This window comes from Sphingomonas sp. NFR15 (assembly GCF_900103265.1).
GTDB classification, from domain to species: Bacteria; Pseudomonadota; Alphaproteobacteria; order Sphingomonadales; family Sphingomonadaceae; genus Sphingomonas; species Sphingomonas pollutisoli.
Genome location: NZ_FMWX01000001.1, coordinates 57114 through 114784, shown reverse-complemented (window position 1 = coordinate 114784; position 57671 = coordinate 57114). Strand labels below are relative to the sequence as shown.

The window sequence follows — 57671 nt, the reverse complement described above, 5'->3', positions numbered from 1 at the left end:
CGACCCTGACAGGGGGCGAGAGATCGGGCGCAGCGAAATCGGCTATGTCGATGAAATGGCTGCCCCAGCTATCGATGAGCGTGAGCAGATGCGCGACGAGCGGCGCGGTACGATGCTCGACCACCAGCGATGGAAATGGCAGCGGCAGGGTTGGGCTGGGTTGCAGCGCCTGCGCGAGCGGCGCCTGCGCCGGCATGAACGACAGCGGCGAGAACAGGCAGGCGCCCGCGATATTGCCGAGGTAGGATTTCGGCGAGAGCTGTGCCCAGCGGACCACGGCAAGGCAGGCGAGACCGCGCGCGACCACCACATGCGGCTCGCCCGCCGCGCGCGCTGCCTCATCGAGTTGCATCGCCCAGAAACCGCGATGATGCTTGTGTCTCATATCGAGCGCGAGGGTGCGGACGTCCTTGCGGTTAGCCGCCGGCCACTCCGGTGCACGATCGCCCGCCACCGTAACGGTGAGAAGCGGATGGGTGCCGAAAAAGTCGCTCTCCAACGTCATGACCGGACTCCTCGAGGGATCTCGCCGTTCGGGTCGGGTGGGCCGCGACTCCGGTTATGACGCCATGATATTCCTATCGCCAGCATAGGCAATCGGTGTTGCGTCGAGTCGATGACGGAGCGCGTCAGCCCGCCGATCGCTGCTGCAAACCGAAGGTGCAAGCGCGCGAGGGCATCATCGATCACCCCGGCCCGTACTGAATGACAACAGCGGATTTCCGTATAATCGGCCGGCGGCTAACGGCGCATCCTGATCGAGCGAGCGCGGTACCGAGCGGATCATATTGTTGACCTTGTTCGATGGGTCTGTAGAGGCGACGGGCACGTCTTTACGGTTTGACTGAACGGAATCCTGTTACAATGAACGCGCCTGTCACCACCCCGCGGCTGATCCCTGACAACGCGGCCTTTCACTCGGTCGAGGTCAAGTGGGTCCGCCATTGGAACGAGCATCTGTTCAGCTTCGCGATCGAGCGGCCGGCGTCGTTCCGTTTCCGGTCGGGAGAGTTCGTGATGATCGGCCTCGACGACGGTGCCAAGCCGCTGATGCGCGCCTATTCGATCGCCAGCCCGGCCTATGCCGAGGAACTCGAATTCCTTTCGATCAAGGTTCAGGACGGCCCGCTCACCTCGCGGCTGCAAAAGGTCCAGCCGGGCGATCAGGTCTATCTTGGCCGTAAGCCGGTGGGCACGTTGGTGTGTGATGCGCTGTTGCCGGGCAGCCGCTTGTTCCTGCTGTCGACCGGCACCGGACTCGCGCCGTTTCTCAGCTTGATCCGCGACCCCGACGTGTACGAACGCTTCTCGCAAGTTGTAGTCGTGCATAGCGTCCGTCGCGTGAGCGATCTCGCTTACCACGACGAAATGACCGCGCAGCTTGCAGACGATCCGCTCGTTGCCGACGAGGCGGCGGCTCAGTTCCACTACATCCCGACCGTCACGCGCGAACCGTTCCGCAACGGCAAGAGGATCGACGGGCTGATCGAGGACGGCACCTTGTTCGAAGCGCCGCTGACCGGCCCAAAGAAACTTGATCCAGCGACTGACCGGGTCATGCTGTGCGGCAGCAACGCGATGATCCACGATTTTGCGAAGATGCTCGAGGCCGAGGGCTTCAAGGAAGGCTCGAACGCGCATCCGGGTGATTTCGTGATCGAGCGGGCGTTCGTCGGATAGCCGAGCGGTTCGGCTGTGGCGTGGCTGAGTTCGAGAGCTGTCCGCCGCCGCCGGATGTTACCCGGCACTATTGCGCCGCGTCGAACGTTCGCCTGTCCGAGAGGATTGGTTTTTGGAATCTCGTTCGATCGTGGTGCTGGCGACCGCGTCGCTACTGGTGAACGCGTGCGGCCATAAGGTGCGGGTGCCCCCACCGCTGAGGGTGGAGAGCGCGCCCGATTTTCCGATCGAAACATCGTCGATCGTGGTGCCGATTTCGGGATCGCTCGACGACGTGCAACGCGCGCTGGAGGCCAAGACGCCGCGCCGGCTCTGGCGGATCGACAAGCGGCTCGACAAGTGCGTTGGCGCTCAACGGGTCGATCTCAGGATCGCCAGGGTCAAATTGTTGCCGGACCTCGGCTGCCGCGTGGTTGGCGCGGTCACACGCGGACGGCTGGTGTTGGGGGGAAGCGGCGACAGGCTGACGATCACCTTCCCCGTGCATGCGGCGATTACGGCGGAGAAAGTCGGCGGGATCGTCTCGAAGACCGCGACCGGCGACGCTGTTGTGCGCGCTGTCGCGCGGCTGTCGATCACCGGCGACTGGAAGCCGACCGCGACGGTCCGGATCGCCTATGACTGGACGACCGCGCCGGGGATCGACTTCCTTGGCCAGCGTATCGAGTTCGCGACCAAGGCGGACGCGAGGCTGACGCCGGTTATCGCCAGCCTGGAGCAGAGCCTGCCGCGCGAACTCAACAAACTCGACCTGCATGGGAAGCTCGCATCGGCGTGGCCCAAAGGCTTCACGTCGATCATGCTCAACCGCGATAAACCCCCGGCCTGGATGCGGGTGACCCCCAAGCGGCTTGGCTTTGGCGGTTATCATGTCTCGGGCCGCAGGCTGACTCTCCTGCTCTCCGCCGATGCGCTGACCGAGACCTTCGTCGGGGACCGGCCGAGCGACCCGGTGGCGACGCCGCTGCCGCCGCCCGCACCGACCACCGACAAGCGCGGCATCAATTTTTTCGTGCCGGTGCTGGCCGACTATGCGCAACTGGAGCCGGTGGTGAAACGGGCGCTGGTCAGGCGCGCGAAAAGGGGGATATCGCTACCGGGGATCGGCCCTGTCGAAGTCGAGTTTGGCGACGTGACGGTTTATGCGACGACCGGCGGGCACCTCGCGGTGGGTGTGAAGGCGAAGGCCCATGCGCGTACCGCTCCCCTGCTGTCGACCAAGGGACAGGTCTGGCTGACGGCGGTCCCCTACAACGTCAAAGGGTCGCAACTGGTGCGCGTTCGCGACGTAGGTATTGCCACCGACACCGACAGCGGGGTGACGAACCTCCTGATCGCATTGTTCAAGGACGGATCGATCCGCGATAGCATCGCGCGCGGTCTCAGCCATGATTTCGCGCCCGACTACGCCAAGGTGCTGCGGGCGGCACAGAAAGCGATAGGTGCGCGGCGCGAGGGGGATTTCGTCTTGTCGGCGGATGTGACCAAGGTGGAGAACGGTACGTTGGCCGTCACGGGGAAGGGCCTGTTCATGCCGGTCCGCGCGACCGGGCAGGCAACGATCACCTATGCGCCATGATCCTCCGGGAGCGGAAAGAATCAGAGCGCAGCAGTCAGCACCGTTACTAGCAGGTCGGCCCACTCGTGAATTTGCGCCTCCGTCTCCAGCAAATCCTGGCGGATCTCGGTCTCCACGTAACGCCGTCCTGCGGCGAAGGCGTGGTGGGGGATGGTGAAGTCGATGGTGTCCATCGCATACGGCTGGTTGTCGCCAACCACGAGATCCCCGCGGGCTTCCAACGCCAACAATACCCGACGCGCGTACGCCTCGTCGCCGCCGCCGTGGAGGACGCCGATCTGCCAGGGTCGCGCAAAGCCGCGCATTACGGGTGTGAAGCTATGCAGAGCGACCAGAACCGCATCCTCGCGCGCGGCGTCGCGACGTGCCAGTTCGGCCGCGATCGCGGCCTGATAGGGGGTATGGATAGCTGCCAGGCGGGCTGCGCGGCCTTCCGCATCGAGTGAGGCGTTAGCGGGTATCGGCGTTCCGTCACTCACCGCCGGCATGGCGTCCTCGGCGTCCGGGGCGCGATTGCAGTCGACCACCAAGCGCGAATAGCGTTGTGCGATGAAGGTCGCGTCGAGCGTCGTGGCGAGCGTCTCGCCGAGCGTGGCAATACCGATGTCCCAGCCGATATGGCGCTCCAAGTCCGGCGAAGTCACGCCAAATGGCTCCAAGGCGCGGGGCACCAGATTGCCGGCGTGATCGCCGATCAGCAGGAAAGGTGAGCGACCGTTTGGATTGACGATGCGGACGGGGGACGGCTCGTCTATGCCCAGCAGCGCTCGGTCCAGCCGGTCACTCATGTGAGAAGGCTCGTTGTGTTCGCGGTGTCGGTCCATGTGACCAGCTATCGTGACGGACGGGCCGTGTCATCCAGCGAACGCCGTATCATGGCGGCGCGCGAGCCTCCATCAGCCAGTGCCGATCTCGCGTACATGACCCGACTTTCCAGTAAGTTTCCGGGACATGGCCCGAGGCGTGGACATTTCGGTCGAGGATCGCGTTACGACCCCGGTACAAACCTTTACGCATGACGCCGGAGTCTGAAGCGACAATGCTGATCCCCGCCGGATACGACATCCGCTACGAGACATCGGCGGCTATCGGCATAGCTTCGATGCGCGCGACAACCGCCCGGCGGATCGGCCGCGTCCTGATGGCGCGCGGATGCGAGGTGACCAATACGGCACTGACCACGAGCCTTGGGCCGGCGCGGCTGGTCGGGGTCGACGTTCATACCGATGCGATTGGTACAATCGCCTGACGGAGACACTCATGGCTGATACTGAACCTTACCTGCGCAAGCTCGATATCGAACTGCGTCCCGACGCGAGCCGCACTGTGATCCGGCCATTCCTGCCGTCCGATCCCGCCGGCTTCGACCATCAACCCGAAGACCGCACGACCCGAATCGTCCGTCGCGTGCTCGCCTTCGACGGTGCGGCGGTGACCCGTCAGATCGAGCGGCTGTGGGAATCGATCGGACATGCCGATCATGGCGCCAAGGATACGCTGCGCGCACGCGGCGGGGATCTCGCGGGGCGCGTCGCCGGTGTCGATGTCGCGACCCTCGACGAAGATCGTCGATTGCTGATCGGTGCGTATTTCAGCGCGGAATATTCGTTCGAGTCGGCGGCTTTGTTCAATCCCAGCATCGTCGCATGGCCGATTGGTATGCAGCCGGCGGGCGACACGGGCTTCGTTCTGTCACTGCGCGGGATCGGGGAAGGGCATCTGTCCTCGGTGACGTTCCGGACCGGCGTGTGGCGGGCCGACGGCGATGTCGAGATCGCCGCACCCGCCGCGAGGGGCGTGCCGCCGATTACCACCCCGGTGCGAGGCTGGCAGGACGCCGACACGATCCAACTCGATTGCTCCGGCAGTTGCGAACCGTCCGAGACGGTGCTGTTCCCGGTCGTGGAAAGCCAAAGCCGCGGCATTGAGGATTTGCGGCTCACGCCCTTCGCGATACCGGACCGGCCCTTGACCTTTATCGGCACCTACACCGCGGTCGGCGCGGCGGGGGCGCGCCAGGAGCTTCTCCAGACCGACGATTTCCGCACCTTCAAGATGCATCCGGTGCGGGGCGACCTTGCCGACGCCAAAGGTATGGCGCTGTTCCCGCGTCAGATCGGTGGGCGCTACCTGGCGCTGGGGCGGCAGGACAATGAAAATTTGTGGCTGGCGTCGTCCGACGACCTGCTGACGTGGCGAGCGCAGGGCAAGCTTCTGGAGCCGTTGTACGCATGGGAGAGTGTTCAGATCGGCAATTGCGGCTCGCCCATCGAGATCGACGAAGGCTGGCTGGTGTTAACGCACGGCGTGGGCGTGGTGCGCAATTACTGCATGGGCGCGGTGTTGCTCGACCGCGACGATCCCGCGAAGGTGCTCGGGCGGCTGGCCGAGCCGCTGCTCGAGCCCAGCGATCATGAGCGCAACGGCTATGTCCCCAACGTGGTGTATAGCTGCGGCGCGCTGGTGCGTGGGCGCGAGATGCTGCTGCCATACGCCGTGGCGGACGATTTCACGCGCTTCGCAATCGTCTCCATCGACGGGATGCTTGCGGCGATGCGATAACGGCGCGGTGCAATCAGTCGCCGGTGACGCGAATGCGGGCCTCGGGGAGAAATGGTGCGGGCGGGGGGACTTGAACCCCCAAGGGCCTCGCGGCCCGACGGATTTTCGTACCGCTACGGCTTTCACCGCCACTTGCCCAGAGCGCCGGACAAGCGTTTGTGGTCTGGACTATCCCTTCACCATGCCCCGCTCGATCAAGCGGGGCGCAGGTGCTGCCCGTCTAGTCTCTACACCTTCCCGTCGGAATGACGGGCTTGGCTCGGGATCGCCATTTTACAGGGTTCCCCGAATTTGAGCAGTTCTACTTCGCGGGTTTCCCCGTGAGCACTCAAGTCGTTTAAGTCCGGTGCGTCTACCGATTTCGCCACGCCCGCATCATCAAGGGGTGCATAAACGGCAAGTCTGGATCAGCCAAGCGCGATCTGCGCGGGCGACTCATACGTTGAGGCGAAGGCGCATTTCCTTGCCCGGTTTGAAATACGGAACCCGCTTTGCCGTGACATCGACCAATTCGCCAGTGCGGGGATTGCGGCCGGTCCGAGCGTCGCGCGCACGCGTTGAGAAGGCGCCGAAGCCGCGCAGCTCGACGCGTCCGCCGCTTGCCAAACGCTTTGAAATTTCATCGAAAAACGTCGAGACGATCGCCTCGATATCGCGCGGCGCCAGATCGGGATTCTGCTCGGCCAGCAACTGGACCAGTTCCGATCGGATCATTGCGCTGTAAGCTCCCGATTAAAATACATCCACGATCATACCACAGTCTCCCATGAGAGATGCGTGATTTAAAACTAGACGTAGATCAATGTGCGAGAGGTGTAAACGTAAATAAGGCCGAAAGGGCCATTCCGGTGCAACCGGCAAAGCAAGGTGGGCCGCCGGCATCGCCGACGACCCACCACGTTCAGATCAGCGCTTCTCGTTGCGCGCCTTGAGCGCCTCGCCGAGGATGTCGCCAAGCGACGCGCCCGAGTCGGACGAACCGTACTGCGCCACGGCCTGCTTCTCTTCGGAGATCTGCATCGCCTTGACCGAGAAGGTCGGCTTCTTCGAACGATCAAAGCCGGTCACCATCGCGTCGAACTTCTGCCCGACCTGGAAACGCTCCGGACGCTGTTCGTCGCGGTCGCGGCCGAGATCCGTGCGCTTGATGAAGCCGGTCGCGCCATCGTCGCCGACCTGAACTTCGAGGCCCGCGTCGCGGACTTCGAGCACGGTGACGGTGACGATCGCGTTCTTGTTGAGGCCCGAACCAGCACCACCGCCGGCAGCCGCACCGCCGCTCGCCGGAGCACCACGCTCAAGCTGCTTCATGCCGAGCGAGATACGCTCCTTCTCGGCGTCGATGTCGAGAACGACGGCCTGGACGACCTCGCCCTTGCGGTGGAGGTTGAGCGCGTCTTCGCCCGACACGCCCCAGGCGATGTCCGACATGTGGACCATGCCATCGACGTCGTTGTCGAGGCCGATGAACAGGCCGAATTCGGTCGCGTTCTTGACTTCACCCTCGACGGTCGAGCCGATCGGATGCGCTTCGAGGAACGCCTCCCACGGATTGGCCTGTGCCTGCTTGAGGCCGAGCGAAATGCGGCGCTTGTCGGGATCGACCTCGAGCACGACGACATCGACTTCCTGCGAAGTCGAGACAATCTTGCCCGGATGCACGTTCTTCTTGGTCCACGACATTTCGGACACGTGGACGAGGCCCTCGATGCCCGCTTCCAGCTCGACGAACGCACCATATTCGGTGATGTTCGTGACGCGGCCGGTGAGCTTCGCGCCGACCGGATACTTGGCCGATGCACCATCCCACGGATCGCTCTCGAGCTGCTTCATGCCGAGCGAGATGCGCTGCGTGTCCTTGTTGATGCGGATGATCTGAACCTTGACGGTATCGCCAATGTTGAGAACTTCCGAAGGATGGCCGACGCGCTTGTAGCTGAGATCGGTGACGTGGAGCAGGCCGTCGATGCCGCCCAAGTCGACGAACGCACCGTAATCGGTGATGTTCTTGACGACGCCGTCGATGATCTGACCCTCGGCGAGGCTGAGGATCAGGCCCGAACGCTGCTCGGCGCGGGTCTCTTCGAGGATCGCGCGACGCGACACGACGATGTTGCCGCGCTTGCGGTCCATCTTGAGGATCTGGAAGGGCTGGGGGATGTCCATCAGCGGAGTGACATCGCGCACCGGACGGATATCGACCTGCGAGCCGGGCAGGAACGCGACGGCGCCGTTGAGATCGACCGTAAAGCCGCCCTTGACGCGGCCGAAGATGACGCCCTCGACGCGCGCGGTCTTGGCGAATTCGGTCTCGAGCGTGTCCCAGGCGGCTTCGCGGCGGGCGCGGTCGCGCGACAGCATCGCTTCGCCGTGGACGTTCTCGACGCGATCGACATAGACTTCGACTTCGTCGCCAACCTTGAGATCGGCCTTCTGGCCGGGGGCGGCAAATTCGCGCAGCGGCACGCGGCCTTCGGACTTGAGGCCCACGTCGATCACGGCGAGATCATTCTCGATGCCGGTGACGGTGCCCTTGACGACGCGGCCTTCGAAGCTGTCGGCGCCGCCGAGCGTCTGTTCGAGAAGGGCTGCGAAATCGTCGCGCGTGGGGGATGCCATAGTGGCCATAAAGGAGTCGGTTCCTGGTCTTAACGTTTCCGGCCGGCCGGTTGTCTCCGGCGGTCTTCTAGCCGATACGCCGCGACAGCCTCATGCCGCCGCAGCATCCGCGCGGGTGAGCGAAGCGAAGGAGTGCTCGACCAAGCCGAACAGGCGCAAGAAGATAAACCTCCGCGCCTTCCTCCACGAGCGCCTGCCCGCTGGACCGCCAATCTATAGCGCGCGGTCGCTCTCGACGCAAGGCGACGCCAGACCGGAACCTACTCCGCCGGCGGCTGCCAAAGCTCGATCGGATTGCCTTCGGGATCATGGATGCGGGCGAAGCGACCCGTCTCCGGGGTGTCCCACGCGGGGTCGAGTTCGATGGCGATATCCGCCCCGCGCAGCGTGGCCAGCAACGCGTCGAGATTATCGACGCGGAAGTTGAGCATCCACGGCTTTTCGCGCGGCCACATATCCGTGTTCGTGGCGAAGGGCATAAACAGCGTAGGCCCGGCGCTCTGCGGCCAAGGCTCATAGCCCTCACCGCCGACCCCGAGATGCGTGCGATACCAATGCCGCAACGCGTCGGGATCATCGGCGCGGAAGAAGATGCCACCCACACCGGTCACACCCATCAAACCCTCCTCGACAGCCGCGCGCAGTGTATCGCCTCCGTGCGGAAAGCAAAGGGGGAACGGCGCTCAGGTGCGGCTCGTTGAGTCATGGCAAGGAGCAACCCCATGCCAGACGATACGCACACCGAAACGCAGCCGCGCCCCAACCTCTCGACCGAGCCGGGCGAGAAGAAGACCGCCGACAACGCCGCGACGGAAACCCAGCCCGCGCCGAACCTCTCAACCGAGCATCAGAAGGAAGGTGATGCGCGCAGCCCGAGCGACACGCTCGATCGGGGACAGAGTTAGCCGGCCTGGTGACCGCGCGTGGTCAGCCGCGCCGGTTTTCCGCTTTCAGCTTCACCTGTCGCTCTACCAACTCGATCGCGCGCTTCAGCGCCGCCTCGATCGACAGAAAGCTGGTGTCGAGCAATGCGGCGTCGTTTGCCGCGAGGAGCGGTGCGCTGCTGCGCATCGAATCGCGCTGGTCGCGCGCGCGGATGTCGGCGAGCACCTTGTCCATGCTGACGTTCGAGCCGCGTTCGCGCAGTTCGGAATGGCGGCGGCGCGCGCGGATCGTCGGGGTCGCCTTGACGAACAATTTGGCGTCGGCCTCGGGTGCGATCACCGTGCCGATGTCGCGGCCGTCGAGCACCGCGCCGCCGGGCTGGTTGGCGAAACGGCGCTGGCGGTGGAACAAGGCCGCGCGCACCAGCGGATGCGCCGAGACGATCGACGCACGTTTGCCAGTATCATCGTCGCGCAATGCCGGATCGTCGAGCAAGGACTCGTCGAAGTCGGTCGCGGCGACAGCATCTGCCTCGATCGTGGGATCAAGGTCGAGCAGCGCGACGTTGGCCGCGACCGCCCGGTATAGCAGCCCGGTGTCGAGATACGGGAGACGATAATGGCTGGCGAGCGCGCGAGCGATCGTGCCTTTCCCCGAGGCGGCAGGGCCATCGACGGCGATGATCATGCCTCCACCCCCGCGTTGGCGCCACGCAGTCTGTCCAGCGATTCGAAAAAGATCGGGTAGCTGGTCGCGATCGGTGCGGAATCATCGAGCGTGAGCGGGGTGCGTGTGTTGAGCCCGGCGACCGCCATGCTCATCGCGATCCGGTGATCGAGCTGGGTGGCGACGGTGCCGCCGCCGGCGATCGCTCCGCCGCCATTGCCCTGTACAGCCAAGCCGTCCTCATATTCGTGTGTTGCGACCCCGCACGCGCCGAGCGCGGCGGCCATCGCGGCGATCCGGTCCGATTCCTTGACGCGCAGTTCGTGCGCGCCGCGTGCGACGGTGCGCCCCTCGGCGAAAGCGGCGGCGACGAACAGGATTGGATATTCGTCGATCATGCTCGGTGCGAGCTCGGCGGGCACTTCGATCGCTTTTAGTTGCGCGTGACGGACGCGCAGATCCGCAACCGGCTCGCCGCCGACCTCGCGCGGGTTCACTTCGGTGATGTCGGCGCCCATCATCCTGAGCGCGGTGAAGATGCCGGCGCGGGTCGGGTTGAGGCCGACATTCTCGACCACCACGTCGGACCCGGGCACGATCGTCGCCGCGACGACGAGAAAGGCGGCGGACGACGGATCGCCCGGCACGACGATCTGTTGCGGCTTCAATTCGGCCTCGCCGCTGATGGCGATGATGCGCCCTTGCGGCGTCTGCTCCACCTCCACGGTCGCGCCGAAGCCGCGCAGCATCCGCTCGCTATGGTCGCGCGTCGCGATCGGCTCGATCACGCGGGTGATGCCGGGGGTGTTGAGCCCCGCCAGCAGCACCGCCGACTTCACCTGCGCCGAGGCGACCGGCAGCGTGTAGTCGATCGGCACCGCTGGGTTGATGCCGCGCAGGATCAGCGGCAGCCGCCCGCCCGGATAGGCGGTGAAGCTCGCGCCCATCCGCGACAGCGGCTCGATCACGCGCCCCATTGGGCGCTTGGTCAGCGAGGCGTCGCCGGTGAAGGCGGCGGTGATCGCGTGGCTGGCGATCAGCCCCATCAGCAGTCGTGTCGAGGTGCCCGAGTTGCCCATCTCCAGCGCACCCTGCGGCTGGAGCAGTCCGCCGACGCCGACGCCGTGGATTCGCCAGATACCGTCCGCGCCGCGTTCTATCTCGGCGCCCATGGCGCGGAGCGCGGCGGCGGTAGCGAGCACGTCTTCGCCCTCGAGCAGCCCCTCGACCCGGCTTTCGCCGACCGCGAGCGCGGAGAACATCAGCGCGCGGTGGCTGATCGATTTGTCACCGGGCACGGCAACGCGACCGCGCAGCGGGCCGGAGGCGTGGATTTCGCGGGGGGTGGGATTGGCATGGGGCATCGGGCCCGGGCTTTTGACAGCGCCCTTGCGCTATGGCAAGGCGCGCGCCACTTTGACGGGGTTCACCCCCAGGGTTATCCGAAGTTTGAAAGGTCCAAACGGCATATGATTAAGCCGGAATGGGGCACGAAGCGATCGTGTCCGAAGTGCGCAACGCGTTTCTATGATCTCGGCAAGGACGATCCCGTTACCTGCATCGAATGCGGGTCGACGTGGGAGCCGGAGCCGATCCTGAAGTCGAAGCAGCCGCTGCCATTCGATTCGCCCAAGCCCGAGGCATTGAAGAAGGATGACGATCTCGCCGGTGACGACGAGGCGCTGGATATCGGCGAAGACGAAGAGCCGTCCCCCGACGACGAGGTCGACCTCGGCGGCGATGATGATCTCGGCGTGGAAGCTCCAACCGAAGACGAAGAACATTGATTTGAAAAAATGGCGGCAGGCGGCGATTTCGCCGCTTGCCAAGCCAGCGACGCCCGGCTAGTGGCGTCGCCTCCCGAGGGCCAAACGGCCCGAGAGAAATGGGGCCGTAGCTCAGCTGGGAGAGCGTTCGCATGGCATGCGAAAGGTCAGGGGTTCGATCCCCCTCGGCTCCACCATTTCTCAAACTTCCTGTTGGTTAGGTCGTACGGATCTGAAGCTAACGTACTGCGCGTGTTCGCCGGTGCGCAAACCAACAATCTCCACATCGCGAGAAGCGGATTCACGATTCGGAGCTTGGCCGGCGCGTGGCCGCTACGCCTTTGGCTCCAGCGGTTCGGTGACTGACCGCTCGCGCGTGTCTCCTTCAGTGGGCGACATCATCCGTCTGCGCAGCTAAAGGCATGCTTCCAACTTTGGCGCATGCCCCTGACCGGCTCTACCGCCTTAAGGAAGCGCATCTGGCGTTAGCCGCGCGACGCTATCGATATCGAAGGTAAGCATGGATGCTCGGCCGGTCGAATAGCGGGGCCAGGCTGCCAATGCATCTCCGTTGGGATCGCCGCGCTTCACGAAGTTGACCAGATAGTTGCTTATCGTCCGTGATGCGGCGCGATCGGTATCGGTGGTCTGGTCGCCATATTTTATGGATGCGGTGTCGAAAAAGAACGGAATATCCGTCGCATGTTTGGCACCTTGCCCGCTCGCAGTCTGGGCCGCGTTGGCGACGTAGGAGAACCGATAATAGTAGGTTGGTATTCCGTTGGAAGCGAATAGCGCGGCCATCTTGCGGGCACCGGTAATCATATAGCCGGCAGGGCCGCCGATATCGTCGCTAGTCGCCCCGAGCAGGACGGGCACCTTGCTGAACCGGCCGTTCTGGTAGGCAGCAATCGTATCCACCGCGATTCGACCGTCCGCGATCGGGCCGGTGAAGGTTCTGGGCTGACCAGGCGGCGTGGCCATGGTGGCGAGGTTCAAGCCATCGACTACCTGATTGGCGGGCAGCGCGCGAAGTTTCGCCAGGGCCCGCGGATCGTTTGCTTCGATACCTTTGGACTTGGCGAACGCGACCCCGATCCCCTCCGCTGTGGCGAGAGTGGTGCCGGGCTCCGCGCTCGGACCGCCCGACTCGATCACGGCCCTGTGAAAAAGGCCGATCGCAAGCGGAGATGTGATGAGGGCGTGAACCGACATTCCGCCAGCGCTTTCGCCGATAATCGTCACATCGGCAGGATCGCCGCCAAAGGCCGCGATGTTGCGGCGGACCCACCGCAGCGCCGCCAGCTGATCCATATACCCATAGTTTGCCAATAGGCCGTTGTCCGGATTGGCCGCGGTCAGTTGCGGGTGAGCGAATGTCCCGAACCGACCAAGGCGATAGTTGAAGCTGACGACCATAATGCCTCGCCTCGCGAGTTCGGCGCCCGAATAGGTGGGCGGAGATGAGCCACCGTTCACGAAGCCGCCGCCGTAAATCCACACCATCACGGGCAGTTTGGCGCTGGCGTGCGCGGGTCTCCACACGTTCGCGTACAGGCAGTCCTCCGCCGGGGCGGTGCCAAGCGGAGCGGCGTCGCTCCGGAAGGGGAGCTGCATGCAATCATGGCCATATTGGCCTGCATCGCGTTCCCCAGACCATTTTGCGGGAGTTTGGGGCGCCCGCCAGCGCAGCGCGCCCACGGGGGGAGCCGCGAACGGTATGCCCTTGAAGGATAGGACTCCATCGTCGCTCCGGCCGACAAGGGCACCCGTGTCGATCACGACACGAGGACGATCCGCCTGCGCGACGGCGGGTGCCGAAACGGAAAGAACCGCGGTTGCGAGGATGATGGTGCGCATGTCTTCTCCAGCGGGCCCCGATCAAGATGTTATACGTGTGGCGAGATGTCAGTTCCGGAAGAGCAGCGGTGCCATCTCGCGCAGGCTTCGGCGCCAGGTGAGGAATTCGTGCGCCGTGTCGGGAGAGACGTAGAAGGCGCTGTTGATGCCGGCCGCCTTCAGCGCTGCCGCGTTCGCGCGCGGATCGGGACGGGGGCCGCCGCCGGGGGCGCCCGCGCGGCCCCTGTCCAGTTCGCGGCTGCCGAAGCTGACGAAGACAAGCTTCACCTTGTCCTTGAAACCCGGCGTCGCGTTAACGTCGTCGATCCCGAAGGTGCCCCCGCTCAGCAGGCCGATATAGCCGAACGTGTCGAGGTTCTTCGGCGCGATCAGCTTGGTTTCGAAGCCTCCCATCGACAAGCCCGCCATCGCCCGGTGGCTGGCGTCGGCAGATGTCCGATAGCTGCGGTCGATGTATGGAATGAGTTCGTCGAGCAGCACCGTCTGGAAGGGGCGGATATCGAAGCTGGCGAGACCGCCGGGGCTGCCGGGCTTGATGTCGTTCGTCATTCCATAGGTCATCACGATGATGAACGGCCGCGATTTCCCTTCGGCGATCAGATTGTCCATGATGAGATTGGCATGGCCCTGGTTCGCCCATGCGGTCTCGTCCTCACCCCAGCCGTGCTGAAGATAGAGCACCGGGTAGCGGGTCTGCGGGTTCTTTTCATAGCCGGGGGGCGTGTAGACAAAGGCGCGACGCTGCGTACTCGTACTCGGGGACGGAAACAGAACCTGCTCGACGTGCCCGTGCGGGACATCCTTGAGCGCATAGAAGTCCGCGTCGTGCGCGGGTATCTCGATCCCGCTCTCCCAGCGCGTGGAGCCATAAAAGTTGAGAGCGCCCGGATCGTTGAACGTGCCGCCGTCGATGGTCAGATGATAATAGTGAAATCCCTCGTCCAGCGGGCCTTCCGAAGTCCCGATCCATGTGCCGTCGCTGGCCTTGGTCAAGACCGTGCCGCCGCGCCCCCCTAGACCGAGGCTGACCTTTACCGCCTTCGCATCGGGTGCGATGATCCGAAACCGTGCATACCCCTGCGAATTCACCTGGGGGTATTGCTGCCCCGGCTGATTGAGCGACGATGGCTTGAAGTCCTCGGCTACGGGCGCGGCGGCGGTCTGCGCCAGTGCTGGACTTATAGCAGCACTGGCGATCAGCAGCGCGGCGGCCATGCGTTTCATTCCGAACCTCCCCAATACTTCGATGTCGTGATCGACTCTGCGGACGATCTCATTGCGCGTGGTTATTGCAACCGGAGCCTCGAACGGCAACGGTTAACTTGTCGGACATATCTGCTTCCGCGCGAAATGGTGGTTTCTGGATTGACGGGCGATATGCCGAACATCGCCATCGCGTCCTGCTATACGCCGGGGACGCGCGCCTCCGCAGCAGACCGCAGGCGCATCATAGCCCACCGACGCAAAGGTATTTGACGTGCAGGAACTCGTCGATGCCGAAGCTCGACCCTTCGCGGCCGATGCCGCTGTCCTTCACGCCGCCGAACGGCGCCACTTCGCTGGTGATGATCCCTTCGTTGATCCCGACCATGCCAGCCTCCAACGCGCGCGCGACGCGGAAGGTGCGCGAAAGGTCGCGCGTATAGAAATAGGCCGCCAGACCGAATTCGGTGGCGTTGGCGGCGTCGATGCCGTCCTGTTCATGCGTGAAGCGGAACAACGCCGCCACCGGGCCGAACGTCTCCTCGCGTGCGACGAGCATGTCCTGGTTCGCGTCGCGGATCACCGTCGGTTCGTAGAAGGTACCGCCGAGGGCGTGCGGGCTGCCGCCGGTAAGCACCACGCCGCCCTTCGCCACTGCGTCCTCGACATGCGCCGAGACCTTCTTCACGGCTGCATCGTTGATGAGCGGACCTTGCTGAACATCAGGGTCGAAGCCGTTTCCGACCTTGAGCGCCTTCACCCGCTCGGTAAGCCGCTCGGCGAATACCTCGTAGATGCCGTCCTGAACATAGAAACGATTGGTGCAAACGCAGGTCTGGCCGCTGTTGCGGTATTTCGAGGCGATCGCGCCCTCGACGGCTTTCTCCAGATCGGCGTCGTCGAAGACAAGGAAAGGGGCATTGCCGCCGAGTTCCATCGAGAGCTTCTTCATCGTCGCGCCCGATTGCTCGTAAAGAATCTTCCCGACGCGGGTCGAGCCGGTGAAGGTCAATTTGCGCACCAGCGGGCTGGTGGTCAGCGCGCCGCCGATCGCGCCGGCGTCGCCCGTCACGACATTGATGACACCGGCAGGGATGCCGGCCTTCTCAGCCAGGACCGCCCACAGCAGCCCGCAATAGGCGGTGAATTCGGACGGCTTGACGACAACGGTGCAACCCGCCGCCAAGGCTGGGGCGATTTTGCGAGAAAGCATCGAGAACGGGAAATTCCAGGGCGAAATCGCCGCGACCACCCCGACGGCCTCGCGCGTCGCCAGGATTTGCCGACCCTGCCAAGGCGAGGGGATGATCGTGCCATCGATGCGCCGAGCTTCTTCGGCGAACCACTGGACATATTGGCTCCCGAGCAGGATCTCGGCGCGCGCTTCTGCGAGGGGCTTTCCCTGCTCCAGCGTCAGCATCGACGCGAGCAGTTCGGCGTGGTCCCGGATGACCGCCGCCATCCGGTGGAGCGCGGCCGCCCGCTCGGCGGCCAGTGTCATCGACCAAGGCTTGAACGCCGCCTGCGCGGCGGCGATCGCCGCGTTCGTCTCCGCTGCGCCGGCCCAGGGGATGGTTCCGATCACGGTGCCCGTCGCCGGGTCGGTGACCTCTTCCGTTCGGCCGCTGTCGGCGCTCCGCCATTCGCCCCCGATCGCGTTCATCTCGCGCAGCCAGCCGTCCGCCTTGAGCTTGGTGAGGATGGTGTCGGTCATGGCTGTCTCCGTGGAACGCGGGAAGATACACATTGCCGCCCAACTTAAGAGCCAATGGACTCCAAATCCAACCGGAGGATAGCGGGCGAACCGCTCGAAGGGGCCGCCGGAGCGCCGTGTCCTCGTCTGCAATACGGCTCGACCGGGAAACGCTGGCCGCCACAGGGGACCACTACCAGGCCGATCGGGCGTCGGCAGACGCTCGTCAATCAAAGACGTTGCCCTTAAACAGCGACGACGGAACACCGACGGCGGCTGAACCGGACGCCGTCGTTAGACACGGCGCCCGAGCGCGGCGCTCGCGGAGAGGGGGAGATCACAATGCGCGAGACGCGACATAATCGCTAGGGTTCGTGGCGCCCGAGTTTTCACACGAGCGCGTTGCGGCGGATGAGTTCCTTATACCAATGCGCGCTCAGCTTCGGGGTCCGCTTCTGCGTTTCGAAATCGACATAGTGGATGCCGAAGCGGTTGGTATAGCCGTCGGCCCATTCGAAATTGTCGAGCAGGCTCCACACGAAATAGCCCTTGAGCGGATAGCCTTCGGCGGTGGCGCGGCGGAAGTGCGTCAGGCAGTTGCGCAGATACATGACCCGGTCGGGATCGAGCACTTGCCCGTTGGGCGTCACCATGTCGTCCGCCGAGCAACCGTTTTCGGCGACGAAGATCGCCTTGGGCTTCCACAGCTCGCTGACGCTCCGCACCGACCAATAGCCGACCTCCGGGCTGACATAGAGCCAGGGTGAAGGCATGCGCGGCGAGTGGAGCGAGCGCGGCAACACCGAATAGCCGCTGGGCGTGTCGTCGGCCATGACGTAGAATGGGGTGTAGACGTTGATCGCGAGGAAATCGAGCGGACTGCCGATCGCGGCCATGTCGCCTGGCTGCACCACCGGCGCGCCGGCGCCGGCGTCGGCGAGGTAGGAGTCCATGTAGCGCCCCTCCATGATCGCGGTGAGGAACATCGCATTCTCCTGGCGCGTCGCGCGCAGCGCCGCGGCGATATGCTCGGGCGTTTCGACCACGGGCACGAAGAAGGTGGCGTTGTCGGCGACGCCCACCTGCGTTCCGGCGCGCGCGGCCGCGCGGATCGCGCCGACGCCGAGACCGTGCGCGAGGATCGCGTGATGCCGCACCTGATTGAGTTCGCGTGGCGGAAGCATCAGCCCCGGCGCGTGGATACCGGATTTATGGCCGAGGTCTGAGAAGCTGCGCACCTCGTTGACCGTCATGAAATGGTGAACGCGGTCGGAGAGTTTGCCCGCCATGAAGCCGGCGTAATCGGCGAAGGCTTTGGCGGTGTCACGGTTCTGCCAGCCACCGGGGAGCGCCTGTGGCAGATCCCAGTGGAACATCGTCACATAGGGGGCGATGCCGGCGGCGAGCAGCGCGTCGATCACGCGGTTATAATGATCGACGCCTTTCTGGTTCGGCTGCCCCTTGCCCTCTGGGAAAATGCGCGACCAGGCGAGCGACATCCGGTAGGCGCGCACGCCGAGATCCTTCATCAGCGCGATGTCCTCGCCGTAGCGATGATAACTGTCGCTCGCGACGTCGCCCGTCGCGTTGTTCACGATCTTGCCGGGCGTGTGCGAGAAGACGTCCCAGTTGGTGAGCCCGCGCCCATCTTCCTTCACGGCACCTTCGACCTGATAGGCTGCGGTGGCGCAACCCCAAAGGAAATCCGGCGGAAAGGCGGATGCGTCGGTGCCATGTTGGGCCGGTTTCGGCGCGGCGGCTCCGCTCGATGCGGCCGTCAAGGCGGCTCCCGCCGCAAAGCTCCCCACGACGAATTCACGGCGATCCATCAAATCCTCTCCTTCATGGGTACAGCCTTGTGCGTTATTTGCGCGCGGTGGCGATCTCGACGAGACCGCCGAGCGCCTGCCCGGTCGGCAATGCACCCGATGCGGTCAGCCGTTGCTCCGCTTCGTCCCAGTGCAGCACGGCGCTTTTCCCTCCACGTGCCCGATATGCGTTGGAGACACCGTCATCGTCGTAGAGCGTGGCATTGGCATCGCGCCCCGGATAGACCCGAACCTTCTCCAGCATCTGGCGTGTCGCCGTGCTTGGCACCTGCGCGCCGATCGGGATGATCGACCCGGCGCGGACGAACACGGGGATGCGGTCGATCGGGGCGGGAGCGTCGATCCACTGGCCGCCCGTCAGCTTCGCGTTGGTCCACCAGTCGTACCAGTCGCTGCCGCCGGGGAGATAGACCTTGCGGCTGGTCGCGCCTTGGTCGGTGACGGGGGCGACGAGCAGCGCCTGGCCCAGCATATATTCATCGCCGATTGTCGTCGCTTGGGCATCAGCGGGAAAGTCCATGAACAGCGCGCGCATGAACGGCGCCCCGCGCTCATACGTCTCGCGGCCCAGCGCGTAGAGGTACGGGATCAGCGAATAGCGCAGGCGTAGCCACTGCGCGAGGATCGGCTCGGCCGCCGTGCCATATTCCCAGATCGCGGTGCCGGGGCGCTGGCCATGGATGCGCAATGTCGGTGTGAGCGCGTTATACTCGAACCACCGTACGAACAGCTCCGGATAATCGCGATAGTCGGGCGACATCGCGGTCGCGCCGGCCGGATCGACCAGCACCGGGCGCGGCGCGGGCGGGCCGCTCGGGGTCTGCCAGCCGCCCGTGTCCGATCCCCAATAGGCGAGGCCGGAGGCGGTGAAGCCCAACCCGGTCGGCACCTGCCGCCGCAGCGCCTCCCACGTCGCTTGCACGTCCGACGACCAGAACAGACAACCGTTCGCCTGCGTACCGGTATAGGCGGCGCGGCACAGGATCATGTTGCGGAAGTCCGGACGATCCGCCGCCGACCCTTCCGCGACCGATGATGTATGCAACAGCGGGAACAGGTTGTGATAGCGGTCGCCAGACCCGATCGAATAAAAGGCGCCGTCGGGTACGAGATCGGGTTCGGTCTCATCAAGCCAGGTATAATCAAAGCCTTGGCTCAGGATGTTGTCGCGGATTCGCGCCCAGAACCACGCCCGCGCTTGCGGATTGGTCGAATCGAGCAGCGCGCCGGCGCGGTCGGCGCGCACCGCGAGGCCATCGACGGCCTTGCCGTCCTTGTCGTGGAGCAGCCAGCCCTTCGCCGCGAGCATGTCGAAATATCGCGATTCCCGCTCGAAGCGGGGCCACACGCTGATGATCGAGTGCAGACCCATTGCATGGAGCTGCTCGTTCATGCCCTTGGGATCGGGGAAGTAGGTGCGATCGATGTCGAGCTGCCCCATCCGCGTCCAGTAGAACCAGTCGAGCACCATCGCATCGAGCGGATAGCCGCGCTTGCGATAGCCTTGCGCGATGCTCATCAGTTCGGCCTGGCTTTCGTAGCGCGCCTTGGACTGGATCAGTCCGAACGCAGCCTTCGGGGGCAGCGGCGTGGCGCCGGTCAGCCGGCGATACCCGGCATACAACGCGTCGGTGGTCGCGCCAGTGATGACGAAGAACGAAACGCGCTCGCCGACCTGGCTCTGGAAGCGGGTGGCGTTGTGGAGGCCGGGAGAGACGGTGGTCGCCGCCGGATTGTCCCACAGGATCGCGTACCCCTTGTTGGTGACGAGAAACGGGACGCAGACCTGTTCGCCCGCGGGCGCGTCATAATAATGGCGGCAGTCGATCGTCCGGCCGCGCAGATCGAGCACGCCCTCCTGATTCTGACCGAGGCCGTAATAATGGGTGTCGGCGGTATCGGTGAAGCTCGCGCCGACGCGGAAGGTCTGCTCGCCGTTTACGGTTTGCGGCGCCATCTCCCAGCCGGTCATGCGGGTGATCGCGCGGCCATCCGCTCCGGCGACGGTGACCGATACCGGGGGCAGCGCCGGCGCGAAATAGCGCTCCATCTGCGTCGGCGCTTTGGGCCAGGGCTGCGCCGCGACCGCAACGGAGAGCGCCGCCGAGCGGAACACGTCGCCGCTGGCGTCGGTGGTGTGCTTCCAGCCGGCGTCGTCGGTTTTCCCGGTGACGCCCGGCCCGGCGGCGGCGGTGGCGAGAGCCCGATCGACTGCGACCGTGATCCGCACGATGTTTGGCCCGTACCCTTCGACCGCGACGATGCTGCCGTTGCGATTGACCGCCGCAAGGGCGTCGGCGCGCGCATCAGGCGCATGGAGGAACATCGCGGCGGCGATCAGAACGGCAAATGGCGAAGGACACATTATCCTTGCTGCGGCAGAAGCCCTCAATGCATCCCCCTCCTCATGCCTCTTGGAAAGCCGACGTACATCGCGCGGCCTTCTTTTTACGAACACTCGGTTTCCTATAAGGATTTGCTATCACCTGCCGACATGTCGCGCAATCGTGACTGCGACGTTCCGATCCCGAATGGTTGCGCGCCGATCGATTGTCACCGACGACCGCGACCACGACGAAGATGACGCGCCAGTGATGCACGACGCTTGAAGACGCTTGTCCTGGGTGGGTTATTGAACCGTGAAAGCGAGATCTCCATCGACCCCGTGTGTATCGGCGGATGCGACGTGGTAGGTTAGCTTGTAGGTGCCCTTGGGCAATGGCTTGGAAGTGGTGGCGATGAGGGTCATTCCGTCGGTGCTTACGCTTGTCGCCGCCTTCATCTTCATGGGCGCCGCCATTCTCATTCCCGGCATATCCACCATCTCCAGCGTGGCGCCGACCGACTGCGCGGTCAGTTTGTCCGAGAAGGTGATTTCCACCCGGTTGGTCGGCGCCACCGTGGCATCGGCGGCTGGGGTGCTGGAAACGAGGTCGGGGTGCGCGAAAGCGGGCGCGGCGATGAGCATTGCGGCGGCTGATGAGAGGATGAGGCGGCGCATGGGATTCTCCGTAGCTGAACCGGTGCCAGTCCGCGGAATACGCGCGGCCTCGCCGCATCCCTCGCCGCTGTCGTAAAATCCTTGAGGGGTGGCATGGCGTGATGCGTATGGTCGCGTAGGAGAGATGTCCATGACGATTGAAGACACCTTGGGCGCGCTTGCTGGATCACCCGTCCATCCGGCGTTGGAGACGATCGACAACGGGGTATTCTCCCGGATCGACGCGACGGCGCGTACCAGCCGCCAGGCGCGAGGGGGCATGCTGGTCGCGGTCGCCGTCGCGACGATCACGGGCGCCGCCGGCGCGGCCATTCCGGGCGGGCGCGGTGTCGAGCCGTCCGTCGTTCTGGTGAATACCGCGCTGGCGCCCTCGACGCTGCTGGGCGGTGTGGAATGAGCCGTGGGCTATGGCTCGTGCTGACGACGGCGCTGGCATTCGTCGCCGCAATCGGCGGGGTGGCGGTGGGGCGACTCGTCTGGCCGGGGTCGGCTCCGCCGGGCGCGGCGTTGCATCGGCTGCTCCACGACCGCATCCACCTCGACAGCGTGCAAGCCGCGCGGATCAAGGCGCTTGAGCGACACTATACCGCGCGCCGCGAGGCGCTGGAGGCCGAGATGCGCGCGGACAACGCGCGGCTCGCGTGGGCGATCAAGGCCGAGCACGGCTATGGTCCGCGCGTGGCGGCGGCAGTGAATGCCTCGCACATGGCAATGGGCGCGCTTCAGCGCGAGACCCTGGCGCATGTCTTCGCGATGCGACAGGTGCTTCGGCCGGATCAGGCGGCGAGCTTCGACGCGGCCATCGCGGACAAGCTCACCGATCCGGCGCGGTGAACGCCGACGCGGCGCGCGGCGACCTTGCGGCGTTGGACGATGGGGAACTGGTCGCTCGCACCATCGCCGGGGGGCAGGCCGCGTTCCGTGAGATCATGCGTCGCCATCGCGATCCGCTGTATCGTGTCATGCGTGGGCACGTCGGCGATGCGGAGGAGGCGCTTGATCTGGTGCAGGATTGTTTTGCCACCGCGTGGCGTCACCTCGCTGGTTTCGATCAGTCGCGCCCGCTGCGGCCCTGGCTCGCGCGCATCGCGATCAACCGCGCGCGCGACTGGCATCGCCGTCGCGCGGTGCGCCGGTTCATCGGGTTCGGGGTCGGCGGCGAGGAGGAGACGGTGCCGGACGACGAGCCGCTGCCCGATGCCGCTGCGGGCGCGCGCATCGAGCTTGAACGCGCCTGGGCCGCGATCGCGCGTTTGCCCGAACGGCTACGTGAGACGTTGCTGCTGCGCACCGTGAATGGATTGAGCCAGGCCGAGACGGCGGCGGCGCTGAAGATCAGCGAAAAGGCGGTCGAGACCCGGCTGTACCGCGCGCGCTTGCGCCTCACAGCCCTGCTTGGTGAGGGATAAGCCAGATCGGCGCGTATGGATCGCATGGAAAGGGCATCATGACGTTTCGGCGTAGAGATATCTTGAAGATCGGGAGCGCGGGCGCGCTGACCGCATGCTGGCCCGGCTGGGCGGCAGCGGTGTCGCCAGGGCTTCCCGCCGCGCCGCCGACCGTGAACGGAACCGACATCGAACTTCGGATCGCGCACCAGATGTTGCGGATCGGCCGCCGCGAGATGCACGCGATCGGGGTCAACGGCACCGTGCCCGGCCCGCTCGTTCGCTTGCGTGAAGGGCAGGACGTCCGCCTCACCGTCATCAATGATCTGCCGGACGAGGACACGTCCATCCACTGGCACGGGGTGTTGCTGCCCTTCCAGATGGACGGCGTGCCAGGCATCAGCTTCCCCGGCATCAAGGCGGGCAGCCGCTTCACGTATCGATTTCCGATCCGCCAGTCCGGCACTTACTGGTATCACAGCCACTCCGGGCTGCAGGAGCAAATGGGGCATTACGGTCCGATCGTGATCGATCCCGCTGGCGCCGATCCGATCGGCTATGATCGTGAGCATGTCGTCGTGTTGTCGGATCACAGCCCGATGCACCCGCACACGATCTTCGAACGGCTGAAGCAGCAGGGTGGCTATTTCAATTACCAGAAGCAGACGCTGGCGGGCCAGATCGCCGGCCGGGACCAGGGGCCGGCGGAGCGTCGCCGATGGGGCAAGATGCGGATGGATCCGACCGACATCTCCGATGTGACGGGTTCTACCTACACCTATCTCGTCAATGGCCGGGGGCCGGCGGATGGCTGGACGGGGCTGTTCCGGCCGGGGGAGCGGGTGCGGCTACGCTTCGTCAATGCGGCGGCCATGACGATCTTCAACGTGCGTATTCCCGGCCTGCGAATGTTGGTGGTCGCAGCCGACGGGTTACCAGTACGGCCCGTGGAGGTGGACGAGTTCCAGATCGCCAATGCCGAAACCTACGATGTGATCGTTGTTCCGTCCGAGGAGCGCGCCTTTGGGCTCGTCGCGGAGGCGATCGACCGTTCCGGAATGGCTTTCGGGACGCTTGCACCACGGCCCGGCATGCCGGCAATCGCGCCGCCACTCCGGCACCGGCCGCTCGCGACGATGCGGGACATGGGCATGGACATGGCCGCGATGGACCCGGATATGATCGACATGTCCTCAATGCACATGGAAATGCGCGACCGGCGAAACGCGCCGGCGCTGCCGCTCGGGCCGGGCATACAAACGATATCTCCCATGCCCGCCGACCGGACCGATGAGCCGGGGCAGGGACTTGCCGACGTCGGTGGCAAGGTGCTGGTCTATACCGATTTGATCGCGACCGACCGCAACCCCGATCGCCGCGCGCCATCTCGCAAGCTGGAGATCCATCTCACCGGGAACATGGAACGCTACATGTGGGCGTTCGACGGTAGGAAGCTTAGCGAAGTGAAGGATCCCATTCCGTTCACGGCCGGCGAGCGGGTACGCATCACGCTCATCAACGACACGATGATGAACCACCCGATCCACCTGCACGGCCACTTCTTCGAACTGGTGACGGGACATGGCGATCATGCTCCGCGCAAACACACGGTGAACGTACAGCCCGGCGGCATGCTGACCTTCGATCTCACCGCCGACGCGGTGGGCGACTGGGCGTTCCACTGCCACATGCTCTACCATATGCACGCCGGCATGATGCAGGTGGTGAGCGTGCGTCCGGCCGCGGCGGCATGAAGATGCTGGCTTGCTTGGCGGCATTGGTCGCCGTTCCCGCTCAGGCGCAGACAGTGCCCGTTCACGGAGCTCATCAGATGGTGCCTGGCGATGCGGGATCATCGCCGGCCATGCGTGCCGGCGGTGGATCGGCACCCCCGTCGACCCCGCCGGAAAAGGTCGGAACGGACGCGCCTCCGCTCGACCGGCTCCGACCGGCGCCGCCCCCGCCCGCCGACCATGCCGCCGATGCCGTGTGGGGCGCCGCAGCCATGGCGCCCGCCCGTGAACGGTTGCACCGCGACCATGGCGGCATGCGGCTGCACCAGATTCTGTTCAACCTCGCCGAAATCCAAGTGCGGCGGGGCGAGGAGGGATTCCGGTGGGATGGCGAGGGTTGGTGGGGCGGAGACGTCAACCGCCTCGTCTTGAAAAGCGAAGGGGAAGCACGGTTTGGCCGGGTCGCGGAGGCCGCCGAGGTGCAACTGCTTTATTCGCGGGCGATCGGACCCTATCATGATCTTCAGGCCGGTGTGCGGCAGGATCTCGGCGCCGGCGTGCGCCGGACGTATGCGTCGATCGGTATCGAAGGATTGGCGCCATATTGGTTCGAGACGGAAGGCACCGTGTTCGTGTCCGACAAGGGTGATGTGCTTGCCCGCGCCGAGGCATGGTACGATCAGCGGATCACCCAGCGGCTCGTCCTACAGCCCCGCGTCGAACTCAACCTCGCCGCGCAGAACGTCCCCGAGCAGCGCATCGGCGAAGGCTTATCCACAGCGGAACTCGGCCTGCGGTTACGGTATGAAATCCGCCGCGAGTTCGCGCCATATGTCGGTGTGGCGTGGGACAGGAAAGTTGGCATCACCGCCGACTATGCGCGCGCGGACGGCATTGCCCGTGGCAGGGTGGCGGCGGTGTTCGGCGTGCGCGGCTGGCTCTGACACACCGCGCAGGCCGGGCACCCCCGACTAGCTAAGACTGTTCCGACGATAGTCGTCGATCATCTTCCGCACACACGTCTTCTGGTCGGCGGTGATCGTCGGCGAGATCTGCGGCGTGACGGTGCCACCCTTCTTGATGCGAACGGCGAATTGCCATGCGGGGATGCCGCATCCTTGCAGGATGCTCTGGCGCAGGTCGCTCGAGTCATCCGCATAGGCCGCCGCGGGCAACGAAACACACAGCGCGGCGGCGACACGGAACGCTGGACGCATCTTCATGGCTGTTTCGTTCCTGCGCGAGAGAAGGGCTTATCGAGCTCATATCTCGGTCGCGGCAATTTTTCCATCATTGTCATTCGGGAACAAAAGTCAGCTACGCGCAGCGATTAGGTCCGGGCGCCCGCCCGGACCCACGCTCGCTCAGGCGGCGCCGTTCGTATAACGATCGAACTCCTCGCGGTAGCGCGCGGTGATCCGATCCTGCTCGGCGGGACCGACGTCCTCGGCGAGTTGCAGGAACCACGTCCCCTCTTCCGAATAGATGTGGTGGGTGACCGCGCCACGGATATGTTCGAGCTTGTCGAGATAGTCCTGGCTCATCGGGTCGAGCCGCTCGAGCAGCCCCATTTCCATCTTCGCGGCGGATTGCTCCTGATAGGCGAGTTCGGCATGGCCGACCTGCTTGTCGGCCGCCAGCGCGGGATAGACCGCCGCTTCTTCCGCGATCGAATGGGCGGTCAGGAGCAGGGCGAGGTCTTTTTGCGCACGCTGGCGACCGGCGGGGGTTTCGGCGATCTTCACCGCGTCGAACAGAGCTTCGATCTTGCGGTGATGCTGCAGGATCTCGGCCAGCCAAGTGCCCGGCGCGGCAACGGCTTCCGCCTTCTTGCGCGCTTCGATCCGCGCCTCTTCGCTTTCGGGCGGCGTTACGGCGGCGACCAGCTTGTCGATGACGGACATGAAATGCTCCTTTGCGGGTCAGAAGTACGATTCGTCGCCTTGAACGAGCCGAACAAGGGCGCGTTCCGGTCACGCCTCGCGGACTTGATCCGCATCAGTATGTTTTGCGGGCGAAACCGGTGGCGACGCGCCTGGTTAGCGCGCATTCAGGGGCACCGTGATCGTACACCGGATGCCGCCCGGCCGAAGCTCGAAGGCAGTCGTTGCGCCGATTTGGTAGGTCAGGGCGGCTTCGATGAACTCACGGCCGAAGCCGCGTGGAACTGGCGCGGGCATGACGATCGACACACCCGTTTCTTCCCAGGTCAAGCTCAACTCGCCCTGCGAGAGTTCCCAGCGGATATGCACCGTCGCGCCGCGCGCGGTATCGGCGAGCGCGCCGAACTTGATAGAATTGGTGGCGAGCTCGTGGAACGCCAGCCCCAGAACCACCGCGATGTCGTAGGGGACGCGTGCCTCTGGTCCGGCCGCGGCGACGCGTGGATCGAATTCGAACACGCGCAGTTCGTCCCAGATCATCATGTCCAGGTCGATCGTGCCACGCGGGTCGATGGCGGAGGCGAACTGATAGCGGGATACTGCGTCGAGCCGGCCCTTGAAGTGATCGGCGACATCTTCGAGTGCGCCGCCGGCCTCCACGGTGCGCGCGAAGATCGACCGCACGACCGCGAGCATGTTGCGAACGCGGTGCTGAAGTTCGTTCTGGAGCAGGCGCTCGCGCGCTTCGCTCGCCGCCAACGATCGCGTGGCGCAATCAAGCTGTTCTCGCGCCGCCTTCAGTTCGGCACGAAGCGCCTCGGCGTTCGCATCGCCAGAGGACGCGTCTTCCGCTCGCTGTGGCGCTGGCACGTGTCGTATCATCCAACCATCGCTCACATTGGGAATGGCCGCCTGTCGTCCTAACGCTTGGCGGAATCAAGTGGGTCATCTACGGGGTGAATTTCGACGCGGCGGGTATCGTACGTCGCGCGGTGCGCAGGTGCGTTGGCTGGCGCGAGGTCGCCGTTTCGGATATGGCGGCAACGAACGAAGGTCGAATGGCCGGCAAGCCGACGAGCGCGCATAGCCGAGCCTAGCGATGCACGACCCCGACATGCCTTTGCTAGCGAAGGCGTTCACCGCACGACCGGAGCAACCGTGCTCACGGACATGTCTGTTGGAGAAGATGATGATCGAACAGGTTCTGCGCGGATGCAGGGTGCTCGTCGTCGAGGACGAATATCTGCTCGCGGACGATCTCTCGGTCGCCTTGTCCTCTGCCGGCGCCGAGGTGCTTGGGCCGGTGCCGAGCGTCGATGAGGCAGCCGAGAGGATCACCGCCGAACCGCGGATCGACGTGGCGGTGCTCGACGTGAACTTGCGGGGCGACATGGTGTTTCCGGTGGCCGATGCACTGATTGAACGCGGCGTCCCGTTCGCTTTCGCGACCGGCTATGATTGCGAGGCGCTACCGGATCGCTTCGCGGCGGTGCCGCGCGTCGAGAAGCCGTTCAAGGCGCATCGTGTCGCCGCGATCCTGGCACCGCTGATCGCCTCCGGTGGTGAGCAGCCGCTAAAGAATTGACTTACTTTATGGACTGCCTGGCCGTCGGCGATCACGATCGCCTCATGAGCGAGAATCTCGTCGAGAATAGCGATCGCGCCTATTTCCACCGGCGAGCGGAGCAGGAGTTGAGCCAGGCGCAGCGCGCGGCAGATCCTGCGGCCGTGCGCGCGCATTATCATCTCGCTGGCTACTACCTTGATCTCGTCTATCGTCCTGATATTGAAGATACGCCCGCAAAGCTGACCGACTGAAATCGGCGAATCTCCTTTTAAATTTAAGTTAAATCAATATCTTGATAATTATCAAGCGGAACTTGTCGTGTCGTTCCCCCGTTCTTGGCGCGTCCCCAAATCAACAGGAGCGTGCCGATGTTCATGCACAACAAGCGGCTGCAATATACTGTCCGCGTATCCGAGCCGAACCCGAGGCTGGCGTGTCTGCTGCTCGAACAGTTCGGCGGTGCCGATGGCGAGCTTGCAGCCGCGATGCGCTATTTCACGCAAGGTCTGGGCGAGGAAGATGCCGGCCGCAAAGATATGCTGCTCGATATCGCGACCGAGGAACTCAGCCACCTCGAAGTGATCGGATCGATCGTCGCGATGCTCAACAAGGGTGCGAAAGCGCAACTCTCCGAAGGTCAATTGGCCGAGGCGGAATTGTACAGCATGGTCGGGCAGACCGGCACCAGCGCGAAGGAGTCGTTGCTGTTCGGTGGCGGTCCCGCTCTGGTCGACTCCGCCGGCGTGCCCTGGACGGCCGCGTATGTCGATACGCGGTCCGAACCAACGGTGGACCTGCGCTCGAACATCGCGGCCGAAAGCCGCGCCAAGATCGTGTACGAGCGGCTCATCAACATCACCGATGATCCCGGCATCAAGGACGCGCTCGGCTTCCTGATGACGCGCGAAGTGGCGCATCAGAAGTCGTTCGAAAAGGCGCTCTATTCGATTGAAGATAATTTCCCGCCGGGCAAGCTGCCGGGTGTCGAGAAGTACGCCAACATGTACGTCAATACCTCGCAAGGTGAGGGCGATATGACCGGCCCGTGGAATTCGGGTCCGCAATGGGATCGGATCGACGATCTTACGCAGGTCATGCCCGCCGATGGCGGCGACGGCCTCGCCACCGTGGATCTGGATGGCACCGATGCCAAGGTCGTCGCCAAGATGGCGGCGCGGCTTGCGTCCGACGTAACGAGCGATCCCACGACGGGAGTCGATCTCGGCGCCGGCCCGGGCGCGGGCCGCGTGACGGACGGGGATTTCGGAGGCGCGGCGACGATCGCCGAGGCGCCAGCGATGGCCGAAGCGGCGGCCAAGACCGAGCGCACCTGACCGTAACTGATCGGTCGAGACGCTGCCGACCACGACGGGATCGTCGTGGTCGGCTTCGTCGTGTCTCGCCCCATCATCGCTCAGCGTGGGGCGATGCAAACGTCTCGATCGCCGCCAGCACGATGCCTTGCGGGGTTTGCTCCACCCATTCCGCTTCGGGGGCGAAGGCGAGGCCGATCGTCCGTTGGAGATCGAACCCGCGCAACCGCGCCGAGCACACGCCGGGCGCCTGGAAGCTCATCGGCATCACAGTGATGCCGAGACCGGCGGCGATCATCTGCAAGACACGCTCGTCATTGGTGCTCCGCAGCGCGAAATGCGGGCGTACGTCCCTGTCGGTGAAATGGCGGCTGACCGCGGCAAGCGACTCACAGTGACGCCGCACGATCATGACGTCATGCGCGACGGCCTCGGCCGCGATCTCGTCCCGGTCGGCGAGCGGGTGGGTGGCCGGCAGGAACAGCCCGAACCGCTCGGTTCGCAGCGGTCGTTCCAGGGTGCTCGCGGTTCCGGTCGCCGTGAGGGTCAACGCGACGTCGATCCGCCGTTGGGTGAGCTTGGCCTGGAGTTCGCGCGCGGTGCCGGGGACCAGTTCGAACGTCGCCGGACCGTGGCGGAGCGCAGCTTCGGTCATGCGCGCCAGATCGAGACCGGGCAAACTGTTGAGCACCCCGAGCCGGATCGCGCCAGCATCGGGTTCGGGCTGGACGGCGCGCTGCGCGAGCTGGAACGCGTTCTCGATCCGGCGGGCATGTTCGACGAAGCGGGTGCCGGCCGCCGTCAACCGTACGTGCCGGTTGGAGCGCTCGAACAGCGTTACGCCCAACGCGGTTTCGAGCTTGCCGATCCCGACCGACAACGTCGGCTGGGTGACCCGACAGTGCTGCGCCGCCGCCGAGAAGCTGCCGTAATCGACGATCGCGAGGAAGTAGCGGACGAGATAGCGCTCGATCATAGACGGCGTCTATCCGACGCTTGGGGCGCTTTCAATTTTTCACGTGGCGGCAAAACGGCTACCGTCGGCTTAGGAGAGCAGATATGGCGACATTCGACTTCGATCTCGGCGAAAATGCCGACATGATCCGGGAGAGCACCGCTCGGTTCGCCGCCGACCGGATCGCGCCGCTTGCCGCCGAAATCGACGCGAAGGACTGGTTCCCGCGAGAGCTCTGGCCGCAGATGGGCGCGCTCGGGCTGCACGGCATCACCGTGGGCGAAGAGGACGGCGGGCTTGGGCTCGGCTATCTCGAACACGTCGTCGCGCAGGAAGAGGTCGCGCGCGCCTCGGCTTCGATCGGGCTGAGCTATGGCGCGCATTCCAATCTGTGCGTCAATCAGATCCGGCGCTGGGGGTCGGACGAGCAGAAGGCGCGCTATCTCCCCAAGCTGATTTCGGGCGAGCATGTCGGCAGCCTGGCGATGTCGGAAGCGGGCGCGGGGTCGGACGTGGTCTCGATGAAGCTCCGCGCCGAGAAGCGCGGCGACCGCTACGTGCTCAACGGCACCAAATTCTGGATCACGAACGCGACCTATGCGGATACGTTGGTCGTCTATGCGAAGACTGGCGACGGCTCGAAGGGCATCACCACCTTCCTGATCGAAAAGGGCATGAAGGGCTTTTCGATCGGCCAGAAGATCGACAAGCTCGGCATGCGCGGCTCGCCGACCGCCGAGCTGGTTTTCGACGACTGCGAGGTGCCTGAGCAGAACATCATGGGTCCGCTCAACGGCGGCGCCGGGGTATTGATGTCGGGGCTGGATTACGAGCGCACCGTGCTCGCCGGCATCCAGCTCGGCATCATGCAGGCGTGCCTCGATGTGGTGCTGCCCTATGTGCGTGAGCGGCAGCAGTTCGGCAAGCCGATCGGCGCGTTCCAGCTCATGCAGGCCAAGATCGCCGATATGTACGTCGCGCTCAACAGTGCGCGCGCTTATGTCTATGCGGTCGCCAAGGCGTGCGACGCTGGCCGCACAACGCGTTTCGATGCGGCGGGCGCGATCCTGCTCGCGAGCGAGAATGCGATGAAGACCGCGCTTGAAGCGGTGCAGGCGCTCGGAGGCGCGGGCTATACCAAGGACTGGCCGGTCGAGCGCTTGATGCGCGACGCCAAATTGCTCGACATCGGCGCCGGCACCAACGAAATCCGCCGCATGCTGATTGGCCGCGAGTTGATCGGCGCGCCCGAGCGGGTCGCGCAGTGAGCGCGCCCGTTCTCGACACCAAGCTGGCGACCGACGACGCGGCTTTCCACGCCAATGCCGCGCACAATCGCGCGCTCGCGGACGAATTGCGCGCGAAGGTTGCGGCGGCGGCGCGCGGTGGCTCGGAAAGCGCGCGTGCCAAGCATGTCGCGCGCGGCAAGCTGCTGTCGCGCGAGCGCGTTGAGCAACTGCTCGATCCTGGTTCGCCGTTCCTCGAGATCGGCCAACTCGCCGCCAATGGACTATACGGCGACGAGGTGCCGGGCGCGGGGCTGATCGCCGGCATCGGCCGCGTGTCGGGGCGGCAGGTGATGATCGCCTGCAACGACGCCACGGTGAAGGGCGGCACCTATTATCCGATGACGGTGAAGAAGCATCTCCGCGCGCAGGAAATCGCGCTCGAGAACCGGCTGCCATGCGTCTATCTCGTCGATTCGGGCGGCGCGAACCTGCCCAACCAGGCCGAGGTGTTTCCGGATAAGGAGCATTTCGGCCGCATCTTCTTCAACCAGGCGAACATGAGTGCACGCGGCATCGCGCAGATCGCCTGTGTGATGGGCAGTTGCACGGCGGGTGGCGCCTATGTGCCGGCGATGTCCGATGAATCGGTGATCGTGCGCAATCAGGGCACGATTTTCCTCGCTGGGCCGCCGCTGGTGCAGGCGGCGACGGGCGAAGTGATATCGGCCGAAGACCTCGGCGGCGGCGATCTCCACGCGCGCCGCTCTGGCGTGGTCGATCATCTTGCTGAGAGTGACGCGCATGCGCTGACGATCGTGCGCGATATCGTCTCGACGCTGCCGGCGGATCGCGCGCCCGACCTGGAACGCCGCGCGCCGCGTCCGCCCAAGCTGGACCCGCAGGAACTCTACGGCGTCATCCCCGACGACGTGCGCGCGCCCTATGACGTGCATGAGGTGATCGCGCGGATCGTCGATGGCTCCGAGTTCCACGCGTTCAAGCCGCTGTATGGCACCACGCTCGTCTGCGGGTTCGCGCATATCTGGGGCATGCCGGTCGCGATCCTCGCCAACAACGGCGTGCTGTTCAGCGAAAGCGCGATCAAGGGCGCGCATTTCATCGAACTGGCGTGCCAGCGGCGTATTCCGCTGCTGTTCCTCCAGAACATCTCCGGCTTCATGGTCGGCGGCAAATATGAGGCGGAGGGGATCGCCAAGAACGGCGCGAAGCTGGTGACCGCGGTCGCCACCGCGTCGGTGCCCAAGATCACCGTGCTGATCGGCGGCAGTTTCGGCGCGGGCAATTACGGCATGTGCGGGCGCGCCTATCAACCGCGCTTCCTGTTCAGTTGGCCCAACGCCCGCATCAGCGTGATGGGCGGCGAGCAGGCGGCGAGCGTGCTCGCCGCCGTCCACCGCGATGCCGCGACCTGGACGCCCGAACAGGCCGAAGCGTTCAAGGCGCCGATCCGCGCCAAATATGAGGAAGAGGGCAATCCCTATTACGCGACCGCGCGGCTGTGGGACGATGGCGTCATCGATCCCGCCCAAACCCGCGACGTGCTCGGGCTCGCCTTCGCCGCGACGCTGAACGCCGCTGTTCCCGAACGGGCGCAGTTCGGTGTGTTCCGGATGTAATGTCATGATGCAATCGCTCCTGATCGCCAACCGCGGCGAGATCGCCTGCCGGATCATCCGCACCGCGCGCCGGCTCGGCATTCGGACCGTCGCGGTCTATTCCGATGCCGACGCGCAGGCTTTGCATGTGCGGCTGGCGGATGCGGCGGTGCATATCGGCGCTTCGCCGGCGCGCGAAAGTTATCTGCTCGGCGAGCGGATCATCGCGGCGGCGCGGGAGAGTGGCGCTGAGGCGATCCATCCCGGCTACGGGTTCCTTTCGGAAAACGCCGAGTTTGCCGCCGCTGTTCAGGCGGCCGGGCTGATCTGGGTTGGTCCGAACCCGGCCTCGATCACCGCGATGGGCCTCAAGGATGCCGCCAAGACGCTGATGCAGGCGGCGGGCGTTCCCACCACGCCCGGCTATCTCGGCGATGACCAATCGTCCGAGCGGTTGCGCGCCGAAGCCGATGCGATCGGCTATCCGGTGCTCATCAAGGCGGTCGCCGGCGGCGGTGGCAAGGGTATGCGCAAGGTCGATGCGGCGAAGGATTTCGCCGATTCGCTGGTGTCATGCCAGCGCGAGGCGGCATCGAGCTTCGGTAACGATCAGGTCTTGCTCGAAAAGTGGATCACCAACCCGCGCCATATCGAGGTGCAGGTGTTCGGCGACACCCACGGCAACGTCGTCCATCTGTTCGAGCGCGATTGCTCGCTCCAGCGCCGCCACCAGAAGGTGATCGAGGAAGCGCCCGCGCCTAGCATGGATGAGGCCACGCGCGCGGCGGTGTGCGCGGCGGCGGTCGCGGCGGCGCGTGCGGTTGACTATGTCGGTGCGGGCACGATCGAGTTCATCGGCGACGGTTCGCAAGGGCTGCGCGCCGACCGGATCTGGTTCATGGAGATGAACACCCGGCTCCAGGTCGAACATCCCGTCACCGAGGCGATCACCGGGCAGGATCTGGTCGAATGGCAATTGCGTGTCGCCTCGGGCGAGTTGTTGCCGAAGCGTCAGGACGAACTCGCGATCCACGGCTGGGCGATGGAAGCCCGGCTTTATGCGGAAGACCCCGCGAAAGGCTTCCTGCCGTCGATCGGCCGGCTCGACACGTTCCACATCGGTGGTGGGTGCCGGATCGACACGGGCGTCGAGCAAGGCGCGGAAATCTCGCCCTTCTACGATCCGATGATCGCCAAGGTGATCGCGCACGGCGCCGATCGCGATGCCGCCCGGCGCACGCTGATGGCGGCGCTCGACGACACGGTGATCTGGCCGCTGCGCACCAACGCGGGCTTTCTGGTGCGCGCTCTCGCCAACGCCGATTTCGCCGCCGCCAAGCTCGATACCGGGCTGATCGCGCGCGAAGGCGAGGCGTTGATGCCGGCCGAGCGGCCCGGCGACGGCGTGCTCGCGCAGGCGGCTGCGCGGCTCGTGGCTTTGTCCTCCGTCGGCCCGGCCGGCTTCCGGCTCAATGCCCCGGCACGGCGCGACGCGCAGTTTCTGCTGAACCGTGCGCCCGTCACGGTCGCGTTCGATCCGGCCTGCGTCGGCGGCGATCCGGTGGCGGACACGCTGCTGACCGAACACGGCCAGACCTGGCAACTTTCCGCTTGGCGCGTCGAGGGCAAGGGCGGGCAGGTCGCTGGCGACGGTGCGATCCTGTCGCCTATGCCGGGGCGGATCATCGCCGTTGCGGTTGCGGCTGGGGACGCCGTGCGCAAGGGTCAGAAGCTCGTCACCGTTGAGGCGATGAAGATGGAGCATAGCCTGACCGCCCCGTTCGACGGCACGATCGCCGAGCTCAACGCGCAGGAAGGCGGGCAGGTGAGCGAAGGCACAATGCTGGTGCGGATCGAACCGCTGGAGGTGTGATCGCCAGCCACGGCTCAAATGCGCCCGTCGGACGTTCGCTGTACGATCAAGGAGTTACCCCATGCCGACACCTTCGCTTCCACCCGCCTTTTCGGCCGGATCGACCGCCGTCGTGACCGGCGCCGCCAGCGGCATCGGCTTCGCGGTCGCGGCGCGGCTGCTCGGCCTCGGCCTCAAGGTCGCGCTCGCCGATCTCGGCGGCGACAGACTCGATGCGGCCGGCCGCGCGCTTGGCGAGGCGGGGGAGGTGCTGGTCGTGCCGACCGATGTGTCCTCGCTCGAGGATGTCGAATCGCTGCGGGACCGGGTGCTCGCCGAATGGGGCTTCGTGTCGGTGCTGATGAACAACGCCGCGACCGGCCATAATCCCGGCCTGCCGTGGGAGAATGCCGCCGGATGGCAGGCATTGCTCGATACCAACCTCATGGGCGTGCTGCACGGCGTTCAGGCGTTCGTGCCCGCGATGCTGGCGCAGGATCGCCCCGGCATCGTCATCAACACCGGATCGAAACAAGGAATTACCAGCCCGCCGGACAATTATGCGTATAATCTGTCGAAAGCCGGCGTGCGCAGCTACACAGAGTCGCTCTCGCACGCGCTACGCGATGCTGCTGGCGACCGGGTCTCGGCGCATCTGCTCATCCCCGGATTCACGTTCACCGGCATGACCGGGCGCGCGGAGAAGCCTGCCGGGGCGTGGTCGGCCGAACAGGTTGCCGATTTCATGTTCGACCGCATCGCGCAGGGCGACTTCTACATCCTCTGCCCCGACAACGACGTCGATCGCGCCACCGACGAGAAGCGGATGCGCTGGGCGATGGACGACATCATCGCGAACCGTCCGGCGCTGTCACGGTGGCATCCCGACTATGCCGCAGCGTTCGCGACGTTCATGGCCGAGTAGCCCGCGACAGGCACATTGGCGGTCTGTCACGGGGATGTCGTCAAGCCGTAACGAGATCGTCGCGCATTGCCCCTAGGCGCGGCGCGGGCTGCGGCGGGCAGCAACATTCAAGCAACGCGCGTGTCCTGACGGGCAAGCGCCGGCCGCCGCGTGCCCGATGGTTTCAGGGGGCGCACTTTGATGATGACATTTCGTTTGCGGTCACGCCGGTCGGGTTTGATCGCTGTTCTGTTGCTGTCGACCAGCATGGTTACCGGCGCCGCATATGCCCAAGACGCTTCGGCCGCCGCGCCAGCGGCGGACCAGAACAGCGCCGATCAGGATCAGCTCAGCGACATCACCGTTTACGCCCGCAAGCGGGCCGAGAATCTGCAAAACGTTCCGATCCCGGTCACGGTCATCACGCCTGCCGAACTCAATCGGCAGAACCTCGTCAACTTCACGGATTTCCAGTCGAAGTTCCCGGCGTTCTCGGTTTATCTGACCAACCCCAAGCAGCTCAATCTCGGCGTGCGCGGCATCGGCAACAACGGCTTCAACACCGACGGCATCGACGGCTCGGTCGGCATTTTCGTCGACGGCGTCTATACCGGCCGTCAGGGCATGGTCTCGACCGACTTCAACGATCTCGCCCAGGTCGAGCTGCTGCGCGGCCCGCAGGGTACGTTGTTCGGCAAGAACACCACGGCGGGCGCGGTCATCATCAACACGCTCAAGCCGAGCTTCGACTTCGGCGCGAATGCCGAGGCGACGGTCGGCAACCAGGGCTATCAGGAGGTCAAGGGCGGCGTGACCGGTCCGCTGATCCCCGGAAAGCTCGCGCTGCGGCTGTCGGGCTATTACAGCAAGACCGACGGCAATTACCCGAACCAGTTCAACCAAAGCTACCAGAACGCGCGGCAAGGGCAAGGCATCCGCGCGCAGTTGCTGGCGACGCCGACCGACATGCTGTCGATCCGGCTGATCGGCACGTACAATCATCAGAGCTTCCCGACGATCTCGCCGGTGATCCTGCAGGTCTATGATCCGACGCTGCTTCAGACGCGGATGCGCAACGCCGGTTATACGCTGTCCACCGGCACGGTGGAGAACCGCCGCATCAACATCGACGGTGCGCTCAACGCCGTGACCGACAATCGCGCGGTGAGCGGCGAGGTCAATTGGGATGTCGGCGGCGGCACCTTCACCTCGATCACCGCGTTCCAGCATTGGAGTTGCTTCACCAACAACGACAATGATTACACTCAGCTCAACGCCATCCCCGATTACGGCTCGTGCAACGACGAGCACCAATTCTCGCAGGAAGTGCGCTGGGCGACCGCCAAGAACCGCCCGATCGAGCTGACCGTGGGCGGCTTCCTGTCGCGGCAGAAGCTTGAGGTCGATTCGCGTATCCGCTTCGGCAACCAATATTACATCTGGGCAGCCAACCCCTCGGCGACGGCGTTTCCCGCCGTGAGCGGACGCACTTGGGCGCAGGGTGCCTATGCCGATCGCGTCGCCGGTCTCGGCTTCGCGTCGAAGGCGATCTTCCACACCGATACCGAGGCGGCTTTCGCCAATGCGACCTGGCATCCCGATGCGGCGCGCCGGCTCGCGCTCGATATGGGGCTGCGCTATACATGGGAACACCGCACCGAAGTCTATGATGGTTCGGTCACGTCGAATCTCGGCAACCTCAGCACCGCGCAGATCAACGCTCTGTCGCCGTCGGGTGCCAACGCGCAGCTCGGGCATGTCGATGATCGTCTCAACGACCGATCGCTTTCGGGCGAGGCGAGCGTCAGCTACAAGGTTACGCCGTCGGCGATGCTCTATGCCAAGTTCGCGCGCGGCAACAAGTCGGCCGGGTTCAACCTGCTCCCGGTCAACGCCTCCAACCCCGACGCGAGCGTACTGCGCGCGGTGACGCTCTACGGCGCGGGCCAGCAGGTGCGCGGCGAGAAAGCCGACAATTTCGAGGCCGGCATCAAGAGCGAATGGTTCAACCGCCACCTGCTGCTCAACCTCACCGGCTTCCATACCGTCGTGCGCAACTATCAGGCGAACGAGTCGGTCGGCGTCGGCAACACGGCGGCGAAGTTCCTCGCCAATGTCGGCTCGCTGACATCGGACGGCGTAGAGCTAGAAGGCGAGCTGTTCCTCGCCAAGGGCCTGCACATGAAGGGCTTCGGCGCGTACAATCACGCTTATTATTCGTCCTTCCACAACTCGACTTGCCCCGCAACGACGACGGCATCGGTATGCGACCTGACCGGCCGCCAGGTCGCGTGGGCGCCCAAGTGGACCGCCGATCTCACCACCGATTACAGCCACGAGGTCGGCGAGGATGCGGTCGCTTATGGGCTGGTCGATGTGAACTGGCGGAGCAAGCAGAACACCACGATCACGCTCGATCCGACGGCGGAGATCGGCAATTACGCGCTGGTCAGTGCGCGCGTCGGGCTACAACTCGCGCACGGCACTTACGATATCCAGCTCTGGTCGGAAAACCTGCTCAACAAGGCCTATTACATCAACCTGCTGGGGCTGACGAAATCGACCGGGATCGTGCAGGGCTATCCCGGCAATCCCCGCACCTTCGGCGGTACGGTCAAGGTGAAGTTCTAACCGGGCGGTTGCCCTCTGGCTGGTGCGGTGCCACCAAGCGCCGATCAGCCAGAGGGTGCCAGCTATGATCCTACGCAGCGACGAAACCCAGGACATCGCGGTCGCCGGCGGCGGCACGATGCGGCTGCATCTGTTCCGCCCAGCGGTCGATGGGCGTTTCCCGGGAATCCTGCTGTTCTCGGAAATCTATCAGGTCACCGCGCCGATCCGGCGGCTCGCGGCGATGCTGGCGGGCAACGGCTATGTCGTCGCGGTGCCAGAAGTGTATCACGAATACGAGCCGGCCGGCACGGTGCTCGCTTACGATCAGGCCGGCACCGATCGCGGCAACGCGCTCAAGTTTACCAAGCCGATCGCCGGCTATGATGCGGATGCCAAGGCGGCGTTGACCGCACTCAGCGAACACCCCGCCTGCAATGGCCAGCTCGCGACCTTCGGCGTGTGCCTCGGTGGGCATCTCGCCTATCGCGCCGCACTCGATCCACGCGTGCAGGCGGCGGCATGTTTCTACGCGACCGACATCCATTCGGGAACGCTCGGCGAAGGGCGGAGCGACGACAGCCTCGCGCGCATGGCCGATCTCAAGGCCGAGGCGCTGTTCGTGTGGGGCCGGCAAGACCCGCACGTGCCGTTCGAAGGGCGCGAACGCATCCGCGCGCGGCTCGAAGCGGTCGGCGCGCGCTATGAATGGCATGAGGTGAACGGGCAGCACGCATTCCTCCGAGACGAGGGGCCGCGCTACGATCCGGCGCTGTTCCTGCAGGCGATGCAGTGGACGCTGGCGCTGTTCCAACGCACGCTGCGCTGACCTCCCGCGACACTCTGCGACAATTGTTGGATTGACAGACAGCCCCGATCCGAGACGGTACGCGCGACGAAATCACGTGCGGAACATCCATGACCGAGGTCGATCCTTCCTCCCCCGTTTACCCTGACGATGCCGTAGCGGATGCGCCGCGTCCGATCGGCCGGCGGGGCCGCGTGCTGAGCTGGATCATCGGCATCGCTGTCCTCGCGCTGGTCGTGCTCGGCGCGGTGTGGCTGGCGCATTCGAGTTCGTCATTCAGCGGGCGAGGGCGTGGCGGCCCCGGAGGCGGTGGCGGTCCGGGCGGTGGGGGCGGCGGCCGTCGCGGTGGCGGCCAACCCACCACGGTCGGGACGGTCAAGGCGGTCCGCGCCGACCTGCCGATCGAGGTCGAGGCGCTCGGCACGGTCACGCCGGCCGCGACCGTGACGATCCGCCCGCAGGTTTCGGGGACGATCACGCAGGTGCTCTACCGCGAAGGCCAGCTCGTCCATAAGGGCCAGACGCTCGCGATCATCGATCCGCGGCCGTATCGGGCGGCGCTGCTTCAAGCGCAGGGCGCGCTGATCCGCGATCGGGCACAGCTCGCCAACGCGCGTGTCCAGCTCGGGCGCTACCAGACGTTGTTGGGGCAGGATTCGATCGCGCGGCAGGACGTCGATACGCAGGCAGCGACCGCCAAGCAGCTCGAAGGCACGATCGCGATCGATCGGGGCCAGGTGCAGCAGGCGCAGATCAACCTCGGCTTCACCCGCGTCGTATCGCCCGTCAACGGGCGGGTCGGCCTGCGGGTGGTCGATATCGGCAATTACATCGGCGCCGGCGACAGCAACGGTATCGCGGTGGTGACGACGCTCCAGCCGATCGACGTCGAGTTCGCGGTGCCGCAGGATCAGGCGCCGGCGATCGGCAGGCGGATCGCGCAGGGCGCCGAGATCCCGGCGATCGCGCTCGACCGCACCCGCACCCAGACGCTCGATCAGGGCCGGTTCTCCACGCTCGACAACCAAGTCGATACCACCACCGGCACGATCAAGGGCAAGGCGCGCTTCGCCAATGCGGCCGCCCAGCTTTACCCGAGCCAGTTCGTCAACGTGCGGCTAACGGTCGATACGATCCGTCAGACGGTGACGATCCCGCCGGCGGCGGTGCGCTCCGGGCAGGATTCCAGTTTCGTGTGGCTGCTCAAGCCCGATAAGACCGTCACGCAGCGCACGATCAAGACGGGCGTCGCCTCCGCCGACAAGGTGCAGGTGATCAGCGGGCTGAACGTTGGCGACATCGTCATCACCGACGGCGGAGACCGGCTGAGCGAAGGCGCCAAGGTCGCGCTGCCGGGCGACAAGCCTGCGGCGGGCAGCGGCGGGGGCGGCGGGCGTCGTCGGCACAATCGCGGCTGACGGGCGCAACCGATGAGCCCCTCGCGTATCTTCATCCTGCGCCCGGTCGCGACCGCGCTGCTGATGGTCGGCATCGTGTTGGCCGGGCTGGTCGGCTTCCGCATGCTGTCGCTGTCGGCGCTGCCCGAAGTCGATTACCCGACGATCGAGGTGACGACGCTCTATCCGGGCGGCAGCCCCGAGGTGATGAGCCAGACCGTCACCGCGCCGCTCGAACGCCAGTTCGGCGAGATGCCGGGGCTGACCCGAATGGCCTCGACCAGTTCGGCGGGCGCGTCGGTCATCACGCTGCAATTCGGGCTGAGCGAAGGCCTCGATGTCGCCGAGCAGGAAGTCCAGGCGGCGATCAACGCGGCCTCGGCGCTGCTGCCGGCCGATCTGCCCGCGCCGCCGGTCTATGCCAAGGTCAACCCGGCCGACGCGCCGGTGCTGACGATCGCGATCAGTTCGAAGACGATGCCGCTCACGCAGGTCCAGTCGATCGTCGATACGCGGCTCGCGCAGAAGATCAGCCAGATCAGCGGCGTCGGTCTCGTCAGCCTCGCGGGCGGGCAAAAGCCGGCGATGCGGATTCGCGCCGACACGCAAGCGCTGGCGAGCTTCGGCCTGTCGCTGTCGCAGCTTCGCACCGCGATCGATAATGCCAATGCCAACAGCGCCAAGGGCAGCTTCGACGGGCCGAACCGATCCTACCAGATCAACGCCAACGATCAGTTGGAGACGGTCGACGACTACAAGAACCTGATCGTCGCTTACGCCAACGCCGCGCCGGTGCGGCTGTCGCAGGTCGCGCAGGTGACCGAGGGCGCGGAGAATGCGCGGCTCGGCGCGCTCGCGGGCACCACGCCAGCGATCATCCTCAACGTCCAGCGCCAGCCCGGCGCGAACGTGATCCAGACCACCGACGCGATCAAGTCGCAGTTGCCCGAACTGCTCAAGAGCTTGCCCGCTGGGTTAGACGCGAAGGTGATCGCCGACCGCACCACCGGCATCCGCGCCTCGGTGAGCGACGTCGAGTTCGAGCTGGTGCTGGCGGTGCTGCTCGTCGTGCTGGTGATCTTCTTCTTCCTGCACTCAGGGAGAGCGACGCTGGTGGCGGGGCTGGCGGTGCCGATCTCGCTGATCGGCACGTTCGGGGTGATGTACCTGCTCGGCTACAGCCTCGACAACCTCTCGCTGATGGCGCTGACGATCGCGACCGGCTTTGTCGTCGACGATGCGATCGTGATGATCGAGAACATCCAGCGCCATATCGAGGAGGGCATCCCGCCGTTCGAGGCGGCGCTGAAGGGCGCGGGCGAGATCGGCTTCACGATCATCTCGCTGACCGTCTCGCTGATCGCGGTGCTGATCCCGCTGTTGTTCATGGGCGATATCGTCGGCCGGCTGTTCCGCGAATTCGCGGTGACGCTGGCGGTGACGATCCTGATCTCGGCGGTGGTGTCGCTCACGCTGACGCCGATGCTGTCGGCGCGCTGGCTCAAGGCGCCGGCCGAGGATAAACCGAGCCGCATCGCGCAGCGCTCGGCCGCGCTGTTCGGCGCGGTTGAGCGGCGCTACGAAAAGGCGCTCGGGTTTGTGCTCGATCGCCGCTTCGCCACTTTGCTCGTGGCGATCGGCACGCTGATCCTGACGGTGCTGCTATACCTCGTCATCCCCAAGGGACTGTTCCCAACGCAGGACACCGGCCAGTTGCAGGCGCGGCTGGTCGCCTCGACCAGCGTCTCCTACGACAAGATGGCGTCGCTCCAGGCGCAGGCGGCGAAAGCGATCCTCCAGGACGCCGATGTCGCCTCGCTGTCGGCGTTCGTCGGGGTCGATGGTTCGGACAATGCGACGCTCAATTCGGGCAGCATGTTCATCAACCTCAAGGAGAGCCACGGCAGCCAAGCCAAGGTGATGCAGCGGTTGACGCAAGCGGTCGATCGCATTCCCGGCGTCACGTTGTACCTCCAGCCGACCCAGGATCTGACGATCGATGCCGAAAGCGGCCCGACGCGATACCGCCTGTCGATCGAGGGATCGAACACCGCCGACGTCAACGCGGAAGCGAAGCGGATCGCCAAGGCGCTGCAATCGGTGTCGAAGGTCCGCAACGTCACCACTGAGGCCGGCGCGCAGGGATCGGCGGCGTTCATCAACATCGACCGCGATTCCGCCGCGCGGCTCAACATCACCGCGTCGAGCGTCGATGACGCGCTCTACTCCGCGTTTGGCCAGCGGATCGTCTCGACGATCTTCACCGAAACGACGCAGTATCGCGTAATCCTCGAAGCCGCGCCGGGGCTGCTCACCGATCCGCAGTCGCTGGGGCTGCTCCACCTGCAAGCGTCGGGGGGTGCTACGCCGCTGAACGCGATCGCCACGATCCGCGAGGGCAGTTCGCCGCTCCAGGTCACGCACGTCGCGCAGTTCCCGGCGGCGACGATCGGGTTCGATACCGCGCCCGGCGTGTCGCTCGGCAGCGCGGTCGATGCGATCAAGGCGAAGCTCGCCACGCTCAACGTCAAGCGCGGCATCTCTACGACGTTCCTCGGCGCGGCGGGCGCGTTCGCCAACTCGCTGACCAACCAGCTCTACCTGATCCTGGCCGCGATCGTGTGCGTCTATATCGTGCTGGGCGTGCTCTATGAGAGCTTCATCCACCCGGTCACGATCCTGTCGACCTTGCCCTCGGCAGCGGTAGGCGCGCTGTTCGCGCTTTGGGTGACGGGTCATGATCTCGACGTGATCGGCATCATCGGCATCGTGCTGCTGATCGGCATCGTCAAGAAGAACGCGATCATGATGATCGACTTCGCCATCGCCGCCGAGCGCGACGAGGGGCTACCGCCGCTCGAGGCGATCCGCCAGGCGGCGATCCTGCGCTTCCGCCCGATCCTGATGACGACGCTCGCGGCGCTGTTCGCGGCAATCCCGCTGATGGTCGGTATGGGCGAGGGCGCGGAGCTGCGCCGGCCGCTCGGCATCGCGATCTTCGGTGGGCTGATGGTCAGCCAGTTGCTGACGATCTTCACCACGCCGGTGGTGTACCTCTATTTCGATCGCGCGCAGCAATCGCTGGCGCGGCGGGGGTGGGGCGCGCGCTCGTCTCCCGATGTCGGGCCCGAAGCGCGGCCATGAACCTGTCGGCACCTTTTATCCGGCGGCCGATCGCGACGATCCTGCTGACGATCGGGCTCGCGCTCGCGGGGATCGCGGCGTTTTTCTCGCTGCCGGTGGCGCCGCTGCCGCAGGTCGATTTCCCGGTCATCAGCGTGTCGGCGAGCCTTGCCGGGGCCAGCCCGGAGGTGATGGCGCAGAGCATCGCGACCCCGCTCGAACGGCGGCTCTCGACCATCGCCGGGGTCAACGAAATGACCTCGTCGAGTTCGCTCGGCTCGACCCGGATCACGCTGCAGTTCGATCTGTCGAAGAACATCGACGGGGCCGCGCGCGAGGTGCAGGCGGCGATCAACGCCGCCCGCGTCGATCTGCCCGCCACGCTTCGCCAGAACCCGACCTACCGCAAGGTGAACCCGGCCAACCAGCCGGTGGTGACACTCGCGCTCACCTCGGACACGCGCACGGCGGGGCAGATCTACGATGCGGTGTCGAACATCATCCAGCAGCGCATGTCGCAGATCCCCGGCGTCGGCGACGTCGAGCTCGGCGGCGGGTCGCTGCCGGCGGTGCGGGTGTCGGTCAATCCGTACCAGATCAACGCCTATGGCATCGCGATGGAGGATGTCCGCGCCGCGATCGAGGCGTCGAACGCCAACCGGCCCAAGGGTCTGATCGAGGGCGCGAACGGCCGATCGTGGCAGATCTACACCAACGCCGCGGGCAAGAGCGCGGCGGATTACCGCCCGCTGGTGGTGGCGTGGCGCGGCGCATCGGCGGTGCGGCTGGGCGACATCGCGACCGTGACCGACAGCGTGGCGGACACGCGCACGCTCGGGCTGTTCAACGGCAAGCGCGCGATCATCGTCAACATCACCCAGCAGCCGGGCGCGAACCTGATCCGGATGGTCAACCAGATCCGCGCGGAACTGCCGGCTTTGCGTGAGCAATTGCCGCCCGACATCAAGCTCGACGTAGCGATGGACCGGACCAGTTCGATCCGCGCGTCGCTGCGCGAGATCGAGATCACCGTGCTGGTCGCGCTGATCCTGGTGATCGTCGTGGTGTTCGCGTTCCTGCGCGATCTGCGCGCGACGATGATCCCGGCGACCGCGACGATCATCTCACTGCTCGGCACGTTCGGGGTGATGTACCTGCTCGGGTTCAGTCTCAACAATTTGTCGCTGATGGCGATCACGGTCGCGACCGGCTTCGTTGTCGATGATGCGATCGTCGTGCTGGAGAACACGACGCGGCATCTCGAAGCGGGGATGGGGCGGTTCCAGGCGGCGATCAAGGGCGCGTCCGAGGTCGGCTTCACCGTTCTTTCGATCAGCGTGAGCCTGGTCGCGGTGTTCATCCCGCTGCTGTTCATGGGCGGCATCGTCGGGCGGCTGTTCCGCGAATTCGCGGTGACGCTGTCGGCGGCGGTGCTCATCAGCCTCGTGCTGTCGCTCACCACCACGCCGATGCTGTGCGCGTGGTTCCTCAAGGCGCCGCAGCACGATCGCGAACCCGGTCGCGTGTCGCGCGCGCTCGAACGCGGCTACCAGCGGATCGAGCGCGGCTATGAACGCGCGCTCGACTGGGCGTTGGCGATGAAGCCGCTCGTGCTGTTCCTGCTGATCGCCGTGGTGGTGCTGACCGCGTGGCTTTACGTGGTGGTGCCCAAGGGCTTCTTCCCGCAACAGCAATCGCCGCTGCTGATGGCTGGTGTGCGCGCCGACCAGAGCGTGTCGTTCCAGGACATGCAGCGCAAGCTCAAGCAGGTCGTCGGCATCATCAACGCCGATCCGGCTGTGGCGAGCGTAGTCGGCTTCACCGGCGGCAGCCGCGCCGGCAGCGCGTTCATGATGGTGTCGCTGGAACCCGCGCGCAAGCGCCACGGGGTGCAGGCGAGCGACGTCATCATGCGGCTCCAGCGCAAGCTCCAGCCGGTGGCGGGTATCCGGCTGTTCCTGATGCCGGTGCAGGACCTTCGGGTCGGCGCGCGCCAGTCGAACTCGACCTATCAATATACGCTCGTCGCCGACAGCAGCGCCGCGCTGAAGCTGTGGTCGCAGAAGCTTGCCACCGCGCTCCAGGCGCGACGCGAGTTGAAGAACGTCGATAGCGACTTCGCCGAAAACGGCGTATCGAGCTTCGTGACGATCGATCACGACAGCGCTTCGCGGCTCGGCATCACCTCGCTCGATGTGGATAACGCGCTGTACGATTCGTTCGGCCAGCGCAGCGTCGCCAACATCTACCAGGACGTGAACCAGTATAGCGTGATTCTCGGCTGGCCCGAGACGGCGACCACCGGCCCGCACGCGCTGCCCGACGTCCGCGTGCCCGCCAAGGCCGATGCGGTGATCGCCACGGGTCCAAACGCGACCGCGACCAACTCGGTCACGACGACGGCGACCTCGGCGACGACGCTCACCGGCGCCGCCGCCACCACCAGCGCGACCGGCAAGACGGCCTCGGCCGCCACGGCGGCGGTGCCGACCAACCCGGCGCTGCGCAGCCCCTCGACCGGCGCCGCGCTCAGCAACACGCCGCGCACGATGGTTCCGCTCGATGCGATCGCGTCGTTCGGCCAGGCCGCCACCGCCGCCAGCGTCAACCATGACGGCACCGAGGTTTCGACGACGATCTCGTTCGATACCGCGCCCGGCGTCGCGCTCTCAACGGCGCAGGCGGCGATCGCCGATACCGAGGCGCAGATCGGCATGCCGACCACCGTGCATGGCCGCTTCGCCGGGCAGGCAGCGACCTCGCAACAGTCGCAAGGCGAACAGCCGTTGCTGATCCTTGCCGCACTGGTAACGATCTACATCGTGCTCGGCATCCTCTACGAAAGCCTCGTCCACCCGCTCACGGTGCTTTCCACCCTGCCGGCGGCGGGGGTCGGCGCGGTGCTGGCGCTGATGCTGTTCGGGATGGACTTCTCGATCATCGCGCTGATCGGGGTTTTCCTGCTACTCGGGATCGTCAAGAAGAACGCGATCCTCATCATCGATTTTGCGATCCACGCGCAGCGCACGCGCGGGATCAGCGCCGAGGCCGCCGCGCGCGAGGCGAGCCTGCTGCGGTTCCGCCCGATCCTGATGACCACCATTGCCGCCGCGCTTGGCGCGCTGCCGCTCGCGATCGGGTTCGGCGAAGGGGCGGAACTGCGTCAGCCGCTCGGCGTCGCGATCATCGGCGGGCTGATCGGCAGCCAGTTGCTGACGCTCTTCACCACCCCGGTCGTCTATATCTATCTCGACCGTCTCACGTCGCGCCGTGCCCACGCGCGGCGATCGACCCTCAGCGAGCTTCCCGCATGACAAAGCCGATCCTTTCCGCGTCGCTCCTCCCGCTGCTCGCGCTGGCGGGCTGCTCGCTCGCGCCGCATTACACGCGGCCGGAGGTCGCCGCCGCGCCCGCGTGGAAGCCGGTCGATGGCTGGCAACCGGCCAATCCGTCCGATCAGGCGCCGCGCACCGATTGGTGGAGCGGCTTCGGCGACCGAACCCTCGACGACCTGATCGTGCGCGCGCATGCACATAACCAGACGATCGCGCAGGCCGCCGCGACCTATCGGCAGGCGCGGGCGATCACGCGCGAGGCGCGTGCGAGCCTGTTTCCAACGGTCTCCGCGAGCGGATCGGTCACGCATTCGGAAAGCGGCGGATCGCGCACGATCGTCACCAACGGCGTCGCGTCCTCGGGTGGCGGTAGCGCGCAGACCAGCTACCGCGTCGGGCTCGACGGAAGCTGGCAACCCGATCTGTTCGGCCAGATCGCCAATACCGTGGCCAACGCGCGGGCCACCGAGCAGGCGCGCCGCGCCGACCTCGCCTCCGCGCAGCTCGCGATCGACGGCGAACTCGCCACCAATTACCTCGGCCTTCGTGCCACCGATGCGCAGATCATCAGTTTGAGCGCGACTGTCGAGGCGTATGAGCGCTCGCTCCAGATCGCGACCAACCGCTACAATGCCGGAATCGCGCCGCATAGCGATGTCTTCCAGGGCCAATCGCAGCTCGCGTCGGCGCGATCCGACTTCGAAGGGCAGAAACGTACGCGGGCGCAGTTCGAGGACGCGATCGCGGTGCTAGTCGGCGAGAACGCCGCGGCCTTCTCGCTTCCCCCGGTGCCGGGCTGGGCACCCACGACACCCGAGGTGCCGGTGGCGGTGCCATCGACGCTGCTCGAACGCCGACCGGATATCGCGGCGGCGGAGCGGCAGGTCGCGGCGGCGAACGCACAGATCGGCGTGGATCGTGCGGCTTTCTTTCCCACGCTCAATCTGACCGGCAGTGGGGGCTTCAACAACGATACGCTATCCGGGCTGTTCAGTTCGGCGGCATCGCTATGGTCGGTCGGCGCGTCGCTCGCGCAGACGATCTTCGATGCGGGCGCACGGCGCGCGCGCGTCGCTGCCGATCGTGCGGCTTATGACGCGGCGGTCGCCAATTACCGGCAAGTGACGCTTGCCGCGTTCCAGGACGTGCAGGACAATCTCGCCGCCACCGCCATCCTCGCGCGGCAGGAGGCGCTGCTGCGCGAAGCATCGGTCGCGGCGGATCGCAGCGAGGCATCGGTGCGCTTCCAATACCAGTCCGGCATCGTCGTCTATACCGACGTCGTCAGCGCGCAGGCGACCGCTTTGGCGGCGCGCCGCGCGCTGATCCAGATCCAGTCGGACCGCCAGACCACCGCCGTCGCGCTCATCCAGGCGCTTGGTGGTGGTTGGCAGGCAGGCATGCCGACCGTGCGCTGAGCAGGCGTCGGCAGGTCTCACCAGTCGATCAGAACTTATAACGCGCGCCGAAGAAGAACTGGCGCCCGGTCGAGCTGTAGATTTGCTGGTCGCGGCGATCCTCGCCGTCCCAATAGCTGCTCGGCTGGTTGGTGAGGTTGATCGCATCGACCGTCAGCGTGACGTGCGGTGTCAGCTTGTATGAGGCGGACATGTCGAGGTTGGTGCTCGAATACGAGCCCGTCGTGTCCGCATATCCCGCGCGCAACGGCACCATGCGCAGATATTCGTCACGATAGGCGAGCGAACCGCGGATCGAGAACTTCGCATCCTCATAGTAGAGCGTCGCGTTCGCCGAGTTCGGCGAGACGTTGGTGAGCGGCCGGATGAACGTCGGCCCGGCGGCGTTGGTGGTCAGGATGTAGCTGATGTTCGACTTGATGTGCGTATAGTTCAGGATCGTGCCGAAATGCTTCAGGAAGCCCGGCAGGAAGGTGAAGGGTTGCTGATATTGCACCTCGACGCCGTCGATCTTGCCGCCCGCCGAATTGGCATAAGAGGTGATGGTAGTCGTGGTGTTCGGGTCTTGCGAAGGGGTGAGCAGTTCGAGCGGTAGGCCGGCCGCCGCGTAGGTCGAGATCGAACTGATCTGCTGGACGAAGCTCGATACGTCCTTGTGGAAATAGGCCACCGAAAGCAGCGCCCCCGGCTGGAAATACCATTCCACCGACGCATCGAGATTGGTTGCGCGATAGGGATCGAGTTGCGGATTGCCGACCGTCGCCAAGAAGGGCGGGTTGACGGTGGAGATCGATCCGCCCGGTGTCAGGAAGCTCAGGGAGGGGCGCGACATCACCTTCGCCGCCGCGAAACGAGCGGTCAGCCTGGGGGTGAGGTCGAGCGCCAGGTTGATCGCGGGGAGCCAATCTTCATAGTTGCGCGTGAAGTTGACCGGCGTGCCGATGCCGACGAAGCCTTCCGAATATTGATGCGTGTGCGCGTAGCGTATGCCGGCGTCGCCGCGTAGCGCGACGCTGCCGATATCCATGTTGAAATCGAACTGGAGGTAGGGGCTGACATCCTCTTCCTGTACCGAGCGGTTGTCGCCCTGGGCGCCGGTGCCGAGGCTTCCCAGGCGAAAATCACCATATTGGTTGACGCAGTAGCAATCGACGCCGAACGCATCCATGATCTTGCCGATGTTGGGCACGATGAAGTTCGACGTCGCGCCGTTCGGAAGGCCGATCGTGTTGATGCTGACCGGTGCCGTGCTGACATCGCCGATCGTCAGCCCCGCCGAGGCCAGCGTCGGGATCGTCGTCGTCCCCGCGATCCGCTGTTGCCGCGCCGATATGAAGTTGAAGCGCTTGTAGGCGCCGCCGAACTTCACCGTGAACTGATCGTTGACCTGCCACTTGAGATCACCCTTCGCGGTGTGCAGCCGGTTGGTCACCTTGTTGGTGAATTCGCGGATGTTGTCATAGCCGTTGAGGAACTGCCAGTTGTTCGGATTGGTCGCGTCGAATCCGTAGTTGAGGAGCGGTCGGGTCGGGCTGGTCCGCGCGTCGTAGACGAAACCGTCGCTATCGAAGCGGCTGAATGTGACGAGGCGAGAATAGGGATTGTCGAAAATCGATTCGCTCTGCCCATATTGCAGATGTAAATCGACCGCCTCGCCGATCTTCTGGTCGATGTTGATGCCGGCCTGATAGAATGTCGTGGTCGACCGGTTTTCGCTGTTGGTGACGCTGAAGTCGACGTCGTCGAATACGCCATAGACGAGTTGACCATTCGCATCGACCTGCGCCTCGCGGATCTTCATATTCGGGCGGCCGGTCAGTTGCGCGGCGGTGAGGCCGGCGGTCGCGGTTCCATTGGCGCGGTTCAGGCTGATCGGGTTCGTGGCGAGATCGTTCTGACGTTGCTTGTAGCGCGCGAACACGCCGTCGATGGTGATGAGCGTGGTATCGGTCGGCTTGGCCTGCACCGTGCCGGCGAAGCCCATCCGCTCCTCCTTGTTCACGAAACGACCGTAGCCGGGCAATTTGGGCACAAACACGTTGGGGCGGTTGACCGTGTCATATGCCGACGGGGTCGAACCGGGGAACGCGCCGGGCGCGGGAATGCAGGGATTGATCACGGGCTTGCTACCGACCAGCGGATCGACCGGCATGACGGGGGTGTTCGGGACGACCGGGCAGAAGCCGCCGTTCACGTCACCGAAGTCGGCGAGGACGGTGTTCGAATATGCGTCTTCCTGCACGTTGCGCTTGCTGTACGCACCCGAGAGCATGATGCCGATGCGACCGTCGGCGAAGGTCTTGCTGACCGACCCGGCAAGGCGCGGCGCGAAGCTCTTGTTGATGTCGTAATAAGCGGTCTGCGCCGAAAGCGCCGCCTGGAAACCGGGCAAATCGAGCGGCCGCGCGGTCTGGAGATCAACGGTCGCACCGAGCGAGCCCTCGTCGATCTCCGCCGACTGCGTCTTGCGCACGACGATCGAATTGAACAGCTCGGACGCGAGCACGCTGTAATCGAAGCTGCGCCCCTTGTTGATGCCCGCGCCGAGGGTCGAGCCGGTCGTCGCGATCGTCGATTCCAGCCCGTTCAGGCGCGTTCGGCTGAAATCGCCGGAGAGACCGCGCACCGTGATCTGGCGCCCTTCGCCGCCGTCGCGTTCGATCGATATGCCAGGAATGCGTTGCAACGAGTCGGCGAGGTTCGCATCGGGGAAGGAGGCGATGTCGGCCGCGTTGATCCCGTCGACCACGCCGGTCGCCTGCTTCTTCACATTGAGGGCCGACTGGAGACTCTGACGGAAGCCCGTGACGACGATATCCTGTGTCTCGGTGTCTGCGGCGGTATCCTGTGGCTGGGCGATGGCCTGCGTGGCGGGCGGCTGCTGCGCGACTGCCGCCGTGGGTATCGTCAGCAAGGCGGCGAGTGCGAGGCTCGACGTGCGCGTGCGCAGCCGCTGTCGCGCGGCGGAAAAGTTGGTCATGCTCCACTCCCTAGATTTTTGATGTTCGTCGATAGTCGTCGGGCGGCGGCGCTTCAGCGCGCCTTGGCGATCTCCACGGCATAGACTTGCGTGCCGCCGTGCATGTTGGATCGGAACACGATCCATTTGCCGTCGGGCGTGAAATTGCCGTTGGGTTCGAGCCGGTAATCCTGCTTGGCCATGTTCACGAGCTTCTCGGCGGTGAAATAGCCGGGCTTGATGAGCGATGCCGCTCCCGCCGCGTGGATGCCGGCCACGTCGGGGATGCCGTGGGGCGTGAACAGATACAGGTATTTGCCGTCGGGCGCGTGCGCGACCATTTCGGGATCGCCGCCGTCGCCTGAGAACACGCTGCCATCGGGCGCACTATGGAAGTGTACGGACCATTCGTTGCGCTGAAGGTGGTAGCGCGTCCGCGCGCCGGTCGCGATGTTGTAGCCGGCGACCCAGAAATCCTCCACGCGCGGCGTTTGCAGATCGTACCAGATGGTCTTGCCGTCTTGGGCGAACCATTCGTGCCCGGCGATTTCCATGTTCATCGTGCGCTGGTGGAGATTGAGCGGCGGCGTCTCGGGGTGGTCGAGCCGCATCAGCCAGAGCCGATCGACCTTGTGCCAGGGCCCTTCGTGGCAGAACATCAGGAGATTGGGGTCGGTGGGAGAGAATTGCAGGTGGTTGAGCCAGTCGGTCGCGCGGTGGATGACGCGCTTCTCGCCGGTGCGGGTGTCGATGGTGAACATCTCCATTGGGATCTTGGCCTCGAGGCGCTCGTTCATCCGCACCTCCTTCGCCTCGGCATAGGGGAGGGGTTTGCCATCCGCGCCGGTGGCTTTGTAGTCGGATTGGTCGAAGCGGGAATCGCGCTTCTGAAACACCGCGAGCGCGCCGCCGGCGGCGGCGGGATCGGTATCGACGCCGGCGAGCAAGGTCTCGTCCGAGTTGATGGTCTGGATGTCGCCGCGCGCGAGCGCCGCGATCTTGCGCGTTTTGCCGCTATCCACATCTGCGGCGAAGATCGTCTTCGCGCCGGAACCGTCGGCAGCTTGCGTCTGGTAGAAAGCGGTGCGGGTACGATGTCCGACGAACAGCAGACGGAAGGGGCCCGCGATCGGAACGATCGTCGTCAGCTTGTGTGTCTTAAGATCGACCTTGGCGATGCCCTTGGGCGTGGAGATCACCAGTTGGTCGCCCTGCGGCGTGTAGCCGTTGAAGTTGAAGTAGAGGCTGGAACTGCCAGGTTCATCGGAGAGGCGGACGACGCGGTGCCCGGTGGCCGGATCGATCCAGTCGCGAGGCGCGCTCTGGGGATGCGCGCAGACCGGCGTCATCATCAATGCGGCTGCGACCAGAGCCCGATGGGAAACGTTGAGCACGCCGTTCTCTCCCTTATAGTTTCATATTATGGCACCAGTTCATATATTATGGACCATTATGGTGTCAACCGGCGGGTCGTCCGATTTGTGCGCGCGCGTTCGAGGCGAGCATGCCCGTGGCATGCTCGCGATCACATGGCGTTTGAGCGACGCAGACGCCGCGCACAGCGCCGATCGTGCGCGCCACCTCGACAGGCGATGCGCGGCGATTGCCACGGCAGCCTGACAAGGTGCGGTGCTCAATGCGCTCGACGTGGCGCGTCTATCTCTGGCGCGGTGCTGATCCGCGCGTTGGCCCGATCCCGGCCCGGCTTACCGGCGGCAGATGGACTCGCCGGCGACTTCTAGCACAGCGACATCATGCGGCGGCAGCGTGCCGTCTTTCATATCCCCGGCGGCCAGTCGGGCGCCAGCCGGGACGGCAACGTCATGCGCCGCCGAGCCGTGGTTGACCACGACGAGGATGCAGCGGCCCGCACCGGCGCGCGCGCTCACCTCGATATCGGAATGGGCGCCGGCGAGGATCGGCTTGATGTCGGCATCGCGCAACAGCCGCTCGGCCAGCGACCGCATCGGTGCCGGATCGAGCCATGCTCCGACATAGGTGACGCTGCCCTTGCCGACCTGCCGCGTGACGATGGCTGGCTTGCCATCGAGCCAGCCGCCGGGATCGGCGTAGCGCGCGAGAACCTGCGTGTCGGTCGCGTCGGGCGTGACCGCTTCCGCCCAGGTCGCGGCGGAGCCACTGACCGCGCCGGACAGCGCGACAGGCGCGTCGAGCGCGTAGAATTGCTCGACATGCGCGCCGAGCAGGGCGGCTAGCGGGCCGGGCTGGCGCTCCGGCCATAGCGCGTTCGCATCGTCCTTCATCCCCGAGCGCGGACCGAGGACGAGGTGGCCTCCACCGCGCACATAGGCCGTGAGCCGCTGCGCCGTCTCAGCGGTAAGTACGTTGAGCGCGGGGGCGACGACGAGCGGGTAGTGCGACAGATCGGCATCAACGGGCAACACGGCCACACCCTGCGCGGCGATGCGCAGTGGCCGGTAGAAGTCCGTGAACTCTCGAATCGGATCGAAGCTCTTGTTGAGCGGCTGAAGGTCGATCGCCCAACGGCTGTCATAAGAGAACAGCATCGCCACGCGCGCGACCGGGACGGTGTCGGCGAGCGCGGGCGCGGCGGCGGTGATCTCGCGCGCGGTTCGGGTGACCTCGGCGAGGATCGGATTGGGCAAGCCATCCTGCCCGAGCAGCGCGCCGTGGTAGGTTTCCTGCCCGTTAAGCGCGGGGCGCCACTGCCAGTAGAGCACCGCGTCGGCGCCGTGGCCGATCGCCTGCCATGCCATTTCCCGCACCTGACCCGGATCGAGCGCACGGTTGACCGGCCCCCAATCGACGCGGCCGGGTTGCGTCTCCATCAGCCAGAAATTGCGCTGCTTGTAGCCGTGGACGAGATCGTGGTTCGCGCCGTTCGCCACCCAGTCGGGGCGGCCGCTCGGGATGTAATTGTCCCAGGCCGCCAGATCCAGATCGCGGTGAAGCGCGAAGTGGTCGAACCCGCCGTTCCAGAACATGGTGTTGGTGGTGACGAACTGGCGCGGATCGGCAAGGCCACGGATCGCGCGTGACTGGTTGGCGACATAGTCGGTCCAGGTCGCGGTGGTGAAATGCTTGAAGTCGAGCAGCAGCGCCGGGTTCTGCTGGCCAGTCGCGTGGAGCGGCACCTGATCGAAGCTGTCGTAATGCTGGCTCCAATATTCGGTTGCCCAACGCTGGTTGAGCGTGTCGATGCTGCCATAGCGGTGCTTCAGAAAGGCGTGCCAGCGCGCCACGGCCTCGGCATCGAACGAGGGTGGCCCGATCTCATTGTCGATCTGCCAGCCGACCACGCGCCGGTCATGGCCGTAGCGCTTGGCCATTTCGGTGGCGATGGTGCGGGCGAAATCGCGGTAGCGCGCGCTCGCGAACGAGAAATGGCGGCGGCCACCATGGCCCGCGCGCTTGCCATCTTCATCGACGCGCAGCACGTCGGGATAGGCTTGGGTCAACCATGCGGGCGGGGCGGCGGTCGGCGTGCCGAGCACCACCATCATGCCGTGGTCTGCGGCGGCGGTGATCGCGCGGTCGAGCCATGCGAAGTCGAACTGGCCCTCGCGAGGCTCGATCCGGCTCCACGCGAACTCTCCGATCCGCACGGTGTTGAACCCGGCCTTTCGCATCAGCGCGAGATCGGTTGCCCAGCGCGCCTCGGGCCATTGCTCGGGATACCACGACACGCCGACCGCAAGGGGCGGCTTGTCGGGGAAGTTGGTCGCGCGCGCCGGCGTGGCTTGCGGCGACGCCGGCGCGGCGGCGGACAGGGCCAAAGCGGCAAGAGCGATGCGGGCGATCATGCTGCGAAACGGATGCGCAGGACGCTGGGCATGTCGGCGCCGCTCGCAGCCGGCAGCGTCGCCTCCAGCCCCTTGTCGGTCTGCCGCCACACGACTTCGCCGCCGCCGAGCAGCGTGATCCCGGCAATCTTGCGGTCGAGATAGGGCGTGCCGGCATAGAGCGTCTTGATCCGCACGATGCCGTCCGCCGGGCGTTCGAGCGCGATCGCGTAGAGCGCGTCACCCTTGGCGGTGAAGCGAATGTCGTCGGCTTTCCAGCCGCGATTGGCCGCCTCCGACTTCTCGCCGGCCACCAGCGTGGTCGAGCCTTCGCCGAAATATTTCCACGGGCGCGTGCCGTAGATCGCCTCGCCGTTGACCTGGAGCCACGCGCCGATGCCACGCAGCACCGCCTGCGCGGCATCCGGGATCGTGCCGTCGGCGCGCGGTCCGACGTTGAGCATCAGATTGCCGTTCTTCGACACGATATCGACGAGATCCTGCACCAGCGACTTCGGTGATTTGTAATCGTCGTCCTGAATATAGCCCCAGCTCTTTGTCGAGATCGAGGTATCGGTCTGCCACGGTTCGAGCCGCAACTCATCGAGCTTGCCGCGTTCGACGTCGAACAGCGCGGTGCCGGGTGCGAACTGCGCGCCCTTGTAGGCGATCGCCGGGCTATAGCCCTTTTTCTTGGCGGCGTTGTAGTAATAGGCTGCCATACGCTGGAGGTACGGCTCGAACGCGGGTGCGCTGGTCCACCAGTCGAGATAGACGATCTCGGGATCGTATTTGTCGATGAACTCGGTGGTGCGCGCGAGCCAGTCGTCGAGGAACTGCTTGCTGGGCGGCAGCCAATTTTCGAGGTGCGACGGGTGGGGCTGGCCCGCGGCGGGATCCCCCGGCAGCCGCACCGGCGCGGCCGGGCCGTAGAGCCCGGCATAGCGCGGATCGTTGACGTCGCTGTCGTAGCTGCGGCCGATCCCGTACCACCACCAATGTTCGGCGCGGTGCGAGGACAGGCCGAAGTGCAGTCCGCTCGCGCGCGCCGCCTTCTCCAACGCGGCAGCGGTATCGCGCTTTGGCCCCATCTTGACCTCGTTCCAGTCGGTCATCGCGCTGTCGTACATCGCGAAACCGTCGCAATGTTCGGCGACCGGCATGACGTATTTCGCGCCGGCCTCCTGGAAGAGCGCGATCCACTGTGCCGCGTCGAACTTCTCGGCGGTGAACCTGGGAATGAAATCCTTGTAGCCGAAGCGGGATTGCGGGCCGAACACGTTGCGGTGGTAGGTGAAGGCGACGTTCGCCGGATCATACATGTTGCGCGAGTACCATTCGGTCAGGAACCCCGGCACCGCATACGGCCCCCAGTGGAGGAAGATGCCGAACTTGGCGTCGCGGAACCATGCGGGGACGCGGATCGCCTTCAGCGATTCCCAATCGGGGCGGTAGGGGCCGCTCGCAGTGCCCCGGTCGACCTTGGCGAGTTGGCGCGCGACCGGGCCTGGCTTGAAATCCATCGGATAGGCCTCGTCGGCGCGCGCCGGCGTGGCGATGGCGAGGGCGGACCCGAGCAACAGGGTTCCAAGGGCGCGTGTCATCGCTTTTCTCCGGTTTGCAGCACGGCGACTCCCTCGGGCGCGAGATCGACCGCCTGGAGGGTGCCGCCGCCGAGGACGTCGGTCATCGCCACGGGCAACGCGACCCGCTGCGGCGTGCGGCCGTGGTTGATAAGGATGGCGATGCGGCGGCCGGCTCCCTCGCGCGTCATCAGTTCGACATCGGCGGGGACCGCGAAGTCGCGCACGACCTTGGCGTCGGCGAGCGCCTGATCGATCAGCGTGCTGGTCACCGCCTTGTCGAATAGCGCGCCGTAATAGGTGATGCTGCCCTTGCCGACTTTGCGGGTGATCGCGGCAGGGTGGCCGTCGAGCCACCCGTTCGCCTTGCCATAGCGCAGCAGCACCTTTGCATCGGGCGATTTGACGACGAGGTCTTCCGCCCACACGCTCGCCGTGCCGCCATCGACCGCCATGCTCTCGTCGAGCGCGTAGAATTGCTCGGCCTGTCCGCCGAGCAAGCCGGCAAGCGGGCCGGGCTGCCGAATGGTGTCGAGCCGGTTGTATTCGTCCTTGAGGCCCGAGCGCGGTCCGAGGATCAGATGGCCGCCGCCGCGCACATAGTCGGCGAGGTGGCGCGCGAGCGCATCCGGGATGACGTTGAGGCTGGGCGCGACCACCAGCTTGTAGCGGGCGAGCGGCGCTGCCGCCGAGACGACATCGACCGCGCCGAGCGCGGTCTTCAACGGGCGATAATAATCGAGCAGCACGCCGATCTGGTCATAGTCCTTGGTGAGCGGCTGGAAGTCGATCGCCCAGCGGCTGTCGTAATCCTGTAGGACCGCGACCTGCGCGTTGGGCGAGGTGCCCGCCAGCGCCCGCGATGCCTTGGCGAAGTCCGCGCCGATCTGT

Annotated in this window: 48 protein-coding genes and 1 tRNA gene (2 of these 49 cut by a window edge); 26 read left to right on the top strand and 23 right to left on the bottom strand. The window is 65.4% G+C overall.

The window, feature by feature from the left end; all coding sequences use genetic code 11:
* Nucleotides 1-505: the 5' portion of an alpha/beta hydrolase gene (locus BLS81_RS00480; RefSeq protein ID WP_093219386.1), read on the bottom strand. The gene continues 35 nt to the left of window position 1, outside the view; only the first 505 of its 540 coding nucleotides appear in the window; its start codon is at nt 503-505; the stop codon falls past the left edge of the window.
* A 359-nt stretch (nt 506-864) separates the two neighbouring features.
* Between BLS81_RS00480 and BLS81_RS00475 the strand changes: the two genes are divergently transcribed.
* Nucleotides 865-1680 (top strand): ferredoxin--NADP reductase, encoded by an 816-nt coding sequence (locus BLS81_RS00475; protein WP_093219383.1) that lies wholly within the window; start codon nt 865-867, stop codon nt 1678-1680.
* Nucleotides 1681-1792: 112 nt separating this feature from the next.
* The gene (locus BLS81_RS00470) at nt 1793-3259 is read left to right on the top strand and encodes a DUF4403 family protein (RefSeq protein WP_093219380.1); all 1467 of its coding nucleotides are present in this window, start codon (nt 1793-1795) and stop codon (nt 3257-3259) included.
* A 20-nt stretch (nt 3260-3279) separates the two neighbouring features.
* Here BLS81_RS00470 and BLS81_RS00465 read toward each other — a convergent pair whose 3' ends face one another.
* The gene (locus BLS81_RS00465; RefSeq protein WP_176786965.1) at nt 3280-4047 is read right to left on the bottom strand and encodes an N-formylglutamate amidohydrolase; all 768 of its coding nucleotides are present in this window, start codon (nt 4045-4047) and stop codon (nt 3280-3282) included.
* 227 nt (nt 4048-4274) lie between these two features.
* Here BLS81_RS00465 and BLS81_RS00460 point away from each other — a divergent pair, with 227 nt between their 5' ends.
* Both BLS81_RS00460 and BLS81_RS00455 read left to right on the top strand, forming a co-directional pair.
* A complete protein-coding gene (locus BLS81_RS00460) occupies nt 4275-4508 on the top strand; it encodes a hypothetical protein (protein ID WP_143023258.1) in 234 nt (77 codons plus the stop codon).
* A gap of 11 nt (nt 4509-4519) precedes the next feature.
* Nucleotides 4520-5821: a glycoside hydrolase family 130 protein gene (locus tag BLS81_RS00455; RefSeq protein WP_093219371.1), complete on the top strand. Its 1302-nt coding sequence runs from the start codon at nt 4520-4522 to the stop codon at nt 5819-5821.
* A 435-nt stretch (nt 5822-6256) separates the two neighbouring features.
* Here the strand turns inward: BLS81_RS00455 and BLS81_RS00450 are convergent, their stop codons facing one another.
* The 3 genes from BLS81_RS00450 to BLS81_RS00440 form a co-directional block, all read right to left on the bottom strand.
* Complete coding sequence (locus BLS81_RS00450) at nt 6257-6535, bottom strand: integration host factor subunit beta (RefSeq protein ID WP_093219369.1); 279 nt, start codon at nt 6533-6535, stop codon at nt 6257-6259.
* A gap of 192 nt (nt 6536-6727) precedes the next feature.
* Complete coding sequence (rpsA, locus tag BLS81_RS00445; protein ID WP_093219366.1) at nt 6728-8449, bottom strand: 30S ribosomal protein S1; 1722 nt, start codon at nt 8447-8449, stop codon at nt 6728-6730.
* A gap of 251 nt (nt 8450-8700) precedes the next feature.
* Entirely contained in the window at nt 8701-9057 is a 357-nt protein-coding gene (locus tag BLS81_RS00440) for a VOC family protein (protein WP_176786964.1), read from the bottom strand.
* Between the two features lie 105 nt (nt 9058-9162).
* Between BLS81_RS00440 and BLS81_RS00435 the strand changes: the two genes are divergently transcribed.
* Entirely contained in the window at nt 9163-9345 is a 183-nt protein-coding gene (locus BLS81_RS00435) for a hypothetical protein (RefSeq protein ID WP_093219360.1), read from the top strand.
* A gap of 22 nt (nt 9346-9367) precedes the next feature.
* Here BLS81_RS00435 and cmk read toward each other — a convergent pair whose 3' ends face one another.
* Together cmk and aroA are read right to left on the bottom strand one after the other, a co-directional pair.
* Nucleotides 9368-10012: a (d)CMP kinase gene (cmk, locus tag BLS81_RS00430; RefSeq protein ID WP_093219358.1), complete on the bottom strand. Its 645-nt coding sequence runs from the start codon at nt 10010-10012 to the stop codon at nt 9368-9370.
* A complete protein-coding gene (aroA, locus tag BLS81_RS00425; RefSeq protein WP_093219355.1) occupies nt 10009-11355 on the bottom strand; it encodes a 3-phosphoshikimate 1-carboxyvinyltransferase in 1347 nt (448 codons plus the stop codon). Before aroA ends, cmk begins: the two co-directional genes overlap by 4 nt.
* A 105-nt stretch (nt 11356-11460) precedes the next feature.
* On the opposite strand from aroA, the gene BLS81_RS00420 reads away from it, so the two are divergent.
* Together BLS81_RS00420 and BLS81_RS00415 are read left to right on the top strand one after the other, a co-directional pair.
* The gene (locus tag BLS81_RS00420; protein ID WP_069205552.1) at nt 11461-11778 is read left to right on the top strand and encodes a TIGR02300 family protein; all 318 of its coding nucleotides are present in this window, start codon (nt 11461-11463) and stop codon (nt 11776-11778) included.
* 100 nt (nt 11779-11878) lie between these two features.
* Nucleotides 11879-11954: transfer RNA gene (locus BLS81_RS00415), tRNA-Ala, on the top strand.
* A gap of 268 nt (nt 11955-12222) precedes the next feature.
* Here the strand turns inward: BLS81_RS00415 and BLS81_RS00410 are convergent.
* From BLS81_RS00410 to copC, 6 genes are all read right to left on the bottom strand, one after another.
* Entirely contained in the window at nt 12223-13617 is a 1395-nt protein-coding gene (locus BLS81_RS00410; protein ID WP_093219354.1) for a carboxylesterase/lipase family protein, read from the bottom strand.
* Between the two features lie 48 nt (nt 13618-13665).
* Nucleotides 13666-14841: an alpha/beta hydrolase-fold protein gene (locus BLS81_RS00405; RefSeq protein ID WP_093219352.1), complete on the bottom strand. Its 1176-nt coding sequence runs from the start codon at nt 14839-14841 to the stop codon at nt 13666-13668.
* A 223-nt stretch (nt 14842-15064) separates the two neighbouring features.
* The gene (locus tag BLS81_RS00400; RefSeq protein ID WP_093219350.1) at nt 15065-16534 is read right to left on the bottom strand and encodes an NAD-dependent succinate-semialdehyde dehydrogenase; all 1470 of its coding nucleotides are present in this window, start codon (nt 16532-16534) and stop codon (nt 15065-15067) included.
* Nucleotides 16535-16902: 368 nt separating this feature from the next.
* Nucleotides 16903-18342 carry a GH1 family beta-glucosidase gene (locus BLS81_RS00395; RefSeq protein ID WP_093219348.1) on the bottom strand — a complete coding sequence of 480 codons (1440 nt, stop codon included), beginning with the start codon at nt 18340-18342 and terminating at the stop codon, nt 16903-16905.
* Nucleotides 18343-18376: 34 nt separating this feature from the next.
* A complete protein-coding gene (locus tag BLS81_RS00390) occupies nt 18377-20668 on the bottom strand; it encodes a glycoside hydrolase family 31 protein (protein WP_256326008.1) in 2292 nt (763 codons plus the stop codon).
* Nucleotides 20669-20971: 303 nt separating this feature from the next.
* Entirely contained in the window at nt 20972-21343 is a 372-nt protein-coding gene (gene copC, locus BLS81_RS00385; protein WP_093219344.1) for a copper homeostasis periplasmic binding protein CopC, read from the bottom strand.
* A 130-nt stretch (nt 21344-21473) separates the two neighbouring features.
* Between copC and BLS81_RS00380 the strand changes: the two genes are divergently transcribed.
* From BLS81_RS00380 to BLS81_RS00360, 5 genes are all read left to right on the top strand, one after another.
* Nucleotides 21474-21740 carry a hypothetical protein gene (locus tag BLS81_RS00380; RefSeq protein WP_093219342.1) on the top strand — a complete coding sequence of 89 codons (267 nt, stop codon included), beginning with the start codon at nt 21474-21476 and terminating at the stop codon, nt 21738-21740.
* On the top strand, nt 21737-22177 hold the full coding sequence (locus BLS81_RS00375; protein ID WP_093219339.1) for a periplasmic heavy metal sensor: 441 nt from the start codon (nt 21737-21739) through the stop codon (nt 22175-22177). The genes BLS81_RS00380 and BLS81_RS00375 overlap by 4 nt, the downstream gene beginning before the upstream one ends.
* On the top strand, nt 22174-22752 hold the full coding sequence (locus BLS81_RS00370; protein ID WP_256326007.1) for an RNA polymerase sigma factor: 579 nt from the start codon (nt 22174-22176) through the stop codon (nt 22750-22752). Before BLS81_RS00375 ends, BLS81_RS00370 begins: the two co-directional genes overlap by 4 nt.
* A gap of 38 nt (nt 22753-22790) precedes the next feature.
* Nucleotides 22791-24485 carry a copper resistance system multicopper oxidase gene (locus BLS81_RS00365; protein ID WP_093219335.1) on the top strand — a complete coding sequence of 565 codons (1695 nt, stop codon included), beginning with the start codon at nt 22791-22793 and terminating at the stop codon, nt 24483-24485.
* A gap of 77 nt (nt 24486-24562) precedes the next feature.
* Complete coding sequence (locus BLS81_RS00360) at nt 24563-25408, top strand: copper resistance protein B (RefSeq protein ID WP_371128232.1); 846 nt, start codon at nt 24563-24565, stop codon at nt 25406-25408.
* Nucleotides 25409-25435: 27 nt separating this feature from the next.
* Here BLS81_RS00360 and BLS81_RS00355 read toward each other — a convergent pair whose 3' ends face one another.
* The 3 genes from BLS81_RS00355 to BLS81_RS00345 all read right to left on the bottom strand — a co-directional run bounded on the left by BLS81_RS00355 (nt 25436) and on the right by BLS81_RS00345 (nt 27043).
* On the bottom strand, nt 25436-25687 hold the full coding sequence (locus tag BLS81_RS00355) for a hypothetical protein (protein ID WP_093219330.1): 252 nt from the start codon (nt 25685-25687) through the stop codon (nt 25436-25438).
* A gap of 141 nt (nt 25688-25828) precedes the next feature.
* Nucleotides 25829-26368 carry a hemerythrin domain-containing protein gene (locus BLS81_RS00350; protein WP_093219328.1) on the bottom strand — a complete coding sequence of 180 codons (540 nt, stop codon included), beginning with the start codon at nt 26366-26368 and terminating at the stop codon, nt 25829-25831.
* 135 nt (nt 26369-26503) lie between these two features.
* The gene (locus BLS81_RS00345) at nt 26504-27043 is read right to left on the bottom strand and encodes an HWE histidine kinase domain-containing protein (protein ID WP_176786963.1); all 540 of its coding nucleotides are present in this window, start codon (nt 27041-27043) and stop codon (nt 26504-26506) included.
* A 12-nt stretch (nt 27044-27055) separates the two neighbouring features.
* Here BLS81_RS00345 and BLS81_RS20590 point away from each other — a divergent pair, with 12 nt between their 5' ends.
* The 4 genes from BLS81_RS20590 to BLS81_RS00330 all read left to right on the top strand — a co-directional run bounded on the left by BLS81_RS20590 (nt 27056) and on the right by BLS81_RS00330 (nt 29248).
* Complete coding sequence (locus tag BLS81_RS20590) at nt 27056-27271, top strand: hypothetical protein (RefSeq protein WP_176786962.1); 216 nt, start codon at nt 27056-27058, stop codon at nt 27269-27271.
* A gap of 265 nt (nt 27272-27536) precedes the next feature.
* On the top strand, nt 27537-27932 hold the full coding sequence (locus BLS81_RS00340) for a response regulator (protein WP_093221614.1): 396 nt from the start codon (nt 27537-27539) through the stop codon (nt 27930-27932).
* Nucleotides 27933-27976: 44 nt separating this feature from the next.
* A complete protein-coding gene (locus tag BLS81_RS00335) occupies nt 27977-28165 on the top strand; it encodes a hypothetical protein (RefSeq protein WP_093221611.1) in 189 nt (62 codons plus the stop codon).
* A gap of 117 nt (nt 28166-28282) precedes the next feature.
* On the top strand, nt 28283-29248 hold the full coding sequence (locus BLS81_RS00330; protein WP_093219323.1) for a manganese catalase family protein: 966 nt from the start codon (nt 28283-28285) through the stop codon (nt 29246-29248).
* A gap of 73 nt (nt 29249-29321) precedes the next feature.
* Here BLS81_RS00330 and BLS81_RS00325 read toward each other — a convergent pair whose 3' ends face one another.
* Nucleotides 29322-30203, bottom strand: coding sequence for a LysR family transcriptional regulator (locus BLS81_RS00325; protein WP_093219321.1), 882 nt, complete (start codon nt 30201-30203; stop codon nt 29322-29324).
* Between the two features lie 83 nt (nt 30204-30286).
* Here BLS81_RS00325 and BLS81_RS00320 point away from each other — a divergent pair, with 83 nt between their 5' ends.
* The 4 genes from BLS81_RS00320 (at nt 30287) to BLS81_RS00305 (ending at nt 35804) form a co-directional block, all read left to right on the top strand.
* Entirely contained in the window at nt 30287-31450 is a 1164-nt protein-coding gene (locus BLS81_RS00320; RefSeq protein ID WP_093219318.1) for an acyl-CoA dehydrogenase family protein, read from the top strand.
* Nucleotides 31447-33048 (top strand): carboxyl transferase domain-containing protein, encoded by a 1602-nt coding sequence (locus BLS81_RS00315; protein WP_093219316.1) that lies wholly within the window; start codon nt 31447-31449, stop codon nt 33046-33048. The genes BLS81_RS00320 and BLS81_RS00315 overlap by 4 nt, the downstream gene beginning before the upstream one ends.
* Nucleotides 33049-33052: 4 nt before the next feature.
* Nucleotides 33053-34900 carry an acetyl/propionyl/methylcrotonyl-CoA carboxylase subunit alpha gene (locus BLS81_RS00310; RefSeq protein WP_093219314.1) on the top strand — a complete coding sequence of 616 codons (1848 nt, stop codon included), beginning with the start codon at nt 33053-33055 and terminating at the stop codon, nt 34898-34900.
* Between the two features lie 61 nt (nt 34901-34961).
* Entirely contained in the window at nt 34962-35804 is an 843-nt protein-coding gene (locus BLS81_RS00305) for an SDR family NAD(P)-dependent oxidoreductase (RefSeq protein WP_093219311.1), read from the top strand.
* 107 nt (nt 35805-35911) lie between these two features.
* Here the strand turns inward: BLS81_RS00305 and BLS81_RS20585 are convergent, their stop codons facing one another.
* The gene (locus BLS81_RS20585; RefSeq protein ID WP_176786957.1) at nt 35912-36052 is read right to left on the bottom strand and encodes a hypothetical protein; all 141 of its coding nucleotides are present in this window, start codon (nt 36050-36052) and stop codon (nt 35912-35914) included.
* Between BLS81_RS20585 and BLS81_RS00300 the strand changes: the two genes are divergently transcribed.
* The 6 genes from BLS81_RS00300 to BLS81_RS00275 all read left to right on the top strand — a co-directional run bounded on the left by BLS81_RS00300 (nt 36051) and on the right by BLS81_RS00275 (nt 48474).
* Complete coding sequence (locus BLS81_RS00300; RefSeq protein ID WP_256326006.1) at nt 36051-38414, top strand: TonB-dependent receptor; 2364 nt, start codon at nt 36051-36053, stop codon at nt 38412-38414. The genes BLS81_RS20585 and BLS81_RS00300 overlap by 2 nt on opposite strands.
* 64 nt (nt 38415-38478) lie before the next feature.
* A complete protein-coding gene (locus BLS81_RS00295; RefSeq protein ID WP_093219307.1) occupies nt 38479-39222 on the top strand; it encodes a dienelactone hydrolase family protein in 744 nt (247 codons plus the stop codon).
* Nucleotides 39223-39311: 89 nt separating this feature from the next.
* A complete protein-coding gene (locus tag BLS81_RS00290; RefSeq protein ID WP_093219304.1) occupies nt 39312-40619 on the top strand; it encodes an efflux RND transporter periplasmic adaptor subunit in 1308 nt (435 codons plus the stop codon).
* Nucleotides 40620-40631: 12 nt separating this feature from the next.
* The gene (locus BLS81_RS00285; RefSeq protein ID WP_093219302.1) at nt 40632-43742 is read left to right on the top strand and encodes an efflux RND transporter permease subunit; all 3111 of its coding nucleotides are present in this window, start codon (nt 40632-40634) and stop codon (nt 43740-43742) included.
* Nucleotides 43739-47035 (top strand): efflux RND transporter permease subunit, encoded by a 3297-nt coding sequence (locus tag BLS81_RS00280; RefSeq protein WP_093219299.1) that lies wholly within the window; start codon nt 43739-43741, stop codon nt 47033-47035. Before BLS81_RS00285 ends, BLS81_RS00280 begins: the two co-directional genes overlap by 4 nt.
* The gene (locus tag BLS81_RS00275) at nt 47032-48474 is read left to right on the top strand and encodes an efflux transporter outer membrane subunit (RefSeq protein WP_093219297.1); all 1443 of its coding nucleotides are present in this window, start codon (nt 47032-47034) and stop codon (nt 48472-48474) included. Before BLS81_RS00280 ends, BLS81_RS00275 begins: the two co-directional genes overlap by 4 nt.
* Before the next feature lie 28 nt (nt 48475-48502).
* On the opposite strand, the gene BLS81_RS00270 is transcribed toward BLS81_RS00275, so the two are convergent.
* From BLS81_RS00270 to BLS81_RS00250, 5 genes are all read right to left on the bottom strand, one after another.
* Nucleotides 48503-51454 (bottom strand): TonB-dependent receptor, encoded by a 2952-nt coding sequence (locus BLS81_RS00270; protein WP_176786961.1) that lies wholly within the window; start codon nt 51452-51454, stop codon nt 48503-48505.
* Nucleotides 51455-51507: 53 nt separating this feature from the next.
* Nucleotides 51508-52827, bottom strand: a complete 1320-nt coding sequence (locus BLS81_RS00265) for an oligogalacturonate lyase family protein (protein WP_256326005.1) — start codon at nt 52825-52827, stop codon at nt 51508-51510.
* Between the two features lie 312 nt (nt 52828-53139).
* Nucleotides 53140-55218: a beta-galactosidase gene (locus tag BLS81_RS00260; protein ID WP_093219290.1), complete on the bottom strand. Its 2079-nt coding sequence runs from the start codon at nt 55216-55218 to the stop codon at nt 53140-53142.
* Nucleotides 55215-56801, bottom strand: a complete 1587-nt coding sequence (locus BLS81_RS00255; protein WP_093219288.1) for an alpha-L-fucosidase — start codon at nt 56799-56801, stop codon at nt 55215-55217. The genes BLS81_RS00260 and BLS81_RS00255 overlap by 4 nt, the downstream gene beginning before the upstream one ends.
* Nucleotides 56798-57671, bottom strand: the 3' portion of a protein-coding gene (locus BLS81_RS00250; protein WP_093219285.1) for a beta-galactosidase. 1172 nt of this gene lie beyond the right edge of the window; only the last 874 of its 2046 coding nucleotides appear in the window; its start codon lies off the right edge, out of view; it ends in the stop codon at nt 56798-56800. The genes BLS81_RS00255 and BLS81_RS00250 overlap by 4 nt, the downstream gene beginning before the upstream one ends.

Excerpts from the sequence above, each read along its gene's own strand:
- rpsA (WP_093219366.1), bottom strand. The coding sequence starts at position 8,449 with ATGGCCACTATGGCATCCCCCACGCGCGACGATTTCGCAGCCCTTCTC.
- BLS81_RS00400 (WP_093219350.1), bottom strand. The coding sequence starts at position 16,534 with ATGACCGACACCATCCTCACCAAGCTCAAGGCGGACGGCTGGCTGCGC.
- BLS81_RS00420 (WP_069205552.1), top strand. The coding sequence starts at position 11,461 with ATGATTAAGCCGGAATGGGGCACGAAGCGATCGTGTCCGAAGTGCGCA.
- BLS81_RS00375 (WP_093219339.1), top strand. The coding sequence starts at position 21,737 with ATGAGCCGTGGGCTATGGCTCGTGCTGACGACGGCGCTGGCATTCGTC.
- BLS81_RS00475 (WP_093219383.1), top strand. The coding sequence starts at position 865 with ATGAACGCGCCTGTCACCACCCCGCGGCTGATCCCTGACAACGCGGCC.
- BLS81_RS00270 (WP_176786961.1), bottom strand. The coding sequence starts at position 51,454 with ATGACCAACTTTTCCGCCGCGCGACAGCGGCTGCGCACGCGCACGTCG.
- BLS81_RS00395 (WP_093219348.1), bottom strand. The coding sequence starts at position 18,342 with ATGGATCGCCGTGAATTCGTCGTGGGGAGCTTTGCGGCGGGAGCCGCC.
- BLS81_RS00300 (WP_256326006.1), top strand. The coding sequence starts at position 36,051 with ATGGTTACCGGCGCCGCATATGCCCAAGACGCTTCGGCCGCCGCGCCA.
- BLS81_RS00380 (WP_093219342.1), top strand. The coding sequence starts at position 21,474 with ATGACGATTGAAGACACCTTGGGCGCGCTTGCTGGATCACCCGTCCAT.
- BLS81_RS00455 (WP_093219371.1), top strand. The coding sequence starts at position 4,520 with ATGGCTGATACTGAACCTTACCTGCGCAAGCTCGATATCGAACTGCGT.
- BLS81_RS00310 (WP_093219314.1), top strand. The coding sequence starts at position 33,053 with ATGATGCAATCGCTCCTGATCGCCAACCGCGGCGAGATCGCCTGCCGG.
- aroA (WP_093219355.1), bottom strand. The coding sequence starts at position 11,355 with ATGCCCCATGCCAATCCCACCCCCCGCGAAATCCACGCCTCCGGCCCG.
- BLS81_RS00405 (WP_093219352.1), bottom strand. The coding sequence starts at position 14,841 with ATGAAACGCATGGCCGCCGCGCTGCTGATCGCCAGTGCTGCTATAAGT.
- BLS81_RS00355 (WP_093219330.1), bottom strand. The coding sequence starts at position 25,687 with ATGAAGATGCGTCCAGCGTTCCGTGTCGCCGCCGCGCTGTGTGTTTCG.
- BLS81_RS00365 (WP_093219335.1), top strand. The coding sequence starts at position 22,791 with ATGACGTTTCGGCGTAGAGATATCTTGAAGATCGGGAGCGCGGGCGCG.
- cmk (WP_093219358.1), bottom strand. The coding sequence starts at position 10,012 with ATGATCATCGCCGTCGATGGCCCTGCCGCCTCGGGGAAAGGCACGATC.
- BLS81_RS00320 (WP_093219318.1), top strand. The coding sequence starts at position 30,287 with ATGGCGACATTCGACTTCGATCTCGGCGAAAATGCCGACATGATCCGG.
- BLS81_RS00275 (WP_093219297.1), top strand. The coding sequence starts at position 47,032 with ATGACAAAGCCGATCCTTTCCGCGTCGCTCCTCCCGCTGCTCGCGCTG.
- BLS81_RS00350 (WP_093219328.1), bottom strand. The coding sequence starts at position 26,368 with ATGTCCGTCATCGACAAGCTGGTCGCCGCCGTAACGCCGCCCGAAAGC.
- BLS81_RS00410 (WP_093219354.1), bottom strand. The coding sequence starts at position 13,617 with ATGCGCACCATCATCCTCGCAACCGCGGTTCTTTCCGTTTCGGCACCC.
- BLS81_RS00390 (WP_256326008.1), bottom strand. The coding sequence starts at position 20,668 with ATGTTCCTCCATGCGCCTGATGCGCGCGCCGACGCCCTTGCGGCGGTC.
- BLS81_RS00440 (WP_176786964.1), bottom strand. The coding sequence starts at position 9,057 with ATGGGTGTGACCGGTGTGGGTGGCATCTTCTTCCGCGCCGATGATCCC.
- BLS81_RS00450 (WP_093219369.1), bottom strand. The coding sequence starts at position 6,535 with ATGATCCGATCGGAACTGGTCCAGTTGCTGGCCGAGCAGAATCCCGAT.
- BLS81_RS00295 (WP_093219307.1), top strand. The coding sequence starts at position 38,479 with ATGATCCTACGCAGCGACGAAACCCAGGACATCGCGGTCGCCGGCGGC.
- BLS81_RS00305 (WP_093219311.1), top strand. The coding sequence starts at position 34,962 with ATGCCGACACCTTCGCTTCCACCCGCCTTTTCGGCCGGATCGACCGCC.
- BLS81_RS00360 (WP_371128232.1), top strand. The coding sequence starts at position 24,563 with ATGGTGCCTGGCGATGCGGGATCATCGCCGGCCATGCGTGCCGGCGGT.
- BLS81_RS00435 (WP_093219360.1), top strand. The coding sequence starts at position 9,163 with ATGCCAGACGATACGCACACCGAAACGCAGCCGCGCCCCAACCTCTCG.
- BLS81_RS00460 (WP_143023258.1), top strand. The coding sequence starts at position 4,275 with ATGACGCCGGAGTCTGAAGCGACAATGCTGATCCCCGCCGGATACGAC.
- BLS81_RS00465 (WP_176786965.1), bottom strand. The coding sequence starts at position 4,047 with ATGAGTGACCGGCTGGACCGAGCGCTGCTGGGCATAGACGAGCCGTCC.
- BLS81_RS00335 (WP_093221611.1), top strand. The coding sequence starts at position 27,977 with ATGAGCGAGAATCTCGTCGAGAATAGCGATCGCGCCTATTTCCACCGG.
- BLS81_RS00290 (WP_093219304.1), top strand. The coding sequence starts at position 39,312 with ATGACCGAGGTCGATCCTTCCTCCCCCGTTTACCCTGACGATGCCGTA.
- BLS81_RS00280 (WP_093219299.1), top strand. The coding sequence starts at position 43,739 with ATGAACCTGTCGGCACCTTTTATCCGGCGGCCGATCGCGACGATCCTG.
- BLS81_RS20585 (WP_176786957.1), bottom strand. The coding sequence starts at position 36,052 with ATGCTGGTCGACAGCAACAGAACAGCGATCAAACCCGACCGGCGTGAC.
- BLS81_RS00340 (WP_093221614.1), top strand. The coding sequence starts at position 27,537 with ATGATCGAACAGGTTCTGCGCGGATGCAGGGTGCTCGTCGTCGAGGAC.
- BLS81_RS00345 (WP_176786963.1), bottom strand. The coding sequence starts at position 27,043 with ATGCTCGCGGTCGTGCGGTCGATCTTCGCGCGCACCGTGGAGGCCGGC.
- BLS81_RS00285 (WP_093219302.1), top strand. The coding sequence starts at position 40,632 with ATGAGCCCCTCGCGTATCTTCATCCTGCGCCCGGTCGCGACCGCGCTG.
- BLS81_RS00255 (WP_093219288.1), bottom strand. The coding sequence starts at position 56,801 with ATGACACGCGCCCTTGGAACCCTGTTGCTCGGGTCCGCCCTCGCCATC.
- copC (WP_093219344.1), bottom strand. The coding sequence starts at position 21,343 with ATGCGCCGCCTCATCCTCTCATCAGCCGCCGCAATGCTCATCGCCGCG.
- BLS81_RS00330 (WP_093219323.1), top strand. The coding sequence starts at position 28,283 with ATGTTCATGCACAACAAGCGGCTGCAATATACTGTCCGCGTATCCGAG.
- BLS81_RS00325 (WP_093219321.1), bottom strand. The coding sequence starts at position 30,203 with ATGATCGAGCGCTATCTCGTCCGCTACTTCCTCGCGATCGTCGATTAC.
- BLS81_RS00260 (WP_093219290.1), bottom strand. The coding sequence starts at position 55,218 with ATGATCGCCCGCATCGCTCTTGCCGCTTTGGCCCTGTCCGCCGCCGCG.